The organism is Shewanella sp. NKUCC01_JLK (assembly GCF_019345615.1).
Taxonomy (GTDB): domain Bacteria; phylum Pseudomonadota; class Gammaproteobacteria; order Enterobacterales; family Shewanellaceae; genus Shewanella; species Shewanella oncorhynchi.
Genome location: NZ_JAHKRD010000008.1, coordinates 115,344 through 173,014 on the forward strand (window position 1 = coordinate 115,344; position 57,671 = coordinate 173,014).

Consider the following 57,671-nt stretch of genomic DNA (forward strand, 5'->3'; position numbering starts at 1 on the left):
GAGCGATTGGCGTGCGAAGGATTATTACTGGATCCAGAGTGTGTATATTCGCCCGAAAAATCGTCGCCAAGGCATCTATGCCAAACTCTACAGCGAAGTCAAACAACTGGCCGAAGCCAATGGTGGTGCCGCAAGCTTCCGTTTATATGTCGAGCAAGAAAATCTCGCCGCACAGCAGACCTATCAAGCGTTAGGGATGAAGCAGAGTTACTACTTAATGTACGAAGAAAAATAAGCGATTCAAATCTTATACGTAATAAAAAAGGATCGGGCCAATGGCACGATCCTTTTCTTTTTACGACTCACGATTCACATTCAAACCGCGTTCCTACTAAGATTAAAACTTAACGAAAGAAGCCAAACAGAATAGCCGTCATTGCCAATAAACCCGCTATAACCACGAAGATATTGCTGATGCGACCACGGTGCGCTTTTAATGCTGGCACTTTATACACAGCATACATAGGCATCAAGTACAGGATAGCCGCGATAATTGGGCCACCTAAAGCTTCAATCATATTCAAAATACTTGGGTTTTTGATTGCCACGGCCCAAATCGTCACAAACATAAACACCAGAATAAATTTGTTGATTTTTTGCTCTGAAATGCCTTTTTTATTCGTGTCTAACTGCTTAACAATAATCCCCTTCATGCCTTCTGTCGCGCCCATGTAATGGCCAAAGAAAGAAGACACAATCGCGATAAAGGCGATTAATGGACCAAAGTAGCTCACAAAACCACTTGAATGCACGTTGGCGAGATAAGACAAAATCGGTAGATTCTGAGCTTTCGCTTCGGCCAATTGTGCTGGCGATAATGACAACACACAAGAGAACACAAACAACATCACAAAGCCCACTAACATCATGGAAGTATTACGTAAAATAACATCAGCTTTGCGAGAAGCATTCGCGCCATGGTCACGTTTCAATGACACAGAAAACTGTGAAATCGCTGGAGAATGGTTAAAGGCAAACACTAAAACTGGAATCGTTAACCAAACTGTGCCTAAAAATGCACCCGCTTCTGGTACAACGAGTAAAGCATCCATTTTCCATTCAGGGATCAGGTAGATAGACATAAAGGCCAAAATACCCACCAGCGGATACACCAGCAATTGTGTCACTTTGAGCATGAATTTCTCACCTGCGACCATTACAGCCATCATACCGAGGATCAATACACCCGATAGAATGAAGCGTGGTGGCGATGCCATGCCTAACTGATTGACGATAAAGCTATCAACAGTGTTGGTAATACCTACACCGTAAATTAATACAATCGGATAGATAGCAAAGAAATACAGTACGGTAATGGCTTTACCCGCGCCAACACCAAAATGCTCTTCAACTACTTGAGTAATGTCGCTACCAGGAATGCTTGATGAACAAACAAAACGAGATAAACCACGGTGGGCAAGATAGGTCATAGGACCAATGATCACTGCCATTAACACAAGAGGCCAAAAGCCGCCCATGCCCGCATTGATAGGTAAAAATAAAATTCCAGCGCCAACGGCAGTGCCGAACAAACTCAACATCCAAGTCGTGTCTTGGCGAGTCCAAGGTAAGTGTTTCGTTGAATCTAGATTCTGTGTGCTTTGAGGTGTTCCAAGAACACTGGTCGCATCTTTTTGCATATAAAAGTTACCTTACGGTGTGACTAGCATAATAAATTCGCGCTAAGGATAACCAAAAAAAGCCCATAAAAGTTGATCTGACACGGCTTTATGTAAGGGAATTTCATAATAAACTGATATTGAGATCTAGATCGCTGATTTAATGTAATAAGTTTTCAATACAGCATCAAAACATATACATAAAAAGCCACTTAAAAATACAAGATATTCACCTCAAGCCAAATCCAGTGACATTGCATAAGCGCCGAGAAAAACAGCTAACCGGGCATGTGTCACAAAAATCAACAAAACGAGACTAGTCGCTGCATACTCGCACCTAAGGTAGATCGAGATCACAGTCGTTAATGTTAAATTTTTACAAATCGCTATCAGTCGCAAACACGCATAAAAAACGGCTCATCCGGATTCAACTCCGAAGTGAGCCGCTAACAATTAAAGCGCAAAATCTGACTTATGGTTTTTGTAGTGTAAGCTCAGTTGTCGACACTACAGCAGGGGCGATGTCAGACTCTTTGAACAACAAAGGACGGAAGCTTTTAGCACTCGAGTACAAGATACTTTGATCAGCAAACGCAGGCGTTAAGATATTACTCGACTCAGAGTAAGTTAAAATCCCCCGCGCCACAGGCCCCTCGTCGGTAAAGTTCACCGCCATCATCCAACTTGAACCATAACGCACTTGATACCCTTTCGCCGTTAAGCCAGAACTCATTGCCTTGCCAGTGACCACATCCATCGCAGCTGCATATTTGTGCTGCGGGATCAAAGTGTCATCACCCGACAAACTGGTTGAAAACACGTTGAATCCACCTTCAGCATTATGACTACCCGGCCAAGGTAAACGCGACCCGCTTGGCGTTCCATCTGGCAGAGATTTCTCCACAAATTGCACATCCCCTAATGGCGCATCTAAGGCAAAGCCTGCGGCCTCAAGGTTAAGCGCACTGTGAGCCAAGGCCTTTAAGGCACTGCCATCCGTAGTCAAGGTTTTAGGTGTCGTTGCCGCATTAGCGGGATCGAATCCTTGAGTCAACATGGTTGTTTGGCTGAATAGATGGGCAAATTCACGTAGTAAAGCACCACCTTTACTGTCGTTATCTTGCTTACCGTTCCACGCCTTTAATGCCGCACAAGCCGAAGAGATATCCTTAGATAAACTCGCCGACACCACCACAGGTGTACTGCCTTGGGCATCACACTGGGCAATCAAGTCAGGCAGCACTAACTCGGCGAGATAACTGCGATTCGACAGCACAGCCGCTTCGAGTTCTTCCAAGCTGAACTTGCCATCAGCCCCCGCGGCATCCTGCATTAAACTCAAGCCCATCCGTGTACGTAGTGATAGCTGTCCGGCCTCTGCGCCGTACATAGGCGAGAAGTAAGTCAGCGGTTCATTCAAGTTGGTCGACCAAAAGGAGTCATTGGAGTTTTGCACAAAGTCGCTGCGCTCAAGCTTGGGCGCACGCTCATAGGGCGTAGGAGCATCGAAGCTAAACAGTGAAGTGTTACCGGGTAAAATCGTAAATCCGGCTTTTGCCTTAGCCGCTTTAATATCCGGTGAGGTTTTTAACAACACGACTGCCGATTCGGATAATCCAGGCACAGTTGAGTCGTCGATATAGAAAGCATTGCCCTCTTTATCTGCGTACATAGTGTTATTGAAGATGACACCATCGTAGTCCTTAAATGCCTGTTGGAACTCTTCTTTGTTCGTCGCCATGTTCATGGCTAACCAATGGTCAACAGGGTCCATAGTCCCCATATTGGCATCTTGGATCATAAAGGCACTGCCATCATCCCAACCAAAAGGCGCTAAAGCGGGTGGAGCTTCGACCATAGGGCCTTTGGCCGTAGTATAAATATCTTTCTCGGCGACCAGCATGCCCGCTGGACCTGCATTCACTAGAACCGATACTGTCTCTTTGGTGATAGGCATAGGTTTACCATCAAACAAATACTGCATCCGATCACCCGAGACTAACTCAAGGTTATACATCACAAAATGCTCAGCGGTAGAGAAGGTATGAGTCCAAGCGAGATCTTTATTGAAACCAATATTAATCGGTCCAGGCATACCCACTAACGAGCCGCCCATCATATCTAAATGCCCTGGGATCGTAATATGGGATTGCCAAAAACGCAGGTTACCCGTATGCGGGAAATGCGGATTACCTAGCACCATGCCCTTACCATTTTCGGTTTTATCCTTGCCTAAACCCCAACCATTTGAACCTAAATCACGGGGATTGGTCTCTGGTGTCGTGATACGGGCCGCGCGGGCAATCAACTTAGACTGCATATCGGCCACAAACGCAGTTTGGTCTTGGCTAGGCGCGGGCCCAACGATACGCGGCATGTATTCCTGTGCATCTCCTGGGTTAGCGTAAAAAATCAGATCGAGAAAGTTAGCTGCGCCCGGTAATAAGGCGATAGAAAACAAATAAGTCACCACATCTTCTGGCACTATGGGTTTCACCCAAGGCTGACCGCCACAGAAAGGTTCTGCCGTTTGTGTTCCCGCTTCGACATCAGCAAGATATTGGTTATAACCAGAGGTAAAACCTTGGATAAGTGCCCGAGAGTTTTCACTAAATTTCGGCCATTTTTCTTCGGCTTGTGCTCTGATCTTTAACGCTTTATAGGCGAAATCTGAGATAAGGTTACCGTTATCTTCCGCCGTAGGTTGACCCGTAGTGAAGTCAATCGACGCATGGGGACCAAAATACATAGAACGCTGTGAGTTCGCCTTGATAAAACCATCGGCTAATACACATAAGTTGTCCTGTGCCTGCGCATAACCGCTACCAAAACCTAAACTTTCTAAGTTGTCAGCTTGGATATGCGGCACGCCGTAAGTCGTACGGCGAATACTGGCTTTGAGTAAACCATTGGGGGCAAAAGCTTGCAGTTGAGTTTCAGGTTCGGTAGGCGTAGTGCTATCTTCGCTATCGTTACAGCCGGTCAGTATTACACCGCAGGCTATTCCCATAGCAATCACGAGTTTGTTGAATTTCATTATTATTATCTCTTGGTTTTGGTTCCTTCAATGACATAGCCTTACTGCCTATTCCAGCCCAAATTACTGAAGGAGCAATAGTTGCATGTCGCTTCCTAGTCCCTAAGGCTGGCTATTGCCTCCCCTACTGTTGGCTTTTTTACTGAGCTTCGCCGACGACTGTGGCAGAATAGAAAACCCAAACGCTTAGACACCTCAGACCATTTAAGCAATGATTCAAACGAGCGTCCACATTAAAATCCAAAATAAATAACTTATATGCAACAAAACATTATTAAGATAAAAGTGGGTTCTAAAAACCCGGTAAAAATCAACGCCGCAACTAACGCCATGGCACAGCTGTTCCCTGAGAGCATCATAGAAGCCAGCGGTATGGATGCGCCTTCAGGTGTTGCGGCGCAGCCAATGACAGATCTCGACACTCGCCAAGGGGCGATAAATCGGGTGCGCTATTGTCAACAGCAGGACCCGCAAGAGACTAAAGCCGACTACTATTTTGCGATGGAAGGCGGTGTCGATTGTTTCGACTTTGGCCCAGCCACATTCGCCTATATCGCGATTGGCCATAAAGACCAGCTTGCCATTGGCCGCAGTGCGATTTTACCTTTACCAATGCAAGTTTATCGGGCATTAGAAGCGGGAGAAGAACTCGGGGATGTCATGGATAGGTTGTTCAATACAATCAATATTAAGCAAAAAGGCGGTGCCATAGGTTTACTCACCCACGGCCATGCGACCCGTGAAAGTAATTACACCCAAGCGATTATTCTCGCCATGGCGCCATTATTGAATCCTGATATTTACACAGTAGATTGTTAGTAATATGTTGCAAGAGGAATTAAAGCCCGCTAACTTAGTTGTGACATGCAACCAAACCTATTCGACTATGGCTCAAACAGACGCACCATTGGCTCAAGATCCCGCGAAGCCTGTGACTCAAACTAAGCAAACGACTGAGTCAGGCTCATCCGCCCAACTCAGGCATTTGTCTCGCTATCTGGTGAGAAATTTAGGCATGCTCAACGCCGCCTTTGGGGATTTACCCCTTTCGCCCGTGCAAGCCCATGCCCTGTTTGAGATAGGCAAGCAGCCCCTGACCATCAAAGAGCTTGCAAGCAAACTCAGCATAGATAAGTCCAATGCGAGCCGCGCTATCAAACATTTGATCGATAAACATCTTGCCCAGAGTCAGGTGCACCCACGGGACAGTCGCTGCTTAGTTGTGCAACTGACACCTGCGGGTAAGAAGTTACTCGTTAAATTGGATACTCAGCAGAATCAATTATTCCAAGGGATCTTAGCCCAACTGACTCCATTGCAAACTTCACAAATCGAAGAGGCCCTTGTGTTATATAACCAAGCCGTACATAACGCCAAGCAGCAAAGTGGTTGCCACATTCGCCAAGCCACAGCCCAAGATGATGCCGTAATTGCCAAAGTCATCCGCGATGTTTCGGCCGAATACGGCTTAACCGCGGATAAAGGCTATAGCGTGGCGGACCCGACCTTAGATTGCCTAAGCCAGATTTACTCCCAAGCGGGCGCCAACTATTGGATTATTGAATTAGAGGGCCGCATTTCAGGCGGCGCCGGTATTGCGCCTTTAGCTAACAATGATGGCGTCTGCGAACTACAAAAAATGTACTTTATGCCCGAAATCCGCGGCAAAGGACTCGCAAAACGCGTAGCGTTAATGGCACTCGATTTCGCCCGCGAAACGGGTTATCAAAGCTGCTATTTAGAAACCACCGCTGTACTAAATGAAGCCGTAAAACTCTATGAGAAATTAGGCTTTGTACATCTGTCGGCTCCCCTAGGGAACACAGGCCACGACGCCTGCGAAATGCCGATGCTGCTAGATCTTAATCAATAGGATATGAAGCAGAATTCCAATCAAAGTAACAATGCCAAACATGTCATCATGCAACTTGTTTGGCATTATCAATTTGTATCAAAAAATGTTATTCAAACAGGATCATTTTAATTATCAGTCTCAGGGCATAGTTTTTCTTAACTTAAATGCATTAAAATATGGCAATTTTACCCCACTCAATTTTTAATAAATTGAAAGGTGTTTGATACCATTTTGTTAACGGCATTAAATAAGGAACATTATGCTCAGTTGGATTTTTAGTGATAAGAAACTCACACTTCGGGAAATATGCCTAGATAACACGCTTTCGACCTCGGCTAAAATAAAGAAAGTTGATCAATTTCTTGCCGATAGTGGAGATCTCAACTTTATTGATCTCAATGTTTCGCCCTGCAATATATTAGTTCCACTATCTTGCAGTCCTCAGTCCGATTTAGTGCTTATAAAATACTTGCTCAGCAAAGGCGCTAAAATCGAATGTAATGGTTTCAGTGCCTTGCATTCGGCTATTGAATATAACAACTCAGAACTCGTTACCCTATACCTAGACTCTAGTGCCAATCTTTACTTTCAAAATCAATATAATAATTGCTGGCTCAACTATCTATTTCATCCTAATCCGCAATATATCTATCAAGACCATCAACGTAGAGACATGATCGACCTTCTACTTGCAGCTAACTTAGATATCAATAAACCGGCGAGCTTTTGGACCAATGGTGAATTAAATCACCCGCTAGAAATATTATATGATGAACGCAATAGAGATCTGTTCCTGCATATCATTAATAAAGATATTCCATTAGACATTGGCAAATTAAGCCTAATTGAAAACATTATTTCTTCGAGCGAATTTTGGGGAGTAGAAACATTTTCTCCCTTAGTTAAACGCTTCCCTGCATTTAAAAAGTCACGCTATATTATGGCCAACGATAGCAGCTTCTGGGATGATGCTAATTTACTCGAACTATGCGTTTACGCTAAAGCGCAAGACTACACTGAATACCTGTTAGACCATTATCCGCAGCTCAAAGCCGACTCCCACGCTAAAAGTTTGGTCTATGCGGCATTGACCTCAGAATTTGACCTTAGGATTATCGAAAAACTGATTAAGGCCACCGTCGATATCAATCGCATCTATAGGATGACACCGCCTGATGCCGACCATTCACCCTTGCTCAACCAATATATTAATAATGCCCAATTTACCGATCCGAATAAACGGAGCTACATCTACCAAGCCCTTGAACTGTTGCTCAAATATGGCGCTAATCCAAATGCCGAATTTGTGAATACGGGTAAACCCTATGAGATGTTAGTCTGGTCGAATTTACGACTATTGGTTTATCCAATGGTCGAAAAGAAAACCTTTCTGCCCGAGTTTTTCGATCTGTTCCTGCAATATGGTATGGATATCAATAAAAAATTTGGGGCGGTGGATGAACCAACCTTACTCACTATCTGCCAGCGTGGTTCAGGGAAAGAAGATCAAGCAACGCATATCCAAGTGATGGAATATCTGCTCACCAAGGGGCTGGATTTAAGCCTCACCAATATCTACAACACTAACTATGTGTCTGCGGCGGCTATCTCCTGTCGAACCCAACTACTTGAATGGCTCATTCACCAAGGCGGGGATATTTTTACCCATTGCGGTCACGATAACTCACCCATTCTACACAAGGCGATTTCGACCTACTGGTGGGATGAAATTACCGGCCCTATGCGGCGAAAAACAGTAGAACTCTTACTGCGCCATGGAGCAAAGTTAGAAGAATTCTCAGTAGATGAGCAATTTACGCCATTAATGTGCGCCAGTTACTACGGCGCACAGTCCTGCGTAGAAGTGCTACTCGAACATGGCGCCAACCCCAATGCCATCAATGCCGAAGACACAACCCCAGCCCTTTGCGCTGTGATAGGCGGCAGTTCAATCGAGTTCCCCCGCTTTGAATCAACGGCGGTGCGGATCTTAAGACTTTTGCAGCAATATGGCGCCGACTTAACCGTGACCAATAGCTTAGGCAATAGCCCGCTAATAGCGGCTATTGAGCAAGAATATAAAGAGATTTTCGAAGCGCTGCTGCAGATAGCCTCCTACAGTGAAACTCAGCTTGAGCAAGCACTTAGCAAAGCCCTGCCGCAAAGCTATTTCCAGCGCCGCCTGCTACAAACACTGGGACGCGAGATACCGCCAGCCCCCACAACCATAGCCCACAATCGCGCAATACCAGCAACAGCTTCGAGCAATGCCGAGCCTATGACGGCCAATCCGCAAGCATCTGAGGTGAATGTGACACCTGCCCCCGTCAAGCAAGCCAAATTAGAGGTGAGTAATGCGGCGGCAAATCGAGATAAAATCCCAACGCTATTCGATCTCAAAACCAAAGTGCATAGCTTTTTTAAACTGATCGCCACCGATCCGACGATCACAGTTGAGCAACTCAATTCGGTGAGAGTCCTTATTGATCAATTGATAGAAAAGCTCGACAACTTTAGCTTTTTCCGCAATCAAGCGACAAAGGCCGAATTTGAGGAAGGTGTTCAGGAATATATCGATGAAACCGTCGAAGAAATTAACGGAATTATCGAGGATGATTATCCAGCGCTTACCGAAGCCTTAGTCGATTCAGTTTGGACGATTTTACAGTACTTTAGGGTTGAGATTGATATCGAGACCGCACTTAGAAAGCGCTTTTGGTAACTGTCAGTCACAGATTAACGTCTCTTTGTTAGGGACGTTAATCATTAAAATAGAGTTTAAATTCTCTGTTAGCTAACAAACTTACACCCTTAACTAAAGAAAATGGCTCTTTAAAAGACACCAGTGCCGATAAAATCTATTCAATGAGGAGATTCAACCATATGAAACATCAAGTACTATTTGGTATAAAATCAACAAGTAAAGATGAAAAAACAATTCATAATAAACTCAAAGAATTTCTAGCATTAATAGATAGAAAAACATCTACAGCTAAGAACCCTACTATGCTTGAGAGTTTTTTACCATTCAGGATAAAACATTACCATTGGAATCTAAATAAAGAGACAGGCACATTCATTAAATTATTCCCCAATGTAGATCTTGATGAAAATACTTTCGCACCATCAAAACCTGAATGCAGCTGGTTATTGAGTATCATTTTCCACCAAGATTTTCCTGGATACGAAAGAATTAAATCCGAAGATTATATAATTAGCTTGTTAGACTCATTGAACTATGAATATGAAATGATATATGAAACAGATAGTCGTGATTCAATTAAATATGGCGACATTAAGTAGTAAAAGACTCTATTTATTCCCTTAACGCGGGAGATAGTAGCCACTATCTCCCGCAGAAACTATATCTTAGTAATCTTTTAAGTACTAAAGTACCGTGCTTAATATCAGCATAAGGGCACTTATGTCAGTAGTCAGTTTACTCAAATCACTGTGCAAGTGATGTTTTAATAAGCAGTAACTGGCTACGAATGATTTGACGTATCTGATTATGCAGTTCAAATACTCGAGCGCGATCATTAAGATTTAGCGATAGATTTTCCAGCATCACCAGATCCAAATTGAATTCAGGATAATGCAGTGTCATCGACATATAGCCAGATAAATAGCCCGTATGACTGTATTCGATGAGACCATCGTCCTTATTGATCCTCACCCCATAGCCATAGCGCATATTCGGCCATAAGAATTGGATCTCGGTATACGCCGTTGTCATCCGTTGATAACTCTTTGCACTCATCAACTTGCCAGAATGTAATAGATGCTGAAAGGCGGCATAAGCTGGCGCTGAGGTAATTAATCCCCCTGCGGGCAACAAAGCTTCATCAAGCACTAAGTCAGCAGGGGCAATCACCTCGCTTTCCTGTAAACCTACGGCAAGTGAAGGCACTTTGGCGTGAATCGCCTCAATACTGCCAAGCTCAGCACTCAAGCCATTAAGCTGGTATCGCGTTGCAAACTGCGCCACTTGCTCGGCAAAGGATTGGTGATTGACCTTCTCAAGCACTTGCCCAAGCAGTGAATAACCAAAGTTGGAGTATTCAAATTGGCTTCCCGGCTCGAATCGATTGGCCTTACTCAGTTTATCGACACCCGATGTATGCGTCAGCAGTTGGTGTAGCGTAATCCGCTCATCATATTGACTGGGATTAAGTGCATCCGCACTTGGATTTACACCTGCATCCATGCCTTTTAGCGCCTTATTCTTCCCTTCAGAATCACCAAAAAGATAATGATTAAGCGTTTGAGTTAAATCAAGTTTCCCCGCATCGAGTGCCTGCAATATCAAGGTTGCAGTAATCTGCTTAGAGAGCGATGCCATCACAAAGCGCGAATCTTGACTAATACCTTCACCCTTTTGCAGTTCAAGCTGCGGCTTGCCCTGCTCAAGCAGGATAACACTACCACTAAATGGCTGCGGCGAATCCTTTATCGCGGTTTGGATTAAGGTCTTGATCTCCGCCACCTTCGATACTGAAGATGCGGTTTGGCTTTCAACGGCAATAGAGCTACTGCCTTGCCCGATTTGCTCTTGTTCAGCACCTGTTTCTAATAACAGACCAAAACTATTGGCACTTGGGAATAATAAAAAACCAGTCAACAGGGTACTGATGACACTCAAACGCATGGGTTATCCTTAACGTAATTAACAAATAATGCTGCCTGCTAGAAAAAAGCAAGCTTATCACAAGCGCTTTTTATGGATAATACAATTTAATCTTTACAATTGAATTATAAAGGAAATATTCCATATAAAAATGACACAACAAAGTGATACCTAGGGCGACGAAGCTAATCCGAGCAGTATAAACCAAGTGGCAGTCTGCCCCAGTTTGTAGACTGAATATCTCAAGTTGCAGCGAATACACATTCAAAATGGCTATAAAACGACAATAGTAATAATTATCGCACCTACCATATATAAGCCTGCAGAAAGTGATATCGATTTTAGTGGGCTAAACTCCTCAACTTCCAACGTCTGTATATCTTCAATTTTGACTAGTTGCCCTTCTCCCTCGATATGCTGTTCCGTTGCACTTTCGACTTGAAATTCCATTTGTTCGCCAGATATTGTGGTGACTTTGACCTTTTCACCTATGTAGCTGGATACCGATTGAGAATCCAATTTAACTTCATTGAGTGAAGAGCATGCGCAGAGGGAGAAACAGATAAGTGATACTACTGCTAACTTTTTCAAACAAGCCTCCTATCCTACAACTATTACATCCATGATAAGTTATACCTGTAGATATAAGCATTTAGGTATAAGCTATTCAGCTTACGGAGTTTCGCCCACAAGTTAAAGAAACCTAGGCTAAATCCACTTAAATTAAATCCTTTGGATGAGGTTAAATAGCGATCAAATGAGCACTGAACTCATCGATGCGGTTAAAGCCAAAGATACGCTTGCTGTTAAGCGCATTATTGCAAATGACGCTAATCTTGAAGGCGTGGACAATGGCGGGATGACGGCACTCTTGCATGCCTGTGAGTTGCAGTCTTTTGAACTGCTCAAATTATTGGTGGATGCGGGGGCCAATGTGAATCATCCAAACTCGCAGGGGTATCATCCGCTCGATATTGCTTACTGGCAGGGTGAGTTCCGCATGGGATGCTATACCGCTGAGAGTGAGCGCATGGTGAGCTATTTAACCCGCCACGGCGGCAAATCTTTTAGCTAGGTGAGGTGCTAAATAGCATCAAGATGCGAAAGCTAAAAACTGCAAAATGATAAAAAGCCCTATAAACAAAAATCGCGTTAAGCTGGGCCTAACGCGATTTTTTATTACTCACTTACAACCTAATCACCAAAGTCATCGAGTAGGATATTTTCTGGTTCAACGCCTAGGCTTTCAAGCATCTTAATCACTGAAGAGTTCATGATTGGAGGACCACACATGTAGTACTCGCAGTCTTCTGGTGCCTTATGATTTTTAAGATAATTCTCATAAATCACATTATGAATAAAGCCAGTGTAGCCAGTCCAATTATCCTCAGGCAATGGCTCAGATAACGCCACATGCCAAACGAAGTTGTCATTCTCGGCCGCTAGAGCATCGAAATCCGCTTGATAAAACACTTCACGGGTCGAACGAGCACCGTACCAGAAGCTCATTTTACGTGTGGTTTTCTTACTCTTAAGCTGATCGAAAATGTGTGAACGCATAGGTGCCATGCCGGCACCGCCACCGATAAACACCATTTCCGCATCGGTTTCCTTCACAAAGAACTCACCGAATGGCCCTGAAATGGTCACTGTATCGCCCGCTTTCAGGTTGAAGATGTAAGATGACATCTTGCCCGCTGGCACATTGGCCGATGGCGGCGTCGCAATCCGCACGTTCAGCATAATGCGGCCCTTTTCATCGGGATAGTTGGCCATAGAGTAAGCGCGCAACACTTCTTCATTAACGGTAGAGACAATGTCAAACAGGCCGTATTTGTCCCAATCGCCACGGTATTTTTCAGGAATATCAAAGTCAGCGTATTTCACCACATGGGCTGGTGCTTCAATTTGAATATAACCCCCCGCTTTAAAGCGAACATCTTCACCTTCGGGTAACTCAAGCAATAGCTCTTTGATAAAAGTTGCCTTGTTATCATTAGAGATCACCTGACATTGCCACTTCTTCACCCCAAAGATTTCTTCGTCGAGCTCAAGTTCCATATCGGTTTTCACTGAGACTTGGCAGGCGAGACGACAACCTTCTTTAGCCTCTTTCTTGGTGATATGGCCCATTTCAGTCGGCAGAATGTCACCGCCGCCCGATTTGATTTTCACTCGGCACTGACCACAGGTTCCGCCGCCACCACAGGCAGACGGAATAAAAATACTCTGACTCGCCAAAGCGCCGAGTAACTTGTCACCCGCGGCAACTTGAATGCTTTTTTCGGCATCTTCGTTGATGCTGATCGTCACTTCACCCGTAGCCACTAATTTCTTTTTGGCGATTAGAATCACTATCACCAATAGACAGACCACTAGCGTGAACATGCCTATGCCAATTGCCATTTCCATCGTATTACCCTTTTCTAGCTCTTTTCTAAAAAGAATCTGGTTTCACTTTCTCAATTCTTGGCTCGCCTACTGTAGCTTTACAGCGAGATCCCTGAGAAAGACATAAAGCCCAGCGCCATCAAGCCTGTAGTAATAAAGGTGATACCAATACCTTGTAAGCCTTCAGGAATCGCGTTGAATTTCATTCTTTCGCGCAGTCCCGCCAGCAGTACAATCGCCACCGCCCAACCAAGACCCGAGCCCATCGCAAACACCACTGACTCACCGAAGTTGTAATCACGGTTCGCCATAAAGATCACCCCGGCAAAAATCGCGCAGTTCACTGTGAGCAAAGGTAAAAAGATCCCAAGGGAGTCATACAGGCTAGGAATGTACTTATCCAAAAACATTTCAAGGATTTGCACTAACGCCGCAATCACACCAATGAAAGTGATCAGTTGCAGGTAACTTAAATCGATACCGGGTAATCCCGCCCAAGACAGTGCGCCAGGTGCGAGCACTTTGACGTAAATCAGCTGGTTTAACGGCACGGCTAAGGTCATCACCACAATCACAGCGACACCTAGACCAAAGGCGGTTGACACCTTTTTAGACACGGCCAAGAAAGTACACATGCCCAAGAAGAACGACAGCGCCATGTTGTCGATAAAAGTGGCCTGCAAAAATAGATTTATATAGTGTTCCATATCTGCTCCTTAACCCCGTTTCCGCTGGATCACATTGATAGTCCAGATCAACACACCAATCAGGAAGAAGGCGCTCGGTGGTAACTTGAACATCTCGTTTGGCAAGTACCAGCCACCATTCTCGATGGTGGTAAACACAGGGTGACCGAATAAATTCCCCGTCCCTAACAGCTCGCGTACAAAGGCGACGCTGATCAAAATCAAACCATAACCTGTCGCATTACCAAGCGCATCGACGACCGCTAAATGCGGTGGATACTTCATGGCGAAGGCTTCTGCACGGCCCATGATGATACAGTTAGTGATAATTAACCCAACGAATACAGAAAGTTGCTTAGATAACTCATAGGCTACATCCTGCAGAACCATGTCGACGATAATCACCAAGGAGGCGATAACCGTCATCTGCGCGATAATGCGCACACTGGTCGGGATAAAGTTACGCATGGCAGAGATAATCAGGTTAGAAAACACCAATACAAAGGTCACTGCGAGCGTCATCACCACAGCGGTTTGCATTGAGTTACTGACCGCCAGTGCCGAACATACGCCCAGCACTTGCATCGCGACGGGGTTATTGGCAAACACTGGCCCCGTTAACATGTCACGCATGGATAAAGTGTTGCTCATTTTGCCTCTCCCAACTCACCTTGCAATTCACCCTGCGTGGCCGTCGCTTTCAGCTGATTGAAGAAGGTTTGAAAACCCTCAACGCCAAACCAAAACTCCATTGCGCGCTGCACGCCGCGGCCCGTCATGGTCGCGCCACTTACCGCATCGACACCATGAATATCGCCTTCTTTAGCGCCGCCTTTCACAAGACGTATCGAAAACTTGCCTTTTTCATCAAACAATTGCTTACCCTTCCATAGTGACACCCACTTAGGATCAGTTAAAAAATCGCCGATACCAGGGGTTTCACCGTGCTCGTACACGACGAGCCCTTTAATGGTGTTGAAATCGGGTTCAACCGCCACATAACCGTAGATCATCGACCACAGACCTTTGCCATAGAAAGGCACAACCACGCTGTCTAACTTGCCGTTGGCATCGAGCACTTTAAACACGCGGGCATCGTTCGCACGGGTTTTAATCTTGGCGATATCTTTTTTCGGCGCACTTGAAGTCTCAGGATTAATTGCCGCCATACGCTCATCGAAATCGAGGACGTTAGCGTCTGAGTCCACCTTGCCTGTATCTAAGTTGATCAATAATGGCTTAACGGATTTAGCAAAAATCTCTCTAAACTCATTGCCCTGACCTAAGTTCACATCGGCGGCCATCAACACATAGCGCTGCACTTCGTCACGTTTTTTGGCGACTTTACGTTCTTTCAATATGCCTGCTGTGCCTGTGATCATAAAAGAGCACAGGAGGCAGAGCGTGATGGTGAAGATCATGGTCCCCACCACAGTATCTTTCTTAAATACCATGACGTTTTAATCTCCGTTTGATGTTGGCGCGGGCCACCAGATAATCGAACAGCGGCGCCCAAAGGTTGGCGAACAGAATGGCTAACATCACGCCCTCAGGCATTTTGGGGTTAGCGACACGGATAAGCACAGTCATAAAACCAATCAAAGCACCGTAGGCAAACTTGCCTTGGCGAGTGTACGAAGTGGTTACAGGATCGGTGGCCATAAACATCATTGCTAGCGCAAAACCGCCAGTGACAAGATGCCAAGTCCACGGCATTGCCATCATTTGATTGCTGCTAGAACCGATGTAATTACACAGCGTTGCTGTCGCTATCATGCCCAGCAACACACCGAGCACAATGCGCCAATCCGCTAAGCGGCTGATCAGCAATAATGAACCGCCGATCAAAATCGCTAAGGTGCTGGTTTCGCCAATCGCGCCCACGGTAAAGCCAAAAAAGTTGTTCCACCAGTTAGGATCGCTAAAGGCGCTAAACCAAGAGTAATCGGCAAAACTCAACTTGCCCGCTGCGGTTTGTGCCAGCGCTGTTGCACCAGAGAAACCATCAACGGCAACTAGCTGTTTAATGGTTGAAACTTCAGATGGATAGGCGAAGTAGATAAAAGCCAAGCCCGCCAGCGCAGGGTTAAGGAAGTTATATCCCATGCCACCAAATAGCTCTTTAGCCACGACCACACCAAAGGAAATCCCCATGGCCACCAGCCACAACGGTGTCGATACTGGCAAGATTAAGGTAAACAGCAGGGCCGTCACGAAGAAGCCTTCGTGCAACTCTTGACCACGAACCCGCGCAAACACCACTTCCCAAAACAAACTGGTGAGCAGTGCTGTCAGGTAAATCGGCAGATAAAAACTAAGACCATAGAGGAATAAACCTAATATCCCAGTGTCTTGGCTAAGGCTGCCAAACAGGGTATTAAAGATTTCTAACTTCCAAATATCTGGCGTCGATAATCCTCCCGCGAGCGCAAGCTGTGCCTGTAGGCCAATGTTATATAGACCGAATAAAATGGCGGGCAGTAAACACAAACCGACTAGCGTCATGGTACGTTTCACGTCAATCGCGTCACGCACATGCACTTGGCCCTTAGTGCTACGACCGTTGGCAATGACGAGTGAGCGCAAAAAGCCCTTCATCGACTTACCCGTTGCGTAGTACTCTTGTTGTAAATCAGAGGCGTCCTGTAAATCAGGTTTTTTCACTTGTTTGGTCATTAACCTTCCCTCTCAATAACATCTAGACAGGCACGTAATTCTTTACCAAAGTCATATTTGCCGGGACATACGAAGGTACACAGCGCCAGATCTTCTTCATCTAACTCCAATGCACCTAAGGCTTGCGCCTCGTCGGTATCACGCACCACTAAGTCTCGAACGAGTAAGGTGGGTAAAATATCCAGTGGCATCACGCGATCTAACTGACCAAAAGCCATCATGGCGCGAGCAGAACCGCCCTGATGAGTCGTAAACTCGAACAATTTAGTCGCACCAAACAGACGTGATGTTACGGCACGAGTGATGGAGAATTTGTCAGAACCACCGCGCACCCAAGGGAGAACATGGTGCTGCGAATCTTCGCTCAACACTGACACTTGGTTGTGGAATCGGCCTAAAAAGTCATGTACGCCCGCCGCGGTATGGCCAGATAACACAGATCCCGATACCACGCGGTTATGGCCAGGTTTGATTTCATCACTCACTAAGGCACTTAGCTCAGCGCCCAATTGAGTGCGCAGTAAACGCGGGTTCAGCACGCTCGGGCCACCTAAGGCGACGATGCGGTCGGTATACAACTCACCGGTTTGGAATAACTTGCCGTAGGCAATCACATCTTGATAACCGATATGCCATACCTGACGTTCTAAACTCACTGGCAAGGTAAAGTGAATATGAGTGCCCACTAAACCCGCAGGATGAACACCATCAAAACGGCGCACCTCAAGTTGTGGTAATGCTTCTTTAACAATCGCTTCGCCCTTATCCTGGCACAGGTAAACCTTGCCTTCGGTTAAACGGCTCAACACCAGCAAGCCAGCTTTAAAAGCTTCGGTTTGCTCGGCGATGATCAAACGCGGATCAGCGGCCAGTGGATTAGTATCGATAGCGGTGACGAAAATACCTGCTGGCGTGCTATCGAGCGCAGGCACGCGCGAGAAAGGCCGAGTACGCAGGGCAGTCCATAGACCACTCTTCACCAACTGGTCTTGAACGGTTGGCCGAGGGAGAGCGGCGATGTCTTGATGGATATCGAAGGAAATCTGCCCATCGCGGTTTTCACCGTCATCACAACGAATGACGACTGATTGTAGAATTCGACGCTCGCCGCGGTTAATTGCTACGACTTGGCCACTAGCAGGTGCAGTGAACAACACACCAGGCGTTTTTTTGTCTTCAAATAGGGCTTGGCCCTTTTGAACAAAATCACCCTCTTCGACCAACATCGTCGGCTTAAGCCCAACGAACTCTTCTCCCAGAACAGCCACTTGGGATGGCTTAGCACCGAGTTCAATGACCTGTCGCGGCTCACCAACAATCGGCAAGTCGAGGCCTTTTTTGATCGTTACAATTTGGTTTGAAAAATCTGCCATCACAAATATCAACCATGAAAAATTTTTAGATAAATTTAGGGTAGAGATTTGTTAACGCAGATTCCGATATTGGCGTCACATTCCGCTGCAAATTCGTAAGTTAGATACGTAAATTTACGCAATTTTGTGACACAGATTCACATCCTTACTTACTGTAATCTGCAAATGTAGTTTTATAACAATTTATTCATAAATACGTCATTACTGATTTAGTAGTACCTAAGGTTTACAAAAATAAGCAAAAATATCCATTTCAGTGCAGTAAAGCGCTAAAACCGTTAAAAGAGCAACTCAGCGAACAAACTTCAGCCAATGGCATGCCTCAAAATGGGGCAGGATGGCTAAACTTGCTGGCTATTTTTAGCGCACTAACATTTCAACCTATGGTTTAACCTTTGCTTTACAGCAAAAGCTTGGTAGCCTCAAACTAAGAGAGTTTCCGTAGGAGAAATAGATGGAATACAGACGCATACCGCATTCTAATCTTGAGGTCAGTAAAATTTGTTTGGGCACTATGACTTGGGGCGAACAAAATACCCAAGCCGAAGCGTTTGCACAGCTGGACTACGCCATAGGCAATGGCATCAACTTTATCGATACGGCGGAAATGTATCCCGTACCACCTAAGCCGGAGACCCAAGGGGAAACCGAGCGTATCCTAGGGCAATATATTAAGGCCCGCGGTAACCGAGACGACTTAGTGATCGCCACTAAAATTGCCGCACCGGGGGGTAAAAGTGATTACATTCGCAAAAATATGGCGCTGGACTGGAACAACATCCACCAAGCGGTCGATGCATCTTTAGCACGCCTCCAAATAGACACTATCGACCTTTATCAAATCCATTGGCCTGACCGTAATACCAATTTCTTTGGTGAACTGTTTTACGATCAACAAGAGCATGAACATCAAACACCGATCCTCGAGACCCTAGAAGCGCTCGCCGAAGTGATCCGCCAAGGTAAAGTGCGCTATATCGGTGTGTCGAACGAAACGCCTTGGGGCTTGATGAAGTACCTGCAACTCGCCGAAAAACATGGCTTGCCGCGTATTGTGAGTGTGCAAAATCCCTATAACTTGCTTAATCGCAGTTTCGAAGTCGGCATGAGCGAAATCAGTCACCGCGAAAACTTGCCATTACTGGCCTATTCGCCACTGGCCTTTGGCGCCTTGACGGGAAAATATTGCAACGACCAATGGCCTGAAGGCGCGCGCCTGACCTTGTTTAAGCGTTTCGCCCGCTATACAGGTTCGCAAATGGCTCTGGAGGCGACAAAAGCCTATGTCGATTTGGCCCGCGAGTTCAAACTCACGCCCGCACAAATGGCGTTAGCTTTTGTTAACTCACGTAAGTTTGTCGGCTCCAATATCATAGGCGCCACCGACTTATATCAACTGAAAGAAAACATCGACAGTTTAAAAGTCACCTTATCACCAGAGCTATTAGTGCGATTAAACCAACTGTCCGATCAATTTAGATTACCTTGCCCTTAGTCGATAATCGGGTTAAATAGTGGAACTATGGCATCAGGTAAATGCACCTGATGCTATAGGCTTTTCAGCAGTAGAATCACACCTCAATTGATTAAATGGACCTTATCATGTTCTATATACTTTTTTGGCTAATGCTATGTTTTGTCACTGCAATTATAGCTTCCAGTAAAAACAGATCAGCCGTTTTATGGTTCTTCATCTCATTTATTGTGAGTCCATTGATTGGCATTATTTGCGTTGCTTGTATGCCTGCAATCACGAAAAATGAGGCTCAAGCACACACAAATGAAAATGTTCAAGAAGATAAATCACTTTATCGTGACTGCCCAGAATGCGCTGAAGAAATAAAATGCGCTGCCCGAAGGTGTAAACATTGTGGCTCAGAGGTAGTGCCGCAGGAAATACCCCAAGTAGAACATGCTGCAATCTTAGATGAAAATGCTGACGGTCAGCCATGCAGTATCTGTAAAAGTAGAAGAACGCATGACCTATATAACGGTGTCGCTATTTGTAATCAGTGTAAAGTTTGGAATTAGTCTGCTACTTGGTTAATTCGATGACCTAATAGCATCAAGAAACGCTCTTGATGCTATCAATTTTAAAAATTAATAATCTTAAAACCTTATTACAAACCTAATCCCTCCTCGTTTAATAAGAGATTATCCTCCTTTCAAACCTTATCTAGGTTACATTCGGATACAGAGTCCTTTTAAGAAGTGAAATATAGTGGCATCACAGTCACTAGACAGATGTCTTAAGGATAAAAAAATGAAAAAACTTTGCTTTGTAATCACAAGTGTTTTGATGTCAAGCCACGCTCTTGCTGAAAGCAATACCTACATTCGTAACGGTAATATCTATAGTCATCAAGATCAGTTCTTTGCTGGCGCAGGTGTTGCTACTGGTAGTCAATTTTATAAGGGTCAAGATCACCAGACAGGTGCCTATCTCAATGGCGGCTACCACGGTGAAGACTTCAACGCCGATCTGTCCGGCATCAACTACCGCTTTTTAGGCACGAACGATAGTGCCGTTAATTTCAGTATCTTTGCCGTTGCCAATCCCGGCTTTGATGCCGATGATGCGGATATTTTAACGGGCATGAAGGATCGCAAATTCAGTGGTGATCTGGGTTTAAACGCCGACATTCATTTAGGAAATGGCACGCTATCAACCAAATTCCAACACGATGTCACCAATATTTATGATGGTTTTCAGGCTGATATCACCTATTACCATCCAATAAATGTAGGCTTCGGTGATCTGGTGCCTTATGCGGGTGTGCACTACTTCAGTAAAGACTTCGCAAACTACTACACAGGTGTGACACCATCTGAAGCTACGGCGCAGCGTCCTGCCTATCAAGCCGACGGCACCTTTGCCTATAAGCTAGGCTACGCTTTGGTTATTCCAGTCACTAAGCATTTAGATATTACTCAAGCCACTGGTTACTCGCACATAGGTGCCAACATGGCTGACTCTCCGCTAATAGACAGTAACAACCAGTGGGTTACTACCCTTGGCGTGAACTATAGCTTCTAAACAACCTGACGAGACAAGACCATGACACTTATCAGAAAAACGTTTTTATGTGCTGGATTAGCTTTGATGCTTTCAGCTTGTGCCACTTCCTACGATACCGAAAAGCAATTTTGGTCTTTCGGTAAAGGATTTGAAACCGCACAGATTGCACCCGATAGCTGGCAGATAAGCTTTGTTGGCAATACCAACACTGACCGCGCATTGGCCCGAAAGTACGTCATGCGTAAGTCAGCAGAGTTATGCAAACAAGCGGGTTATAACTACTTCACTTTTACTCACGAACAAACCGATCGCGATGCAATTGGCCAGTTTGGAGTAGGAGCGAGCGCGAGTAAGGATATCTTGTGGGGGAGTTCGACGATGAATCAAGAAACCTCTGTCATGGTCGAAGTCACAGGTTTACATAGCAAGCCAGAAAATGCGAATTCCCGCATCTATGAAACAGATTACATACTTAACAATGTCAATGTGAAAAGTTAATTGCTCATCAAAAATGCACCAGTCTAGATTCTCGTTAGGTATCAATGCTGGTGCGTTTTATTTATAAATCCCCCCCTGTTCAGCACCAATTCGTTAGGCACTCATTCGTATAGTGAGTTGAGTCATTCTGCCTCTATCTCTAAATCAACACCGCAGATTAGATGACGTAGGTTTAGCCGCATTGCTCGCTTCAGCTCATGTTAAAGAAACAGACAAAAACGACTCAAACCTCGCATTATACCAATCGTATTAAACCCCCAATTTAAACTTCAGCCTTGAATTTTAGTGACATGCGAGCACCACCCAAGTCAGGAGCACGGCCAATACGTAATGGGGAACCCATCCAACAACCAATTCTATCGACAATCGCCAGACCCATGCCATGACCGGAATTTCCGCGGCTGTGCTGACCACGTACAAAAGGTTTAATCACTTGAGCAGATTCCTGTTCATCTATGCCAGGGCCATCATCGTCAACGTGTAACCACGCAATCCCATCTTCCAATGCCAACATCAACCGGATATTGGCACGGCCAAAACGCAGCGCATTACTGAGCAAGTTATTCACCTGCATTGACAAGTACTTAGGATCTGTTTTGATATTTAGCGGTATTGGGCAGGTGATGAGTTCCATTGAAAACCCTGAGTATACTTGGCCTTGATACTTTTCCAGCAACCAAGTATTAAGCTCAATAGGTTGCCAATCAGGTTGGATATTCGCCTCATCGAGGCGGGCATAGCTGAGCAGTGTCATGACCAACTCTTCCATAGTGTCCAGATCGCGGTTCAATCGCTGAAAATACTTCACCCTAAGTTGTTCGCTTTGGGTTTCTTCTAACGCCGCAATACCAAATCGCAGCCGCGCAATCGGAGTTTTTAAATCATGGGAAACTGCCCGACTAAGCAATTTATTGTCATCGATTAATTGCTGGATGCGATCTGCCATACGGTTGAATTCGCTTTCTATTGTGCCTATGTAGGACGCTTTACTGACCACAATTCGCTGCTGTAATTCTCCCATACCAAATGCTTGAGTCACCTTACTGAGATTAACCAGTTGGCGGATTAAAGGAGACACCCACACCAACAAAATCACCACCACACCGCCATAAAAAAGCATGGTATACAGCTTATTCGCGTTAAAACTCACATCGGCTGGCGTCACTATCTGGGTATTGATATTCAGCACCTGACCCGTTTTAGGCAATAAATAGTGCAAAGAGATGCCGTCATCGGACTCCAGCAATAATGATTCCCCTGAATAAAACTCTGTCTTTAGGGCTGAGGGTAAGACAAAATCTGCTTCATTCACCAAAGACAATTGATCTGCATTTCGCTGATTCCAGTTGTCTATAAACGCATTATTAGGGGCGGGATCGTTATCTAACGTTTGCGCCAGTGAACCGCCCAGCAGTTTTAATGCCGCGAGGTGAGTTGCTGGGCTAGGCGTTTCATTATCAGGATCAATAAGTGTTGCAAACTCACTTATCGACCAGCCTAGGCTGGCAATGGCCACCAGCACGACCAGCACCAGAGAAGTCATTAACTTCTTCATAAAGCTTGCTCTGCCTCATCGCGGCAAAACAAATATCCCTTGCCACGAATGGTTTTGACTTTATAGGGCTGACTCAACGCTTCCTGCAACTTCTTGCGTAAGCGCGATATGCGAATATCCACCGAGCGGTCTAGGCCATCGTATTCAATGCCCCGCAGTTGGGCCACCAATTCATTGCGACTCACTATCGTGCCCGCCTTCAATGCCAGCAGCCACAAAACATCAAACTCATTGGCATTCAAATCCAGCGGCTGTTTATCAATGGTGACTGACTTTGCCGTCGCATTTAACACTAAAGAATCAAACACTAATTGCTGCTTTTGCTCCTCATCACTCACTCGGCGTAACAGGGCCTTTATCCGCGCTAACAGCACCTGTGGTCGAATCGGCTTAGTGAGGTAATCATCAGCACCGGCATCTAACCCGCGGATTTCATCGCCGTCCTCAACGCAAGCCGTCATAAATAAAATGGGCCCAGTATAAAATGCCCTGGCCTCCTTACACACATCGAAGCCATTCTTAACGGGCATCATCACGTCGAGTAGCACTAAGTCAGGCATCTCATCGGCTATCATCTCTAAGGCAAAATCACCTTGGCTGGCCACTGTGACTCCGTAACCGTGATCCAGTAAATAATCACTGATCCACTCTGCCAGTGAGGTATCGTCCTCTACGACTAAGATATGCTTTGCAACTGACATATTAGAATAACCTCCAACCGGACTGACTCTGTTTAGGGGCCTTATAAACCCATGTCACGACCACTTTAACTTGCGCGAGCGGTTGCACATCATCATTACGGATAAGACTAAAAGTCGCCGTTTTATCCCCTTCAAAACTATATTGATATTCTTGCATAGCTTTGCCAGTCCAGCAGGTTAACTGGTGCTGACGGTCTGTCAGTATGAGGCAGTACTCGCCGCTCGCGGGTGTCTGCCATCGGAACAATACATCTTGATAGCAAGTTTGCCCTTTATGCAGTGCAATGCAGCGTTCTGGGGTTGCGGTAAAAATAACGGCATCATCCTGACTCCAAGCCAAAAAAGGCGCGCTCAGCATCACTACCGCTAACAATTGATAAAATCGGTTCATGCCCTCCTCCTAAAACACATAGCTAAGAGAAGCATTAAAATACGATGTATAACTCGCTTGATTGAAGGGACTGTCGGTCACTTCTTGGGATAACACATTGAAGCGGTACATGGCCCGAAAGACAAAATTTTCACTCAGCGGATAGGCAACCCCTAACTCCATGCCGTAACTGAAAGAGCTATCCGGCCGATACTCAGGAAAGCGTTCAGTGGCTTCTTCCTTACTGATCCCAAAAAGATAGCGATTCAAGGTGGCAGATGAGTAACCTACGCTCCCCAATACGTGAAAATTCCAATTACGAACCTGCCAGGACTTACCCAATCTGGCAGAACTTTGAATACCTTGATCATCATAATAATCAGATACTAACCTATACTGAAAAACATAGTTATCGCCCCAATAACGCGTGGCACGAAAACCGGCACCAACATAGAGAGAATCTTCCGATAGTAGATAAGCATTGCGGCCAGCTTCATCCAGCATACTGGGATCCACATCAGGACGGGACCATGAACCTTGCAAGTTAGCCAATAGCAGTTCTAATGACCAATCCTCTGAGCTCCAAAGATTAAATCCCAGATTAATGCCATCTTGAGATTGATGGATCATCTCAACAAACAGCCCTTTGTACTGGTACATGCCACTGACTAACAGCGACAACTGTGCAGAACCAGAATCCGTTTGCCGAACATCGACTTGATTAATCCCGTAAACACTCATGCCCAGCTCAAAATCACCGCCGTCAGCAAGGCGATTAGTTCCTCCAGTAACACTGCTCGCAATATCTGATGCTGCAGCGGTTCTAGGAAGAATGCTCAGCGTTAACACAAGAAGCCAAAGAATACGCATGCCCATTTAATTCACATTTTTAGTCGTTATTTAGCGCTACATATTACAACAGTTTGTTGCAAGTCACTGCACAACCAGTATCATTTTTACGGCAATTGTGTGTCGGATAACAAGAGAGACCTATATCCCAAACAACTTGAATCCTGCATCTTCAAATTGTTTGAGGATATACTCACCTCACATTGAGTTAAGGCACAAATGAGGCTCAAGCTAAGATGAAGTGGCGCCAGTTAAGTTAACCACTGTCAGTCGTTGGCACACTGAATTATGGGCTAATACATTTAAACAACTCGCACCTTAAACTGCTGCATCGTTTCCCTCAATGAATTAGCCTGCTTAGACAGTGACTCACTGGCTTTCGCGGTTTCGTTAGCGCTGCAGAGAACCAACTCACCCGAATCACGAATCGCATTAATGCGCTCACTAATATCTTCGGCGGTCACGGCTTGCTCCTCACTGGCGGTCGCGACTTGAGTATTAGCCTGAGTCAGTTCAGTCAACGCATCTAGAATCTCAAATAAGTGCTGCTTGGCTTGATTAACGAGCAGTGATGACTCACTGATTTGCTTATCGTTATTGGCGAAGGATTCGACTGAGGATTTGGCATCTTTCACAAGTGTTTGGATAAGATCGCTGATCTCCTGCGTGGCCGTTTGACTGCGCGTTGCCAATGCCCGCACTTCTTCGGCAACGACAGCAAAACCACGACCTTGATCTCCCGCCCGTGCCGCTTCAATCGATGCATTCAAAGCTAATAAGTTCGTCTGCCCCGCAATCGCATCGACCACTGAAACAAAGTTGAGGATTTTTCCCGTACTCGCTTGAACCTGTTGAATAAGTTGATTTGAATACTGGGCGCTGGCAACCAACTGCTTCGAGATTTTTTCGCTCGCATCGACAACCTCACAACTTTCTTTCACTTTATGCTCGGCTTGTCCCGCTGAGTAAGAAGCGGTTTCTGCACTACTCGCCACTTCAGTGATCGTTGCTGCCATTTGGGTCATAGAGGCGGCGACTTGGTCAGTGTTATCCTGCTGCCTCAACATAGCCTCACGATTATTCTCGGCCACCGCATTAAGCTCAGTCACCATAGAGGCAATTTCTTCACTTCGAGCAATCACTTGGCCAACAGTTTTACTTAAAGTCCACGCCATTTGATTCATACTGACGGTAAGTTCGCCTAATTCATCCTTGGAATCGACGCGCAGCTCTTGGTTAAAGTTGCCCTTTTCCATCATGGCGGCAGAATTACGTAACCGATTGATAGATTTGACCATGTATTGACTGCAAGCGATGCCAATCAATAATCCTATGACTAAAGACACTATCGAAATAATCGTTAAGCCATAAATGGCCCTAAGCTCTTCTTCCTCTGTTACAGAAACTGCAGCTTGAGTCATCAACGCTAAACGTTCTACGAATTGACTTAGCTCAGCATTAAACACATTTTGCGCTTCCTCTAAAGATTCAACCCGCTTAGCTAAAGCGGTATGGTCTTCTTTTTGCTGAATACCCGAAATAACGGTGCCAAGCAGGACTTTATAATCTGCAAAATGCTGAATGATCGTGTCAATATCTTGATTTAGCTGCTGTGTTTTCTCACGTACTTGAGGAGTTTTAGCGTTTTTTAATGCCTCTCCAAGCATGGTTTGAGTCGAGAGCAACTCCTTGCTAATGTCTTCATTGTGCTGAACAACATCCGCAATAAAAGCCGCTAGAATGAGTGGACTGGATACGGCGTCAACATCCGCGGCACGAAACGCTTTTTCTAGAATGACAGAGCTTTCAAGCTGCTTAATGGTGATGTCAGTCGATAGCCTGACTAATGGAATATTCTCTTCTGCAATGCCATGAATTTCCTCCGATACACGCTGCATCTTCAACAGACTAAATCCAGACAAAATCAAGATCAGTACTAACATCACCCCAACGAGGGCGATCATCTTATGTTTAATCCGTAAGTCTTTTAAAAGCTTCACCATAAAACTACTCTCCAGCAAACACTGACAACGAAGGACGTCCAATTTAGGATAGTCGGAGTTTTAACTTTCGGTGGATGAATTAAGCGTAAAGTATTAGCTGAATTTAAAAGAAAAACTTAAACATTAGAAAAATCGCATCATAGCTAAGCTCAATGATGCGTTAGAGTCTAAAACCGTTTAAGGCGTGCAAAATATCTATTAGGCAACAGTTTGACAGACCTTGGTGAAATTAGGCGTTCAATACCACTGTCCGATACCAACGCCTCAACAAACCGCTAAAACTTGCATTCACATGGCAGATCACAGAAGATCCCATGGCCTTTTTCATTGCCCTTAACCTCGCCCATGACTCAACCTGCATCGCCTACGCCAAATACTGTGACTAACACAGCGACGAATACAATGGCTGACATTGAAACATCCCATGCCTCGGCGAGTGCTATGCCTGATACCACAGTGACACTTGGCTCATCAGAGGCATATCAGCAAAATGCTCAGATCCGGTCGCAATTCCCAGCGTTAAATCAACTGCTTGATGGTTATCCCTTGTGTTATCTCGACACAGCAGCCACCAGCCAGAAACCGCAAATGGTGTTAGATGCCATGGCGCAGTTTTACGCTAACGACAATGCCAATGTACACCGTGCTGCGCATCAGTTATCAGCGCGTTCGACCTTAAGCTATGAGAAAGTGCGCGATCAGTTGCAGCAATTTTTGAAGGCAAAACGCCGCGAAGAAATCATTTTTACCCACGGCACCACAGAATCAATCAACTTAGTCGCCTTTGGACTGACTGCCCAATTAAGCGCTGGCGATGTGATATTAATCGACGCCGCCGCTCACCACGCCAATATCGTGCCTTGGCAGGAACTGGCGAAACGCACAGGGGCAATCATTAAACCAATCCCGCTCTGTCAGGATTGCCGCTTAGATATCAACGCCTATAAAACCTTGCTCGAGTTAAAGCCTAAAATCGTCGCCCTGTGCCATGTTTCCAACGCCCTAGGTACAGTCAATCCCGTGGCTCAGCTAGTGCAGTTAGCGAAAAAACATGGTGCTATCACCTTAGTTGATGGTGCGCAGGCAGTGGCGCATTTAACGCTGGATGTGACTGAAATCGATTGTGATTTCTACGTCTTCTCGGGGCATAAAATGTATGGTCCCACTGGTGTTGGCGTGCTTTACGGCCGTTTCGACGCGTTAGATAATCTCGCGCCACTATTAACTGGCGGCGAGATGATTAAACGCGTGAGTTTTGAGGCGACAGAATTTGGCAACCTGCCGAACCGCTTAGAAGCGGGCACACCGCCGATTGCTGAAGTCATAGGTTTGGGCGCGGCCATTACATTTTTACAAACCGAGCTCATGCCGCAGGTTCAAGCTTATGAAGCTGAACTAGTTAACTATTTACAAAGCCAATTGCGCGCACTCGGTGAAGTGCATTTATACGGCGCCTTTGATGACAATATCGGTGTCGTCGCCTTTAATCTTGCCGGTGAACATCACCAAGATGTAGGCATTTTGCTGGACCAACAAGGGGTTGCCGTTCGTTGTGGCCATCATTGTGCCATGCCATTAATGCAGAGCCTGAATCTTAAGGGCTGTTGCCGTGCCTCTATCGGTATCTACACCAATAAAGACGATATCGACCGCTTTATTGCCGCGTTAGCCTCGGTAAAAGACTTGCTGCTGTAATCCAGCATTTAGCCACTGATCTACGCCACTCATACGATGCTCAAAATAAGTTAGACAGGATTTAGCCCTATGACAGATTCAATCATGCCAAATGAGGCCGATTTTCACTATTTAGTGCAAGATGCCGAAACCTTACTGGCGCGTTTTACCAATGCCCCTAACTGGCAGGAAAGATATCGCCAAATTATGTTGCTAGGGAAAGACTTACCAAGTTTAAGCCCTGAGCTTCGCATCGAGGCCGCTCAAGTAAAAGGCTGCGAGAGTGATGCGTGGATTTACCATCTAAAACAGGCTGGCAAACACTATTATTTAGCCGACAGCGATGCCCGCATCGTTAAGGGATTGATTGGATTATTACTTGGTGCCTGCCATGGCAAAAGCCGCGCTGAAATCCAAGCATTTGATCCTACAGCTTACTTCAAACAATTGGGCCTAGAAGGTCAGCTCAGCCCATCGCGCACTAACGGCCTTAACTCACTGGCAAAAGCAATGGTTGAAGCCACTCGATAATCATAACCCGAGGGTTTTCATTTACTGCGACAAGCGATAATTGAAACCACTCGGCAACAACAAATAATCACAACTCTAGCTCAGGGGCAAAGGCCAAAAAAGGGATTTAATCAAAGACTTCTACGCCCTAAAAAGGTATAAAGAAGTTACATTTGCGTTATTGATAGGAACCGAGCATGCCCATCAAGGCAGTCAATCACTACCGTCGTACACTCCTTAAAGGTCTTGGCGCAGCAACTCTGTTAAGTCCACTCGCCAGTTTACCTAGCTTTGCCGCCGCACAGAGGCGGATATATGTCGATGGTTTATCTTTCCTTCCCGATGACTTAAGTGATGTAACTGCCGCTAAGCTCGATGCCTATCTTTGCGATATTTCGGCTATTGAGACCATAGAACAAGCCGATGGCACTCAAAACTACAAACGCACTTATAAAGCTTGCATGGAAAGCATTAAGCAGGCCGCTAAACGGGTAAGTGATCATCCCGATATTTTGTTGCAAGGCCTGAGGGGGCAAGATATTCAACGTGCACGCGACAGCCAACGCACTGCGGTATACTTTCAAATCCAAGGCGCAGATTGTGTCGAAGAAGACAGTGAAGCTAACCAGTGGGCGCGGGTAGATGAGTTTCATCAACAAGGGCTACGCGTACTGCAACTCACCCACCATTACGGTAATACCTTTGCCGGTGGCGCCTTAGACAGTGATGCCAGCGTCGGGCTCAATAAGCCGCTCACCGCACACGGACGTGAACTTATCGCCAAACTCAATCACGCCAATATCTTGATCGATGTGAGTCACTCCAGCGCTCAAACCGCTTTAGATGTCGCAAAAATCACTAAGTCACCCATAGTGCAAAGCCACGGCGCAGCGCGCGGCATAGTCAACCATGCCCGTTGTTCTCCCGATGAAGTGATCCGCGCCATCGGCGATAGCGGCGGCGTATTCGGCGTATTTATGATGAGTTTCTGGCTTACCAATAATGCCGTGCCCACGATTGATGATTATATTCGTCAACTGGAATACGTTATGCGTGTTGGTGGAGTGGACTGCGTGGCAATCGCGAATGACTTCCCGCTCCGAGGCCAAGAAAACCTACTGGCACTGGGTAATGACAACGCCAAAGGCATTAAAGAATATCAAGAATGGTGGTACAGCCTGAGGGCGAAAGGCGTGCTAGGTTTTGATGCAGAGCCAAGGCATGTCGTGATCCCTGAGCTGAATCATATCGATCGCATGAGCCGTATCGACGATGCCTTAGCCAAGGCGCGCTTTAAATCTACCGACCGCGACCGTTTTATGGGTGGTAACTGGCAAAGAGTGCTCAACAAAGTGCTACTGTAAATGCCATTGTTTTATCGTCATGTTTAATTTACTTTGTCGATAAATTTACTGACTTATCAGCTCATTTCAGTCTTGGATATTCTATGCTGACCACACTCGCTATTTTCAATTATCGCTCTCTGCGTGAAATCGTCTTGCCCCTAGGGCAACTCAATTTGATCACTGGGGCGAATGGCAGTGGTAAATCGAATCTATACAAGGCACTACGTTTACTCGCACAAACGGCGCAAGGCGGCGTTGTCAATGCTTTAGCCCAAGAAGGTGGACTCGACTCCAGCTTTTGGGCGGGACCAGAAAACCCCACCAAAAGTATGCTAGCGGGCGACACCGCCATTGAAGCCACCGTCAGGCAAGCGCCAAGACGCCTAAAGCTTGGCTTTGCCGGCGAAGATTTTAGCTATCTTATTGAACTCGGTTTACCCAAACCCGACGCCACCACGCTGTTTGGCTTAGATCCACAAATCAAGCGCGAAGCCATTTGGAACGGGCTTAAGTATCGACCCTCAACAGTATTGGTTGAGCGCCGTGGTCCTATGGTGAAGAGTCGCACTGCTGACGGACAAGGCTGGATAACCTTAGGCGCACACCTGCAAACCGGCGACAGTATTTTTACCGAACTTGCCGATCCAGAGCGCTGCCCTGAAGTGCTAAAACTTCGCGATAGTATCCGCGCATGGCGCTTTTACGATCACTTCAGAACCGATGCAGAAGCGCCAGCCCGTCGTCCACAATTAGGTACAGCCACGCCAGTATTGCACCACGATGGGCGCGACCTTGCATCAGCAATTCAAACCATTTTTGAGATAGGTGATAAAACGGCTTTTGACCATGCGGTCAGCGATGCGTTTCCCGGTGCTGAGGTTCGCATTGAACCTCAAGAGGGCGGCATTTTAGTGCTCGCATTTCATCAGCATGGTTTATTAAGGCCACTCAATGCCAGTGAATTGTCGGATGGCACCCTGCGCTATTTGCTGTTAATCGCCGCCCTACTGACCCCAAGACCGCCAGAGCTTATGGTGTTAAATGAGCCAGAAACTAGCCTACATCCCGACTTATTACCTGCGCTTGCACGCTTAATCGCTAAGGTGTCGGAAGAGTGCCAGTTGTGGGTGGTTTCCCATGCTAATCGGCTTATTAATGCCTTAAGTCAATTTGAACACTGCAATACCTTGGCCTTAGACAAAACCTTAGGCCAAACGCAGATCCAAGGCCAAGACTTACTCAATACGCCCAGTTGGCTATGGCAGAATCGTTAACCTATAGCCTTAATCAATCGTAAAATACCGCGAGCCATAGGGTTTCTGAACTTATAGAAGTCGAAGCGACTCGATGTTTTTGATGGGGCGGAATCGTTAAGTAATCTCCAGGGGTTAGCGTAACGGGTTCACCTTGTTCAAATTCAAGCGTCGCCTCGCCTTTGAGCAGCATCACCCATTCATGTTGAGTTTGATCGTACCATTGACCTTCGGGTAGATACCCAAACCACCTGAAGATGCAGGATTCAGCGGGAATTTAACGCACTTTAGGCAAGACGGCTATTTGCAGACCTAGTGGACTAAGTTAAAAATAGCCAACACGGCATAGAGTGCGTTAAAACCCGCCGGGACGGAGCGCTTAGGGCACTCCACTTCCGTGTTGCATCAATTCAGAAGGTGGCCGACATTCTGTCATTGATGCGCCTTGAATTGAAGCACCCTAAGCGCTCTGAAACTCGTATCTTCAGGTAGCTTGGGTATATTGCCCATTGGAAACGATGCGCTCAATAGTCACAGTATTATTACCCGCCAGTTTTTCAAAAGTTTCCGCCGATAAATCTGTGGGTAATTTTGCAAAAAAGTTATCAAGCATTTTGTCTTTATTCCTCTGCTTTTATTAATGTGCCACTCTGATTAAACGGTATTTGGAGCAATCAAGCATTGAGAAACGAATCCATAAACCGCTATGATATGCGCACAGAAATACTCAGTTGCGATGAGTATCACTCAGATAAGCTTAATGTTTTACATATGGATATGGAGATTTCCCCCAATGTCGTTGTTTCGCGCACTCAAAGCCAAGTTATTTCCCTCAAACCAAACTAGCCGCGATCCAAAAGACATTCATCTTCAAACTGAATCACAAACACTCAGCCAAGAACAAGATTTAACGCAGGAGCCGTCAGTCGCTGCACCGCTATTCCAGCGCTACTTCAGCTTAAAAATCCATGCGACAAAGGCAGACGCGACTTCTTGCGAAGAAAATGCCGACCACGGCTTAACTCTCTATCACTACGATACGCCCCAAGTCATAGAACTCTTAGGCTGGGAAAACGCCAATGAATGCTGCGACTTCCACCATACCGAATTCGACCGCCTCGAAATCAGCAATCAATTCCCTTTCCCCGAGCAGCACTTTTGGCTCGACAAGGTAAAAGTGTGCAGTATCACCCCCAAAAAGAACAGCCAAATAAAGGCGTTGTGGCAAGTTGAGCTTAACAATCTCGATGCATTATTGATAAGCCACTTTACCCTAGATGCAGACAATATAGTGCAAGGCGATATTCAAGATTACGCCAGCCTAACAGGCCAACTGCACCGCACTTTTCACCAACTCAATACTGAAGATGGTGCGGGTATACTTAGAATCATCACCCAAAGCCCAGGACTTACCCAAGCCGTCGATTCAAACTATTTTGGCGAACGTAATGGCGTGACCCGTCAATTCAATGCCCTAGGTACCCTGTTATTTGAAGGCAACTTTATTAATGATCAGCAACTTGGAACACAAACGTGGTATGACCATGAGGGCAAGATCAATCAAATAGAAGATCGCCATCCCCAAGGTCAATTTATTCAATACTTTTATGGCAATGGTCAGCTTAAAGAAACCGCCGAACAAGATAGCAATGGATATTATATCAATACGTTAACTCGCTACTATGAATCTGGACAAATACAGCTGATCCGGCCCTTAGTGCAAGATGTTATCCACGGAATTGAAAAACAATATTACCCTGATGGTTCACTAGAAGCTGAAAGATATTACAACCAAGGCTATGAATATGAAGCCGTTTGGTATCATCCCAATGGAGCGATTAAACAAAAAGTGTTTAACGATGTGACGGGCAAAGTCATTGAAGAGTTTTACGACTCAGGTAAGCCTGCATGGCGTGAACCCTTCAATACCGAAGGCCAATTACATGGCGAACATGTAAAATGGTATCCCAATGGTCAACTTGAAGAAAAAATCTATTTTAAGGATGGTAAAGAACAAGGCATGGCCCTTTGGTATCATGACAATGGTCAACTCGCCCTTGAGATCTATCTTGAAAAGGGACTCAGGGAAGGTCTATTTAGAAGCTATTATAAAAGTGGCGTGCTTTCGGCCGAAGGCCAATATAAAAATAACCTCTCGGTAGCCCCTTTTATTGAATACCACGAAAACCAGCAAATTCAGATGTACTTACCGCACACACAGGGCAACCGTGATGGCACTGCTCGCTGGTTTTATGAAGATGGCACGATACGTACAATTTCTAAATATGAAGTTCGTGATGGTCAAGGCTACCTCAAAGAGTCCAGCTTTTATAATAACAAAGGGATCCTCGAATCCTATCAGAGTCACTCGAATACCCGCTGCGGCTATAATCTTGATAATAATCAAAGGGAATACTATCAAGAAGGTATTGCCGATACTCGCATCGAATATTATGAAGATGGTGCCATTCGCTGGTTACTCACCCGTACGCAAGGGGATTTATTTAGCTCTAAATCCTTATCCCCTCAGGGTTTAATTTTAGAAACTGGCACAATCCAAATTACTAATGGTCGTTACCTCGATATCGGCCATTGGCAACGTTTTACGCCCCAAGGAAAAGTGTACCGCGAAGCCTGGCTAGATGAACAAGGCCAACTGATAGAAAGCCGCCACTACTTTGATTTTCATGAAAATATAGCAACTCAGGAAGATGAAGAACCTGAATGGGATAGTCCAGAAAATCCTAGTTATGACTATGATGAAGACGATGCTGATGGGCAAAGTAACGGACCAAATAACCGTTCGGATAACAGCGAACATCATGCTAGCAATAGTAGCAATAACGCATATTTATCTCGTCAGAAGTATCACGTACCCAATAGCAATACCACAACAAAACAGCGAGAAGATAAAACAATAGCAGATGTCGCCGCTCACACCGAAGAACCCATATTGGCTTATCACTTAAAATTTGATGATGAAAGCAAGCTTTATGCAATGAAACGCTATCATCCCAATCGCCAGATTGCCGAAGAAGGTAATTTACAAATTCAGGGACAGGAGCAATTCTGGGTCGGCATCCACAATCAATACGATGAGCAAGGCAAACTCAAGCTTTCCGAAACCTATACTATGGCGGGCGAACCGATAGAACACTCCACTAGCACAAGTAGGATAGTGTTAAATTAATCAAGCAGATTTGAATCACACTCGATAGCGAGGATAGGTAAGCCCAGATAAAACTTGGCTTACCTTACTCACATTAACCGTCAGCTTGCGATAACAATTCCAAGCTTGCTAGCACTAAATGAATCTAAGTCGCAGCACTAAAACTTAAGCCACGGCACTAAAACTAAAGTGCAAAAAAACTAAAGCGCAAAAGTGGCGATGGTCTTTTGAATACCCACAACATCCGTGCCACGCTTGAGCTCTTTTACTAAAGGTTCGCTCTGGCCTGAAATCCAAATTTTAAGCTCGGCATCCATATCAAAATGCCCTGTCGTTTCCACTTCAAAATGGGTAATGGATTTATAAGGTATTGAATGGTAAGTAACCTTCTTGCCTGTAAGTCCCTGCTTATCAATTAAGATCAGGCGTTTATTGGTGAAAATAAACAAATCACGGATCACTTTGTAGGCGAGTTTTAATTCTTCTTGAATGCCCATGATAGGCCTTAATTCCTCGGCTAATTCCTGTAAATCAACCTCAGCAGCATTACCGAGTAAACCGTCTAACAATCCCATTTTAACATCCCTTATTATTAATATTATTTTCAATAAGATATCTGCTCATTACCGCATGTGCAATATAGGGCTTTGATGAAAATATGGGAGTGGCGATGGTGAGAGCAACATCAATGAGAAGTAGGCTGTTATAGGCGCGCAGATGCAAGCTGAATAGGTGCTAGGAGCATTGCACTCGGGCAATGCTCCTAATGACAAATATTAAAGGTGTTTCTGGCCTCGCACTTGACGGTTTTCACCGACCACCATCATTTCGCATTTAGGACAGTCGAAGACTAACTTGAGCACATCGTTGCCGATTTCAAGCACCATAGGATCGGCCTTGATCCCTGGCACTTCTTTCGGACACAGATTGAAGTTAAAGCGCAGGCAATGCTTAGTGATCATCAATGGCACGTCTTCGGTGACGCCATTTTTCTCATAGGTATCTTGAATTTCAATCACGCCGTGGCGTTGATAAAAATCCTTAGCCTTTTCGTTAGCAACATTACCTAAGTAACTCAAATGCTTGACGGGATAGACTGCATCTTGATTATGCTTCCACGGCAGTGGACGCACATAACCTTGCACACGGGCAGCCTCTAGAGCGGCCACACCATCACGGCGCAGACCATTGAGCACAGACGCAGGCAAGAACCAAGCTTGGGCCGTATCGATACTGATGCTACGGGCAACAAAGTCGGTGCTGCCGAGCTTACCCAGCTGAGTGCGAGTATTTTGTAAGGTCTTATCGACATCTGTCGCGGGCGTCTTCTCGGCCACTAAATTCACTGTGGCTGTAAGGCCATAGATATCCGTCAAGGTCAGCGCCAGTCCGTCTTGGGTATCGCTCAACCGTAAATCAACGCCGATAATCCGCTTAGAAGATTCTTTAGATAACAGGGCTTCGAAGGCTTGGTTATGGTTACGGTACAAAGTCATGCCGACTTTTAAATCCTTTGGCACCTGCAATATATGCAGTTTTAACCCTTCGGCGCGGTTAACCCGCAGGCCTTGCAGCTTGTCATCGGATTGTTTTGCCATGGCAAAATTCGCAGGGAAAAATGCTAAGCCATCGCCGTTATTAAACTCATGGGTTGAGCTCACTTGGATAAAATCTTTACCTATGCTGACCACTTTGCCGACTTCTTCGCCTATGTATTTAGGCGAGCGGAAATCTTTAATTCCTTGGCTACGTTCGTTAACAAAGTAATCTGTGCTGCCACGGTTAAAGGTCTTTTCAGGATCAGGGGTAAAACTATGTTCGCAGCGGCCGTGGGACGAAGCCTTAAACTCGGGACGACGCGCCATAATCGCATCCAGCTTTTGGCGATAATGCGCGGTGACGTTTTTAACGTAACTTAAATCTTTTAAGCGACCTTCAATCTTAAACGAGCGAATGCCCGCATCGATGAGCGCCTCAAGGTTTTCGGTTTGGTTATTGTCTTTTAAAGACAATAAATGTTCGTTCTGCGCTAACACATCACCTTGACGGGTTTTAAGATTGCCCGGCAGACGGCACATTTGCGAGCATTCACCGCGGTTAGCACTGCGGTTACTAAAGGAATGGCTCAAATTACATAAGCCACTGTAAGCCACACACAAAGCACCGTGGATAAAGAATTCGAGCTGCATATTAGTATGCGCGGCGACATCACGGATTTGGCTTAAGCCCAATTCACGGGCAAGCACCACCTGAGAAAAACCAACTTGCTCTAAAAACGCCACTTTTTCTGGGCTGCGGTTATCCATTTGGGTACTGGCATGAAGGGCAATCGGCGGCAAATTGAGCTGTAATACGCCCATGTCCTGCACAATCAGCGCATCGGCACCCGCTTCGTACAATTGCCAAATAAGTTTTTCGGCGTCGGCCAGTTCGTTATCCATCAAAATGGTATTGAGGGCGACGAATACCTGAGCATGATATTGATGAGCATAAGTACACAGGCGCGCGATATCTTCAACACTGTTACCCGCCGTTGCCCGCGCACCAAACGCAGGACCACCTATGTATACCGCATCGGCACCATGGCGTATGGCTTCGATACCGTAGTCAGCATTTTTTGCAGGCGCCAATAACTCAAGACGGTTATGGACGTGAGAAAGATTCTCGGGAGTGTATATCTCTGGCTGGCTCATGGCTTCACAGACTCAAAATGATCATTAACGAAAAGGACGGGAGTATAACAAAAACTCAAATACAGCTCTATCAGCAAATCATCAACTAATGCGCTTTGCTTCGATGCTTTAGTCATCTCAGAAAGGTTCATGCCACAGGCAATCTTTGGGCGTCGCACTTGCACCCTCAAGCCTAGCAGAGTATCTTTGCCCCGCATTGACGAATAGGCCCCATTATGACTGATTTTATATACCAACCACCGACCACTCCTTGGCTCGATATTCTTTATCAAGATAAAGACATTATCGTCATCAACAAACCTTCAGGATTGTTGTCTGTGCCCGGTCGCGACCCCGCCCATTACGACAGTGTCTATGCCCGGGTAAAAGCAGAGCATCCCCATTGTCAAATCGTCCATCGCCTCGATATGGCGACCTCAGGCGTGATAGTTGTCGCCCTTATTCGTAGCGCCGAGCGGGAATTAAAACGTCAGTTCCACGATAGAGAAACCAGCAAAACCTATTATGCAAGGGTTGCAGGCCATGTCAAAAATGACACTGGCAGCGTTGATTATCCACTGATCTGCGACTGGCCAAATCGCCCTAAACAGAAAGTCGATCATCTTGTTGGCAAACCGTCTTTGACTCACTATCAAGTAATGAGCCGCGCCAAACGCTCAACGCTGGTTAAACTGACGCCAATCACAGGCCGCTCACACCAATTACGGGTGCATATGATGGCGCTAGGACATCCGATCTTAGGTGATGGTTTTTATGCCGACTCACTGGCAAAATCCTTAGCGCCTCGACTATTGCTGCATGCAGCAGAACTCACCATCAAACATCCCTACTCAGGTGTCAGTATGACTTTTAGCGCAAAAGTCCCTTTTTGTGAGCCTTTGGGCGAACAATGATCACTAAAATCAAATAATACGGGCAAAATCGGTAGCAATTCCCCATAAAAAAACGTAACTTTATGACAATTCACTACGTTATAGAGAGTTTATTTATGGATACCGCATTTCAGCGCGATCAACTCGATAATCATATCCTCGAAGCCCTAATGCAGGATGCCCGCACACCCTTTGCCGAACTCGCTAAACGCTTTAGCGTGAGCGCCGGCACTATCCATGTTCGGGTAGAAAAAATGAAGCAAGCGGGGATCATTACAGGTGCGCAGATCACGGTAAACCCTAAAGCCTTAGGCTATGACGTTTGCTGTTTTATCGGTATCAACCTTAAAAGTGCTGGCGATTACCCCGCAGCTATCGCCAAACTCAACGCTCTCGAAGAAGTCGTCGAAGCCTATTACACCACAGGCAACTACAGTATTTTCGTCAAGGTCATGTGCCAATCCATCGACGGCTTGCAACACGTGCTCATCAATCGCATCCAATCTATCGATGAAATCCAGTCGACGGAAACCTTGATCAGCCTACAAAACCCAATCGTCAGAGCGGTTAAACCTTAAACAGGAAAAACAGCAAACACCTACAAACAACATAACAAATACCAAAGTGTGATTAACATCTTTTTTACCGCAAAAGTGTTAACCATACGATACTTTTGTGTTACAACTTCATTGCTACCGCCAAAGAGCGCAGCAGAAACTATAACAATTCAGCTACAGGCACGTTTAATAAAGTGCTGAAAGCATTAATTGACAAGGAAGAAGTTGTGAAGACAAAACTATCGATCGCTATCTCCGCTGCACTACTCTCAAGCGCAGCTATTGCTAACAGTGAATTTACATTTAAACCTTACTCTCCAGAAATAAGCGCGCATGATAAATATACTAAACCGCAAACATCAGCCACTAACCTCGATGCTCCACAACGTTTTATTGTTGAGATGGAATCTCCTGCACTAGCTAAGTATAGAGGCGGCATCGGCAACTTCGCAGCAACAGCTTTAAATTCGAAAAAAGAAAAACTAGATATTCAATCTACTAATGTCAAAAGCTATTCAAGTCACCTAGCTAAAGAGCAAAACGCTTTTGCTAGCGATTTAGCTAAAATTGCGCCAAATGCAAAAGTGGAACGTCATTTCCAAACACTTTTTAACGGTATAACAGTTGTTGGCCAAGGACTAAGTGTTGAAAAAATAGCCAAAATGCCTGGAGTGAAAGCAGTATACCCAGAGGCTATATATGAAACTAACATGGATGCATCACACCAAGTGATTAATACCCCAGCTATGTGGGAAGCCGTTTCCGGCATGGCTAATGCGGGCAAAGGAATGAAAGTTGCTATTATTGATGGCGGCATTCGTCCGGAAAACCCCATGTTTACCGATGCAGGCTTCACAGCACCCAGCGGTAGTCGACCATCGGATGACTACTGCTCGACTGTCGATGCTTCATTCTGTAACAACAAGCTGATCGTTGCGCGTTGGTCACAGCCAACATCACCTGTGTGTCCTAATGAATACATGAGTCCACTTAGCTATGGTGGTCACGGAACTCACGTTGCAGGTACCGCTGTCGGTAACAAGATATCAACTACTTATAAAGATATTCCCGTTCAACTATCTGGTGTAGCACCAGCAGCTTACCTTATGGTCTACAAGGCTCTTTACAGTAAGCCTGATTGCACAGGCGGAACCGGCTCTAACATCATGTTAATGGAAGCCTTAGAGCATGCTGTTAATGATGGCGCAGATGTAATCAACAACTCATGGGGGGGGAGTGCTGGTAGTGATCCAGCTAGCAGCCCATACAAAACCATGTTTGAAGCTGCAGAAGCTGCGGGTGTTGTTGTAGTTAGCGCTGCCGGTAACGATGGTAATGGTCCTCAAACTATCGGCTGCCCTGCTTGTATTGAATCAGGAATAACTGTTGCTAACACTACAACAGGGCGTTTTTTCGCTAATAGCTTTAATACCGGTGGTGATGATTTACTTGCTATCCCAAGTTCTGATGCAGTGCTTTCAGAAGATATTACCGCTCCAGTGATTGCGGCCGTTAATTTAGATGCTGAAAATGCCAATGGTTGTGATGCCTTTGCTGCGGATTCGTTCAAAGATGGCATTGCATTGATTTCTCGCGGAACATGTAACTTCTCACTAAAAGCCACAAACGCAAAAGCTGCAGGCGCTAAAGCCCTTGTAGTTTATAACAATGCGGCAGGTGCACCGACGACTATGTCTATGCCTGGTGAACCATTCCCTGCTGTCATGATTACGAAAGATGCAGGTTTAGCCGTAATTGAAGCCATAGGAGATGCTGCAACAACAGGTACTATAGTTGCAAAAACTAAACGCATCATGGTTTCTGAACTTGCTGATAACCTAAATAGCACCAGTTCACGCGGTCCTGATGGCAACCAAAATATTCTTAAACCGGATATCGCAGCACCTGGTACCAACATTCTGTCAGCTTTTTCTCCTGATGATGGTGGTGAAGACTTTAATATGATCTCTGGCACCAGTATGGCAAGCCCGCACGTAGCAGGTGCTGCAGCTATGATGCGTCAATTACATCCAGATTGGTCTGCAAACGATATTAAAACTGCTTTAACATCAACAGCTAAATTTGATGATATTTTAGATGATGATGCAACAACACCAGCCACACCATTTGGTATGGGTGCTGGACGCATGGATTTAGATGCTGCAGCCAAAGCTATATTAACGTTCGACAAACCATCAATCGCATCAGACTCTTGTGTTGGTCCATGTACTTTCACTCGAACGGTATATAACAAGAGTGATGCAAAAACATCTTGGAACTTATCAACTTCATCCGATAGTACAGGCATAACAGTATCACCTTCTAGCTTAGAACTTGCCGCAGGAGCCTCTGCCACGTTTACTGTAACCGTTGACTCAACTTTCGCAGAATATGGTGAGTGGATTTTTGGTAATGTAATGATAAGCAGCACCGAAGGACTGCAAGATGCTCACTTACCTTTGGCTGTGTTAGCTAAAGAGTCAAGTGATGCCTCACTGATTTCGACTATGAGCAAGAAAACCGAACTTAACGCAACCGATGCGATTCCAATATCAGTTGTGATTAACAATAACTCATTTGACAGTACAGTGACTATTACAGCGCAAGCACCAGAAGGCACGAAACTAACATCGAAAGATGATGTAAAAGTTAGCTTAGCTGGCGCGACGCAAAATGGTTTACAAATCAACGAAGATATAGGCAACATTACTTGGGTTGGGTCACTAAATCTTCCTAAAATGACGACAACCAAGGGCTCTGCTGGTTTCCCAAGCATAGTGAGTCTAGGGGTCAATCCAATTACTTGTCCAGAAGGTTGTGATGAACAAGCGTTCACCTTTACTGTGCCTAGCTTTAAATACAATGGGGTTAGCTATTCCAGCATCACTATGTCTGACAATGGTCTAGCGATTGTTGGAGGTGGAAGTGCAAGTGGTACATTTGCGAACAAAAAGCTACCTGATGGCAGCAACCCAAATAACATTTTAGCGCCCTTCTGGTCAGATTTTGATTTATCAGATAAATCTGCTGGCGATACTGGCGGTGGTGACTTAGCCGTTGGTGTATTCACAGATGATGATGGAGTTAAATGGTTAGCTTTAGAGTGGAATAAAGGCCAACTCTATGGTGATACATCAAATACACCTTATACGTTTAGCATTTGGATTAAAACAGGTGATACTGAAGAGGTTGTATTCAATTACATAAATATTCCAAATATGCCTTCAAACGTCACTATCGGCGCTGAAAATATAGGCGGAACAATTGGAACAACTTACCACTTTAATGGTGAAGGTGATTCGGTTGTAACAGGTAATACATTGACGCTGAAAAACACAACGGCAGGTAATGTTACTATCGACTATCTGGCTAAAGCGGCAGAATTCTCCTTTGGCACTGGCGATATTGCAGAAGCTACAGAAGAAACCTCAATAGAAATTGATTTGCTCGCAAATGATATCAATCCAGATCAAAAAGTTGCTCGCGCATCAATCACAGGCAATGGCATAACCGCCAATGCACAGCGTGTTTTGGATATTGCTCCTGTAGGTACATTGTCTAAAGCAACTGTAGTAGACGCACCTGCCAATGGTGCTGTCACTATCAGTGAAGCTGGCATTGCGACTTATCAGCCTAAGAAAGACTTCTTTGGCACCGATAGCTTCACTTACAGCGTCGAAGATGCCGATGGCAACGTATCAAAAGCGACTAAAGTGACTGTGACAGTTGCTAATGTCAATGATGCACCAACTGTCGCCCCAACAGGAGAAACCTTGCCTACAGGCCAAAAAATCACCGTCATGTCAAATGCTAAAGATGTCGATGGCGATGCACTCACCTATATTTGGACACAGACATCAGGTCCTACAGTGACTTTTGATCCTGCAGCAAAAAATATTAGCTTTACCCCAAAAGAGCAGGGAACCTATACATTTACTGTTATTGCGAATGATGGCACATTAAACAGTAATACTGGTGAAGTGACTGCGGTTGCTGCACCAAATAAAAATACAGACAATGGAGGAGGTTCACTCGGTTGGTTAACCGCCTTATTGTTACCACTTGCGGCAATGCGTCGTCGTATGAAGTAACGAGTTGTTGACAGTAAAAAGGGAGCCTTAATGGCTCCCTTTTTCTATTACGCTCTAAAGAAATATGTCTAGGAACGCAGGCCTATTCCGCGCGAGACTAAGTAATACGCTAAGGTCCAAAGTGCGACACAGAAACCGATCATAATGGCGATGGATAATGGCACGCTGATATCGGCAAAGCCTAAAAAGCCGTAGCGGAACACGTTGATCATATAGACCACAGGGTTAAGTGCCGACACGCCTTGCCAAAATGGGGGCAAGAGTGACAGGGAATAAAATACGCCGCCAAGGTAAGTTAATGGGGTAAGCACAAAGGTGGGGATGATACTGATGTCGTCGAAGCTTTTAGCAAAAACAGCGTTAATTAAGCCACCCAATGAGAATAACACTGAGGTTAAAAATACCGTCATCACCACTAAACCTGCGTGATGTAAGCTAATGTCGACAAAGAACATGGCCACTAATGTCACTATCAGGCCAACACATAAACCGCGCGCCACGCCGCCACCTACGTAGCCAGCAATCAGCACATAATGGGGCACAGGTGCCACCATCAACTCTTCTAAATTACGTTGAAACTTGGCACTGTAAAATGAGCTAGCGACATTCGAGTAAGAGTTAGTGATCACCGACATCATGATCAAACCAGGGGCGATAAACTCCATATAAGATACACCGCCCATTTCTCCAATCCGGCTGCCGACTAAGTTACCAAAAATCAAAAAATACAAGGTCATGGTAATCGCTGGCGGGACTAAGGTCTGGATCCAAATTCGCGTAAAACGATTGATCTCTTTACTTAAAATACTTTTAAAGGCAATAAAGTAGAGCTGATTCATGCTGAGGCTCCCTGAGTTTTCTTCACGAGTTCGACGAAGAGTTCTTCTAACCGATTAGACTTGTTACGCATCGATAGCACTTCAATATTGGCTGCGCTCAATTGGCTAAAGACATCGTTAAGATTATGCTCTTTCGCTACATCCACCTCTAAGGTATGAGAGTCGGTTAAGCGACATGCCATGCCATCGAGCACGGGAGCCGTTTCAGTATCGCGACGAAGATCGAGAATAAACGTCTCCATATTCAGCTTACTCAGCAACGCCTTCATGCTAGTGCATTCCACTAAAATACCTTTATCGATAATGCCGATATTACGGCAAAGCATTTCCGCTTCTTCAAGGTAATGAGTGGTCAGGATGATCGTCACGCCCTGCTGGTTTATTTGTTTTAGAAACTCCCACATAGAGCGGCGCAGTTCAATATCCACACCTGCGGTAGGTTCATCTAAAATCAATAATTTAGGTTCGTGCATCAGCGCACGCGCAATCATTAACCGTCGCTTCATGCCGCCGGATAATTCCCGCGAAGGGCTATTGCGCTTTTCCCACAGATCCAGTTGGCTTAAGTATTTTTTGGCACGCTCAAGGGCGATAGGTTTTGGCACACCATAGTAACCCGCTTGATTCACCACAATTTGCAGCACGGTTTCAAACTGGTTGAAGTTAAACTCTTGTGGCACTAAACCAATGCAGAGCTTGGCGTGTTCTAGCTGCTTATCGATATCATAATCAAAGACTTTGACCGTACCAGAACTCTTCTGCACTAAGGAGCTAATAATACCAATCGTGGTGGATTTACCCGCACCATTGGGGCCGAGCAAGGCAAAGAAATCCCCTTGATTGACGGTAAGGCTGATGCCTTTGACCGCTTCTACGCCGCCTTTATAGGTTTTTTTAAGCCCTTCGAGTACCAGAGCATGGGTAATATTCGCCATATTTGTACCGATCCTTACACATTAGAAAGTAATAAGATGGTGCTAAAAAACACAATTACAATGATGGGTTGCAGAACTAAAGCAAAAAATTAGCTAATTGATTGAAAAGAAAAAATTTAATGATTCAATCATTAATGCTTTTTATATTGCAGCAAAAAGCAAAACTCCCGCCTGTTGCGGGAGTTTTAAACTGTATCGGACACTTAATCGAGTGGTACGACTTTGGCGATATAAGGTAGATTGCGATACTGCTCGGCATAATCAATACCATAACCTACGATAAACTCATCAGGGATAGTAAAACCGATAAAATCGACCTTCACATCCACTTCACGACGCTCAGGTTTATCCAACAGGGTGCACAGTGCAAGACTCTTAGGCTCCCGCAGTAACAACATCTCGCGCACTTTACTTAACGTATTACCTGAGTCAATCAAGTCTTCCACAATCAGCACATCGCGACCGGCGATATCTGATTGCACATCTTTCAGAACTTTCACATCCCGTGAGCTCGTCATAGAATTGCCATAACTGGAAACCGACATAAAATCGATTTCAACATGGCCTTTAATGCGGCGACACAGGTCTGCCATAAAGACCACAGAGCCTTTTAACAAGCCTACCATCAGCAGACGTTCACTGTGGGCATAATGGGCATTGATTAGCTCGGCCATTTGATCCAATTTCTGGCTTATCTCTTCAGCAGAGATCATCACTTCGGTGGTGTGTTTCATATAAGTCTCAATTGTCGAGGTCGCGGTTAGACTGTTTGTCATAACCCCAGCGACTCGTTAATGCATGGTCAACGCCCAAATGATCGAGAATTCGAGCGACCATGAAGTCTACCAGATCTTCTACCGATTTGGGATTGTGATAAAAGCCGGGTGCAGCGGGCATAATGGTCGCGCCGAGGCGAGAAAGGCTTAACATATGCTCTAAGTGTATGGCACTAAAAGGAGTTTCCCTAGGTACTAGGATAAGCTGACCGCGCTCTTTAATCACCACATCGGCGGCGCGTTCGAGTAAATTATTACTCATTCCGGTAGCAACTGCCGCTAACGTCCCCGTTGAGCAAGGACAAATCACCATTTGTTTAGGTGCTGCGCTACCCGATGCAGGCGGTGAAAACCACTCATCTTTGCCTAATACCACTAACTCGCCAGCAATAATCACGCCTTTTTCGTGCAGCAAAGCCAACAGCTGGGCATGGGCTTTGTCACTGTTGGCGCTTAACTGTAAGCCGTGTTCCGTCGCCAATACCACTCGAGCGGCACTGGAGATCATCAAAAACACTTGATATCCCGATACCAACAGACACTCGAGTAACTTAAGCCCATAGGGAGCACCCGAGGCGCCCGTCCAAGCTAAGCTAATCGCCTTAGTCGACTTTGCGTAGGCCATCTTAGCTAACCTGCTCTACAGTTGAAGCCTGTTCTAATGCGGCCAGCAGCTTCTTATGTAACCCACCAAAACCACCGTTACTCATCACCACTATGGTGTCGCCTGCTTTGGCGGTTGCTGCGACTTTCGCGACCACATCATCAATTTGATGTAACACAGTCACAGGGATCACCGCCGCTTCCATAGCTTCTTTCATATTCCAGTCGATGGTATCGGCTTGATATAAAAAGGCTTCGTCGGCTTGCATCATAGAAAAAGCTAAAGTGTCTTTATGGACACCGCTCTTCATGGTATTTGAGCGCGGCTCGAGTACCACAGTAATCTTGCTCTGCCCAACCTTAGCCCGCATGCCTTTTAATGTGGTCGCAATGGCCGTCGGATGGTGGGCAAAATCGTCATATACGCTCACACCGTTAACGGTTCCGAGTAATTCGAGTCGACGCTTAGGTGGCATAAACTTAGCTAAAGCTTCAATTGCAGCACTCGGCTTAACGCCCACCTGGCGTGCGGCAGCAATGGCCATCATGGCGTTTTCAATATTGTGTTGACCAATCAAATCCCATTCGAGAATGCCTTGAGATTCGCCATCAAAAAATACTTCAAAGCGATGGCAATCATCACTTAACGCTTTGCCATACCAACCGCTGGTCGATTCGGCTAAGTGATAGGTTTCTTGCTCACTCCAACAACCCATATCAATCGTTTGCTTAACAGCATGGGAATCGGCGGGCCAAATGATCTTGCCTTCACCAGGAACGGTGCGAATTAAGTGGTTAAACTGTTTTTGAATCGCAGCCAGATCGGCAAAAATATCGGCATGATCGAACTCAAGATTGTTGATCACTAAGGTACGCGGATGATAATGCACGAATTTCGAACGTTTATCGAAGAAGGCACTGTCGTATTCGTCGGCCTCAACGACAAAGAAAGCGGTCTTGCCTAAACGTGCCGACACACCAAAGTTTTGCGGTACGCCACCGATTAAGAACCCAGGCTCATAACCACAATCATCTAAAATCCAAGCTAACATGCTAGAAGTCGAGGTTTTACCGTGAGTGCCAGACACTGCCAGCACCCAACGCTCAGGCAAAATATGATCGGCTAAAAACTGCGGGCCAGAGGTATAAGGGATGCCAATGTTCAACACGGCTTCCACGCAAGGATTACCCCGGCTCATGGCATTACCAATGACAACTAAGTCAGGATAGTGCCCTGCTTCACCCAACTGGCTAGGATCAAAACCTTGAATAAGCTCAATGCCTTGGTCCTCTAGTTGCGTGCTCATTGGAGGATAGACATTGGCATCCGAGCCCGTCACTCTGTGCCCTTTGGCCCTAGCCAATAACGCTAGACCACCCATGAAGGTTCCACAAATCCCTAAAATATGTACGTGCATACCGCTCGCTCTGATGTGTTGAATTCACCGCCATTCTAATCCATCGAGAGACAGATTGGCAGGTAACAATCGGTGAAAAGCACTGCAATCACAAATGACAGTTTTTAAATCCGTGGATTTCACATTCAAGTTGCAGAACTGAGATTTTTAGATAACAGGTCAACTAACACAAGGCCGAAAACTGTCGCAATGGAGGTCCTAACGTAAGTCACGGTAGAGCTGAGCGTGCTGGCTACGGTGGCGACTAAATAAGAATTGACGTAACGCTTCACGCTCTTCGGTTTCGGCCTGAAACTTAACGAAAGCCAGACCTTTCTCGCTACGAATAGGCTCGATATCGACGCGCATAGTCTCGCCATTGGGCAATTGTAATTGCAAGTCTTTACTGCCTAACAATTGTTTAAATTGCTGCTGTGATTTAGCACGAATGGCCATGCCAGAACTAGATAGCGAGGCAACAGACCATTGCTCACCTTGATCGTGGTCGAATATCCACACATCATCGGCTTGAGTTAACCGCCAACTGCGCTCCACTCCCGAGGCATCTAGCACTTCAGGTACACCTAAAGTGGGTTGAAACTGACCAAAGTCATCCACTTTCATCAGTAGCGGAAACCAGAGTTTATAGGGTCCGACTTCGGCCAATAGAGTGAGTTTTGCCTTACCGAGAATCGAGGCGATAACTTGCGGTACTTCAGTTGTGACTGTGAGCACGTGATTGACTAGGGGATCGTTAGTCAAGGCTGTGCCCACACGAGTCGGCGAAAAAAGTTCGCTAAAACAAGCAAGCTCCTCCGCGGATAATCGAGGTTCATCCATCATGATAAGTCCTCCCGAGTTAAACTCCTTACCCCAAAAAGTACCACCAAAGTATGGGATTGTACATTTTTACACCAAAACAGTGGCAAAAAACGGAATATATGCTAGCAAGGCTAAATTCAAGACTCTATTAGCCATTTGCGCTATTTAACTTGGAAAATGCAGTGGATTGTTATTCCTCGCTTTTTAAACTGCTGGAAGGTGGAGCAAACAAGATACGCAGTCGTTGTTTAACACTCAAGCCTGTCGCTGTGACCTCTGCAAACATGTCTCGCCATTCACTAAAAGTCACTTTAAAGGGATTAAAACTATTCACTGGCTTAGTGATGCCGTAAATCACAGTCTCTACCTCGGGCTCAAAAGTGCCAAACAGCTTGTCCCAAATAATCAGCACACCCGCATAGTTTTTATCTATATATTGGGGATTACGACCGTGGTGCACCCTGTGATGTGATGGAGTATTGAAGACCCATTCCAGCGGTCCGAGTGATTTAATCGCTTGGGTATGCACAAAAAATTGCAATCCCAGATTGAGTAATACCACAAACACCACCCAGTTTGGATCGAAACCTATGACCACCAGCGGTAACCAAAATACCCACATGCCTGCAAAGGGATACATTAAACTCTGACGAAACGCAGTGCTAAAATTCATATTCTCAGAGCTATGATGCACCACGTGAGCCGCCCACATCCAGCGGACTCTGTGGCTCGCCCTGTGGAACCAGTAATAACAAAAGTCCTGCGCGACCATCAAGGCAATAAAGCTCAATGGGCCCATTTCAATATCGAATAACTTCCAACCAAAAATCGCCAAATACAGCTTAGCGATCAGCAAACCAGTGAGCAGATCGGCACCTTGGTGCATGGCCGCGAGGCTGAAATTACACAGCACTTCTTGGCCGCGATAACGTGCACTTAACGGTAGCTTTTGTCTTTTATCGCCAAAGTACCATTCCAGCAAAATACACACGAAAAACAAAGGTGCAAGCACCAGCAGTAACAATTCTGGGTGCTGGATCAGCGAGGCGATATCCATATAAGATCATCCTGTTCTATTTTTATTTTATGGTTATTTTTATTGTTACTTTTATAAAAACTCTGACTACATTCTATAAACCGCATTCAACGCCACAACGCAGGCAGCTGCGATCCGTTAGTCGCCGTTAGCTACCAGCGAGCATAGTGATCTTCGGCGAGTCCCAGAACATTATTTAACTGGTAACTGTGCCCTTGATTATCGGTAATCGTGCCACTGAAATGACCGATGAATTGGCGGAAATTACTCTTAAGCAAGAGCAAATTACGCTTTTCACTGCGACAATTGCGCGCCGCAAACTGCAAATCCACTTGGCCATTTTGACTGTAGACTCGCCAAACCTCGGCGCCGAGCGTGGCATGGCGATCAAACTCAAATTGCACTGGCCCGAGTAAATGACGCTCGCCATTAATCCAAAAGACATTTTCAGTAGCCCCAGTTTCATTAACACCCGCCGCTAAATTAAGCCCCATAATGCCCTCATGGATCCGCGCGTTAATTGACGCCCAGCGCCAACTGGTATCACGGCGCATGTAACCCGCTGAAAAGTCATAGCCTGCTAAAGCTTGATTCAGCGGCTGCGGCTCATGACCCACAGTCAAACTACCTTTAACGGTCAAACCATTATGCTTTTGTGTGTAAGTCCAGCCGTTGTATCCAGTAGGACTACACATAGCCATAGGCAAACTTAAGGGGGCTGAGTGTAAAGTCACATCGGCTTGAATATTTTTAGTATCAATCACTAACCGCCAACCGCCCTCTACAATCTCAAAGCTTAACTGCGCCCCTTTACGGCCAATACTACTTCGGCCCTCGGCTGGCGATGGTGTCATCTGATAGCCAAACCTCAAAGGTTTTAACCAATCAAGCTGGGTGAGTGTGTTGGTTTTTATGTCGTATAAATAACAAAAAGCACTGCCGACGTAGGCAATATCGGCAAGCGCGATGCCTAGGACATAACGCGGCGTGACCAAAGAGACAAACTGAAATTGTTTATAATCGAAATGCTTAGCCCACGCTGAAGCAGGTTTATCCATAGTATCGAAATAGGCAAAGTCCGCTAAACCTAAGGTTTTGACTATGCCATCGAAATGACCGAAATGGGGTAACCCCTTCGGATTGATCAGGTTATCTGGGGCGATTTGCGTTGCTATCGTTAACATGACTAAGCCTTACAAAAAGGACGCGGGAGCATCTATGCTCTCTCATTCTAAACATCGAATTTTTACTCTAACCTGTCCCCCATTGCATTAAAAGAGTGCAAGGACAAAATGTTGTCATTTTGTTGCCAGCCAGTATTCGGTTTAATGTTTTAAATTCCTTGTTTGTAAAACGATTAAAGCGCCTAAAGGCGCTTTAATCGTTGGATAAGGAAAGATTAGAATCGGTAGCTAATACCAAAGTTGATCCCCTGTAATTCAAGCTCTTTCATCGGGATATATTGGTATTCCAAATTCAAACCGAATCCTGACTTAAATCGATATTGCCAGCCTGCAGCGCCATAAAAACCGACATCATCCGAGTCCATATCTTGTTTATCTATCTCATAGCTGACTTGAGTGTAAGCAGCGCCTAATTTGGCATACAGGCTGTTACCACGAGACAAAGCATACTCACCGTAAGCGGCGGTTCTAACACCTTGGTAACGTAAATCTTTTATCTCACTGATGACGCTAACAAGCGCACTCGCCACCCCACCTGAACCCGCTAAATAACCCGCCTCAAACCCAAAATGCTCGTTGAGCATATAGCGGTAATATAAGTCGCTGGTTAAGGTGTCACCCGCATCATATTTACCGTTCTTAGTTTCAAATTCTTGGGTACCGTAACCTAAACTACCACCCAGTATATGGGCAGAATCGCCCGCGAGCGCATTGGAGCTCATCATGCCTGACGCCAGCATCAGGCCAACAAATAACGAAGTGAATGATATTTTTTCCATATTTAACCTGCCTTCCATGCCTTGTAACTATGCGAATAAATGATGTGAATGCACAGAAAACACGGATGTGAATAATGAGCACAAGATATTAGCAATAAAAGCTGTACCTCAACTGAATCACGCTGTTCTGTGGCATCAAAAGTGATTTCTGGTATGCTGTAGCCACTTTTACTTGTACGAGAGATCCCATGAAACGGCTATTACTGACCTTGACTTTCCCCCTGCTCTTCGCGGGCTGTGCCAGCCAAAATCCGACTCATATGGCTTTCAGCCCTCAAGTGCCCAATATCAGCCAACAAACGGCGCAACTTGTACCTATCGCTCTTGAAACGGTAGATACACGCACAGTCGATTATGTTGCTCGTTTTATTGAAGAAGGGACAAAAACACGTTTAGTTGGCCCGAGCGAACCGCCTAAACTGTTACTTGATGAAGTATTCCGCGCAGGTTTTGCTCAAGCAGGCTACCAAATCGACCCAAGCGCAACTAATTCAGTGCAAATTCAATTAGAAGAATTGCAAATGGATATCACTAAAAAGACCTTTGGCTATGAGGCAAAACACAGTGTGTTAATCGCAGTTCAAGCCAAAAACTCCACCCAAGAGCTGGTTAAACGCTATAAAGCCAAAGGCACTTTAAAAGGTCCTTTAACGCCCGATTTTGCAACCTTAGAACTGGATATGAACAAATTGCTCGGCCAACTTACCGGCGAGATTCTAAACGATCCTGAGCTTAATCAGTTTCTACAAAAATAACAGCGTCAGTTTATTATAAGGAAATCAATATGCTCCGTTGGATATCAGCCCTCTTACTCATCTTTATGAGTCATCATAGCCTCGCACTCGACATTCAGGCCGATACCTTGTATCCCAGAGTCGAATTTGATACTAGCTTAGGCAAAATCGTGGTCGAGCTAGATAGAACTCGTGCACCAATCACTGTCGATAACTTTTTAACTCATGTCGTTAAAGGCGAATACGACAACACAATATTTCACCGCGTGATCAGTGACTTTGTGGTGCAAGGCGGCGGACTCACCCCCAAGTATGAAGAGCTGCCTGAGGGTAAGCCGATAGTCAACGAATCAGGAAATGGCCTAACAAATAGCATGGGCACGATCGCCATGGCACGTGAAAACGAGCCGCACTCAGCCACTCGTCAGTTCTACTTTAACGTTGCCGACAACACTAAGCTCGATCCCTCTAAACGTCGTTGGGGTTATGCCGTATTTGGTGAAGTGATTGAAGGTAAAACTGTCCTCGAAGCTATGGCTGTCGTTGAGACAGGAACTAACACTAAGCTCAATTGGCCCGATGTTCCTGTTACCCCTATCATATTGAAAAAAGCCAAGTTATTACCAAAACAGTAATCAAAATATAATTTCGAGCAAAAGCGCTAATTTTGCATCTATACTGTGATAGTAAACAGAAAGGAGGCAAACGATGACGGCAACTGAGTTCATCGATAATAAAGCGCCCCAACTCGCCTTCTATGGAAAAGCGTTTTTGAGTGAAGAACTCGACTTCCATGAAGTGCAACTTTACTTATGGGACACGTTAGAAGAATGGCAGCAACTGAATTCGACTGGCGAAGCGCAAACTGAAACTGAAAAAGTGTTTTGGCACTTGCTCCACAGCTTTAACAGGTGGCCTGACTGTGTGATCCGCGGTAATCAATATCTGCGTAAGCAAGTAAATGATTGCTGTGACTATCTGAGTTTAGGCGGCCGAGTGCCGCAGGGATGCATCGGGATAAGACCTTAAGTTCAGCATTCCTATCGATAAAAAATGGCCCTGTAATAGGGCCTTTTTTATTTCGTAAACCAATTCCTCGTGTGTACATTATTACGCTCTCCTTACTATCAAGATCTATGCTAGCGATAAAGATAAGCGGTAAACTTTTAGCTACAAGCAGTTAACTCTCGAGCCATATTCAACCATCTTATAGTGCTAAACGGGACTCCAAAGTAAAAGGAATACCATTAGCCCTTGAATCCTATGGCACCTTACCCGTAAGCTAAGCGGATTAAACACTTAGACTCATGCCTATGTCCGCAACAGGTTTTATTCAACGTACACTCGATGCCCTCAGTGTCTATTATCACAAGCGGGTTTTGATCCTGTTATTACTGGGTTTTTCTGCTGGTCTACCATTAATGCTAGTATTTTCAACGTTATCCTTTTGGTTGCGTGAAGCTGGTGTTGATCGCACTTCAATCGGTTATTTCAGCTGGATAGCCTTAGCCTATGCGTTTAAATGGGCTTGGTCACCCTTAGTCGATCGGCTTTCATTGCCGCTGCTAACTCGATTTCTAGGCCGCCGCCGTAGCTGGATGCTGTTCGCTCAGTTGTTATTGGTTGGTGCCATCTTAGGCATGTCTTTTAGTGACCCTCTCAAAGATCTCGAGCGCTTGGCACTGTTCGCGTTAATGGTCGCCTTTGCCTCAGCCACCCAAGATATTGTTATTGATGCCTTTCGGATTGAATCAGCCCCAGAAAAGATGCAAGCCGCACTAGCAGCGGCCTATCAAGTGGGTTATCGCAGCGCCATGATTATCGCCACCGCAGGCGCGCTAACCATAGCGGCTTGGGTTGAACCCGGTAACACGGCATACAACTTAGTGGCATGGCAAACTTCTTACCTGATTATGGCGGGCTTGATGTCTGTTGGGATTTTGACCACGCTTTTTAGCCGCGAACCCGAAGTCGATACCCGCGCCGCCGATGCCACTGAATTAGCGCTAAAACAACGCTTAAGTGCCCGTTATCCTAGAATTATCGCAGCGGGCATATCTTGGGTATATACGGCCAGTATTTTACCCTTTATCGACTTTTTCAAACGCTATGGCCGCAGCGCTATCCTCATCTTATTACTGATTTCTTGCTACCGGATCTCGGATATTGTGATGGGGATTATGGCGAACGTCTTTTATGTGGACATGGGATTCACTAAGGAAGAAATTGCCTATTTAAGTAAAATCTATGGCCTGATCATGACCTTAGTCGGCGCAGCCTTTGGCGGCGTTCTGTTAGCTCGCTTCGGAACTATGAAAATCCTTTTCCTCGGTGCCTTACTGGTTGCCGTAACCAATCTGCTATTCGCGTGGCAGGCAGTGATTGGCTACAACGTGCCCTTTTTAACCTTTGCTATTTCAGTGGATAACTTCAGCGCTGGGATAGCCACGGCGGCATTTATTGCCTATCTCTCGAGTCTCACTAGCAACGGCTACAGTGCAACGCAATATGCCTTACTGTCTTCGATTATGTTGCTTTTCCCTAAATTTATCGCGGGCTTCTCGGGCGCTTATGTCGACGCATTTGGTTATGTGAACTTCTTTGTCGCCGCCAGTGTTATTGGCTTTCCGGTGTTGTTTTTGGTTGTCTTAGTCAACAAGTATGCGCCGCATCCAAGCACATCATTAATGGATGATTCGTCAAAAAGTGCACCAACAAAATCGGATTAAGGTCTCATAGCACTTATGCCATCAATATAAAAAAGCCCTCACACCTTAGTGTGAGGGCTTTTACATTTAAAGACGAAATGGCAAACGCGATACTGCATCACGTTAAACCAATTCTGCTCGATTAATCTTTAAAGTTATCAAATTGGAAAGGCTGGCCTAACTCAGACTCACGTGCCAACGCCATGACAGCTTGTAAATCGTCACGTTTTTTACCTGTAACTCGTACTTTCTCGCCCTGAATAGACGCTTGCACTTTAAGTTTGCTGTCTTTAATTAGCTTGACCAGTTTTTTAGCAATTAAGGTTTCTATACCTTCTTTAAACTTCACTTTTAGGGAGAAGGTTTTACCGCTGTGGATGGCTTTCTCATCGACTTCCATCGAAGACGGATCCACATTACGTTTGCTCAGTTGCATACGTAAAATGTCCACTAATTGTTGGCATTGGAAGTCATCTTCAGCGGTTAACGTGACCACATGGTCCTTATATTCCACGTCAGCCGTTTTACCGCGAAAATCGAAACGTGTCGCCAGCTCACGCTTAGTATTATCAACCGCATTACGCAGTTCAACTTCATTCACTTCTGACACAATATCCATTGAAGGCATAGTTTTTATGTCCCATATCAAATTAATATGCAGCTAGTTTACCCACACACAGGCCTAAGTTGAAGGTAAAGCCTAGAATAAAAGCGTAATCATGGGTGACTTTAGCCACACATTTTCCTATCATTGCCCCACTCTAAGCTAATACAAACATATTTGTGATAACTAAAAATACCCTATTTAAGCTGGCTTTAGCCGTAGCCTTTGTCGTGATCAGTTATCTGGTATTTTCCAGACCAACCTATTCGCAAAGTATTCCGAATATCGACAAGGTAGGCCATCTTGGGAGCTTTTTTTGCCTCTCCTATCTCGCCTATCTTGCTTTCAAACCTAAGTGGTATTGGTTATCTCTCACACTGGCAAGCTACGCCATTTTAATTGAGTTAGTGCAATCACGTTTGCCCTACCGTAGCGCTTCTGTGGGTGATGTTATTGCCGACTTTTCGGGTATTGCACTGTTTTACTTTTGCAATTGGGCCTATGGCAAATACTTCCGCGCAGCGCAATTACGAGAAGATTAACTCAGGCGCTTCAAACTGGTACTGATAACAGATACCTTAAGGCTACAGATATGACTCATGCTGTGAACATAAATCGCGTGGTGGATATTGCGATTTTAGGTGCTGGTGCCGTTGGACAGCTTATTTGCCACCAACTGACGACAGCGGGCATGGGTGTTGGTCTTATCGGCCGCGATTCAATTGCATCTATACAGCAGACACTTAGCGTCACTCCATTAGCGCCGGCCAATGATAATCAACAGAAAACACAAGCACTCCAGTATTCTGTGCCTATCTTAGCGGCCAATGCGCTCGATAATATCCGCCTCGTGATTGTCTGCGTCAAAGCCTATCAAGTGCTCGATGCACTTTTGCCCTTACTCAACCAACTGCCCAGACAATGCCACATTTTGTTGTTACACAATGGAATGGGACCTCATTTAGCCCTAGCGCCGCTAATTGATGCGCAAGCTGATGGCAGAGGGCTAAGCCTAGGGACAACTTCCCAAGGGGTGTTACGTCAAGCCCGTTGGCAAATTAGGCAAACTGGACAAGGGCTAACTCAATTTGGGCATTTTGCAGGTACAGAGCTCACTGAGCATTATCGCAATGCTTTACTGGCGGCTATCCCAAACAATGAATGGGTGGATGCCATTGTGCCTTGTCTATGGCAGAAACTCGCCGTTAATGCCGCGATTAATCCACTTACAGCACTATATCAATGTCCTAATGGCACACTCGCCGAGCCAGGTTTTAGTGACATGATTAAAGGCATTCTCGACGAGTTAGTCACGGTTGCCACACTCGAGGGCGTGCCTCTCGATAAACAATTGTTACACGACAGGGTCTATCAGGTGATCCGCCTCACTGCGGGGAATTCCTCATCGATGCACCAAGATATTGCACACCAAAGACGAACTGAGATAGACCAAATTAATGGTTATATCTGTGAGCGTGCACAAGCGCACGGTTTAAGTGCGCCAGTTAATGCTGACCTCTGGGCGCGCATCAAACAGCTAGAAGCTTAAGCAAGAAAACTCACATAACAAAACTAAATATAACAGTATGTTTAATTTAAATAATTTTTAATTTTTTGCTGAATCCTCACTTTTTATTTACCACATTAAAACGCGAATTACCCTAGCGCCATACTCACTCGGCTTTTGCTGCACTCATGCTAGTCAAGCAAATTTACCTTGCACCAACAATACGCACCAAATCAGGGCAGATTAACTTTGCTTTGCACTGTTTTGCACCAAAATTTTAAGCTATTTCGGTGCGTCTTAATGTTAACGCAATGATAATAAAT

Annotated in this window: 52 protein-coding genes and 1 pseudogene (1 of these 53 only partly in view); 24 read left to right on the plus strand and 29 right to left on the minus strand. The window is 45.4% G+C overall.

All coding sequences use genetic code 11. The annotated features are described in order from the left end of the window. Positions 1-235, plus strand: the 3' portion of a protein-coding gene (locus tag KO537_RS10355) for a GNAT family N-acetyltransferase (protein ID WP_105250107.1). Its footprint begins 209 nt before the window's first position; the window shows 235 of its 444 coding nt (coding positions 210-444); its start codon lies beyond the left edge, outside the window; it ends in the stop codon at positions 233-235. 109 nt (positions 236-344) lie between these two features. Here KO537_RS10355 and KO537_RS10360 read toward each other — a convergent pair whose 3' ends face one another. Both KO537_RS10360 and KO537_RS10365 read right to left on the minus strand, forming a co-directional pair. Next, positions 345-1,640, minus strand: coding sequence for an aromatic amino acid transport family protein (locus KO537_RS10360; protein WP_028761640.1), 1,296 nt, complete (start codon positions 1,638-1,640; stop codon positions 345-347). A 451-nt stretch (positions 1,641-2,091) separates the two neighbouring features. Next, the gene (locus KO537_RS10365; protein ID WP_219234434.1) at positions 2,092-4,656 is read right to left on the minus strand and encodes an acylase; all 2,565 of its coding nucleotides are present in this window, start codon (positions 4,654-4,656) and stop codon (positions 2,092-2,094) included. Between the two features lie 258 nt (positions 4,657-4,914). On the opposite strand from KO537_RS10365, the gene yjjX reads away from it, so the two are divergent. The 4 genes from yjjX (at position 4,915) to KO537_RS10385 (ending at position 9,814) form a co-directional block, all read left to right on the plus strand. Continuing rightward, positions 4,915-5,475, plus strand: coding sequence for an inosine/xanthosine triphosphatase (yjjX, locus tag KO537_RS10370; protein WP_028761642.1), 561 nt, complete (start codon positions 4,915-4,917; stop codon positions 5,473-5,475). A gap of 4 nt (positions 5,476-5,479) precedes the next feature. Continuing rightward, entirely contained in the window at positions 5,480-6,529 is a 1,050-nt protein-coding gene (locus KO537_RS10375) for a bifunctional helix-turn-helix transcriptional regulator/GNAT family N-acetyltransferase (protein ID WP_219234435.1), read from the plus strand. A gap of 241 nt (positions 6,530-6,770) precedes the next feature. Next, the gene (locus KO537_RS10380; RefSeq protein ID WP_219234436.1) at positions 6,771-9,233 is read left to right on the plus strand and encodes an ankyrin repeat domain-containing protein; all 2,463 of its coding nucleotides are present in this window, start codon (positions 6,771-6,773) and stop codon (positions 9,231-9,233) included. 161 nt (positions 9,234-9,394) lie between these two features. Then, complete coding sequence (locus KO537_RS10385; RefSeq protein ID WP_105250111.1) at positions 9,395-9,814, plus strand: hypothetical protein; 420 nt, start codon at positions 9,395-9,397, stop codon at positions 9,812-9,814. 145 nt (positions 9,815-9,959) lie between these two features. Here the strand turns inward: KO537_RS10385 and KO537_RS10390 are convergent, their stop codons facing one another. Beyond that, positions 9,960-11,159 carry a serine hydrolase domain-containing protein gene (locus KO537_RS10390; protein WP_173246630.1) on the minus strand — a complete coding sequence of 400 codons (1,200 nt, stop codon included), beginning with the start codon at positions 11,157-11,159 and terminating at the stop codon, positions 9,960-9,962. 252 nt (positions 11,160-11,411) lie between these two features. Continuing rightward, positions 11,412-11,729 (minus strand): hypothetical protein, encoded by a 318-nt coding sequence (locus KO537_RS10395; RefSeq protein ID WP_173246633.1) that lies wholly within the window; start codon positions 11,727-11,729, stop codon positions 11,412-11,414. Positions 11,730-11,895: 166 nt separating this feature from the next. Between KO537_RS10395 and KO537_RS10400 the strand changes: the two genes are divergently transcribed. Then, the gene (locus tag KO537_RS10400; RefSeq protein ID WP_105250114.1) at positions 11,896-12,213 is read left to right on the plus strand and encodes an ankyrin repeat domain-containing protein; all 318 of its coding nucleotides are present in this window, start codon (positions 11,896-11,898) and stop codon (positions 12,211-12,213) included. A gap of 119 nt (positions 12,214-12,332) precedes the next feature. Here KO537_RS10400 and nqrF read toward each other — a convergent pair whose 3' ends face one another. From nqrF to KO537_RS10430, 6 genes are all read right to left on the minus strand, one after another. Next, a complete protein-coding gene (nqrF, locus tag KO537_RS10405) occupies positions 12,333-13,550 on the minus strand; it encodes an NADH:ubiquinone reductase (Na(+)-transporting) subunit F (RefSeq protein ID WP_105250115.1) in 1,218 nt (405 codons plus the stop codon). Positions 13,551-13,627: 77 nt separating this feature from the next. Then, positions 13,628-14,236: an NADH:ubiquinone reductase (Na(+)-transporting) subunit E gene (gene nqrE / locus KO537_RS10410; RefSeq protein WP_105250116.1), complete on the minus strand. Its 609-nt coding sequence runs from the start codon at positions 14,234-14,236 to the stop codon at positions 13,628-13,630. 9 nt (positions 14,237-14,245) lie between these two features. Next, positions 14,246-14,866 (minus strand): NADH:ubiquinone reductase (Na(+)-transporting) subunit D, encoded by a 621-nt coding sequence (locus KO537_RS10415; RefSeq protein ID WP_219234437.1) that lies wholly within the window; start codon positions 14,864-14,866, stop codon positions 14,246-14,248. Further along, entirely contained in the window at positions 14,863-15,669 is an 807-nt protein-coding gene (locus KO537_RS10420) for a Na(+)-translocating NADH-quinone reductase subunit C (RefSeq protein ID WP_105250117.1), read from the minus strand. The genes KO537_RS10415 and KO537_RS10420 overlap by 4 nt, the downstream gene beginning before the upstream one ends. Beyond that, complete coding sequence (locus KO537_RS10425) at positions 15,659-16,891, minus strand: NADH:ubiquinone reductase (Na(+)-transporting) subunit B (protein ID WP_028759366.1); 1,233 nt, start codon at positions 16,889-16,891, stop codon at positions 15,659-15,661. Before KO537_RS10425 ends, KO537_RS10420 begins: the two co-directional genes overlap by 11 nt. After that, positions 16,891-18,264, minus strand: a complete 1,374-nt coding sequence (locus KO537_RS10430) for a Na(+)-translocating NADH-quinone reductase subunit A (protein WP_105250119.1) — start codon at positions 18,262-18,264, stop codon at positions 16,891-16,893. The genes KO537_RS10425 and KO537_RS10430 overlap by 1 nt, the downstream gene beginning before the upstream one ends. Before the next feature lie 454 nt (positions 18,265-18,718). Between KO537_RS10430 and KO537_RS10435 the strand changes: the two genes are divergently transcribed. The 4 genes from KO537_RS10435 (at position 18,719) to KO537_RS10450 (ending at position 21,781) form a co-directional block, all read left to right on the plus strand. Beyond that, a complete protein-coding gene (locus KO537_RS10435) occupies positions 18,719-19,759 on the plus strand; it encodes an NADP(H)-dependent aldo-keto reductase (RefSeq protein ID WP_105250120.1) in 1,041 nt (346 codons plus the stop codon). A 107-nt stretch (positions 19,760-19,866) separates the two neighbouring features. Beyond that, positions 19,867-20,295, plus strand: a complete 429-nt coding sequence (locus tag KO537_RS10440; RefSeq protein WP_173246641.1) for a hypothetical protein — start codon at positions 19,867-19,869, stop codon at positions 20,293-20,295. Positions 20,296-20,527: 232 nt separating this feature from the next. After that, complete coding sequence (gene ompV, locus KO537_RS10445; RefSeq protein WP_173246644.1) at positions 20,528-21,301, plus strand: outer membrane protein OmpV; 774 nt, start codon at positions 20,528-20,530, stop codon at positions 21,299-21,301. A gap of 21 nt (positions 21,302-21,322) precedes the next feature. Continuing rightward, on the plus strand, positions 21,323-21,781 hold the full coding sequence (locus tag KO537_RS10450; protein WP_219234438.1) for a hypothetical protein: 459 nt from the start codon (positions 21,323-21,325) through the stop codon (positions 21,779-21,781). 262 nt (positions 21,782-22,043) lie between these two features. On the opposite strand, the gene KO537_RS10455 is transcribed toward KO537_RS10450, so the two are convergent. From KO537_RS10455 to KO537_RS10475, 5 genes are all read right to left on the minus strand, one after another. Beyond that, complete coding sequence (locus KO537_RS10455) at positions 22,044-23,336, minus strand: ATP-binding protein (protein ID WP_219234439.1); 1,293 nt, start codon at positions 23,334-23,336, stop codon at positions 22,044-22,046. Continuing rightward, positions 23,333-24,037 (minus strand): response regulator transcription factor, encoded by a 705-nt coding sequence (locus KO537_RS10460; protein ID WP_105250123.1) that lies wholly within the window; start codon positions 24,035-24,037, stop codon positions 23,333-23,335. The genes KO537_RS10455 and KO537_RS10460 overlap by 4 nt, the downstream gene beginning before the upstream one ends. A 1-nt stretch (position 24,038) precedes the next feature. Continuing rightward, positions 24,039-24,428 carry a DUF3019 domain-containing protein gene (locus tag KO537_RS10465; RefSeq protein ID WP_168824817.1) on the minus strand — a complete coding sequence of 130 codons (390 nt, stop codon included), beginning with the start codon at positions 24,426-24,428 and terminating at the stop codon, positions 24,039-24,041. Between the two features lie 9 nt (positions 24,429-24,437). Continuing rightward, positions 24,438-25,277 carry a MipA/OmpV family protein gene (locus tag KO537_RS10470; RefSeq protein WP_212599779.1) on the minus strand — a complete coding sequence of 280 codons (840 nt, stop codon included), beginning with the start codon at positions 25,275-25,277 and terminating at the stop codon, positions 24,438-24,440. 281 nt (positions 25,278-25,558) lie between these two features. Continuing rightward, complete coding sequence (locus KO537_RS10475) at positions 25,559-27,259, minus strand: methyl-accepting chemotaxis protein (RefSeq protein WP_219234440.1); 1,701 nt, start codon at positions 27,257-27,259, stop codon at positions 25,559-25,561. Positions 27,260-27,604: 345 nt separating this feature from the next. Here KO537_RS10475 and KO537_RS10480 point away from each other — a divergent pair, with 345 nt between their 5' ends. The 4 genes from KO537_RS10480 to KO537_RS10495 all read left to right on the plus strand — a co-directional run bounded on the left by KO537_RS10480 (position 27,605) and on the right by KO537_RS10495 (position 32,063). Further along, the gene (locus tag KO537_RS10480) at positions 27,605-28,954 is read left to right on the plus strand and encodes a cysteine desulfurase (protein ID WP_219234441.1); all 1,350 of its coding nucleotides are present in this window, start codon (positions 27,605-27,607) and stop codon (positions 28,952-28,954) included. A gap of 69 nt (positions 28,955-29,023) precedes the next feature. Further along, entirely contained in the window at positions 29,024-29,464 is a 441-nt protein-coding gene (locus KO537_RS10485; RefSeq protein ID WP_219234442.1) for a SufE family protein, read from the plus strand. Positions 29,465-29,640: 176 nt separating this feature from the next. Beyond that, positions 29,641-30,807, plus strand: coding sequence for a membrane dipeptidase (locus KO537_RS10490; protein ID WP_219234443.1), 1,167 nt, complete (start codon positions 29,641-29,643; stop codon positions 30,805-30,807). Between the two features lie 83 nt (positions 30,808-30,890). Beyond that, complete coding sequence (locus KO537_RS10495; protein WP_219234444.1) at positions 30,891-32,063, plus strand: AAA family ATPase; 1,173 nt, start codon at positions 30,891-30,893, stop codon at positions 32,061-32,063. Between the two features lie 13 nt (positions 32,064-32,076). Here KO537_RS10495 and KO537_RS10500 read toward each other — a convergent pair whose 3' ends face one another. Further along, positions 32,077-32,319 carry a cupin domain-containing protein gene (locus tag KO537_RS10500; protein ID WP_309247088.1) on the minus strand — a complete coding sequence of 81 codons (243 nt, stop codon included), beginning with the start codon at positions 32,317-32,319 and terminating at the stop codon, positions 32,077-32,079. 219 nt (positions 32,320-32,538) lie between these two features. Continuing rightward, a pseudogene (locus tag KO537_RS10505) lies at positions 32,539-32,655 on the minus strand (cupin); the annotation flags it as partial. Between the two features lie 180 nt (positions 32,656-32,835). Between KO537_RS10505 and KO537_RS10510 the strand changes: the two are divergent. Continuing rightward, positions 32,836-35,232: a toxin-antitoxin system YwqK family antitoxin gene (locus KO537_RS10510; RefSeq protein ID WP_219234445.1), complete on the plus strand. Its 2,397-nt coding sequence runs from the start codon at positions 32,836-32,838 to the stop codon at positions 35,230-35,232. Positions 35,233-35,411: 179 nt separating this feature from the next. Here the strand turns inward: KO537_RS10510 and KO537_RS10515 are convergent, their stop codons facing one another. After that, positions 35,412-35,786 (minus strand): PH domain-containing protein, encoded by a 375-nt coding sequence (locus KO537_RS10515; RefSeq protein ID WP_105250128.1) that lies wholly within the window; start codon positions 35,784-35,786, stop codon positions 35,412-35,414. Positions 35,787-35,987: 201 nt separating this feature from the next. Continuing rightward, positions 35,988-37,904 (minus strand): U32 family peptidase, encoded by a 1,917-nt coding sequence (locus KO537_RS10520; protein ID WP_219234446.1) that lies wholly within the window; start codon positions 37,902-37,904, stop codon positions 35,988-35,990. Between the two features lie 215 nt (positions 37,905-38,119). Between KO537_RS10520 and rluA the strand changes: the two genes are divergently transcribed. The 3 genes from rluA (at position 38,120) to KO537_RS10535 (ending at position 43,424) form a co-directional block, all read left to right on the plus strand. Next, a complete protein-coding gene (gene rluA / locus KO537_RS10525) occupies positions 38,120-38,797 on the plus strand; it encodes a bifunctional tRNA pseudouridine(32) synthase/23S rRNA pseudouridine(746) synthase RluA (RefSeq protein WP_113939779.1) in 678 nt (225 codons plus the stop codon). A 95-nt stretch (positions 38,798-38,892) separates the two neighbouring features. Beyond that, positions 38,893-39,354 carry a transcriptional regulator AsnC gene (gene asnC / locus KO537_RS10530; protein ID WP_006080290.1) on the plus strand — a complete coding sequence of 154 codons (462 nt, stop codon included), beginning with the start codon at positions 38,893-38,895 and terminating at the stop codon, positions 39,352-39,354. A 206-nt stretch (positions 39,355-39,560) separates the two neighbouring features. Beyond that, positions 39,561-43,424, plus strand: a complete 3,864-nt coding sequence (locus tag KO537_RS10535; protein WP_219234467.1) for a S8 family serine peptidase — start codon at positions 39,561-39,563, stop codon at positions 43,422-43,424. Positions 43,425-43,492: 68 nt separating this feature from the next. Here the strand turns inward: KO537_RS10535 and KO537_RS10540 are convergent, their stop codons facing one another. The 9 genes from KO537_RS10540 to KO537_RS10580 form a co-directional block, all read right to left on the minus strand. Then, a complete protein-coding gene (locus KO537_RS10540) occupies positions 43,493-44,263 on the minus strand; it encodes an ABC transporter permease (RefSeq protein ID WP_006080287.1) in 771 nt (256 codons plus the stop codon). Then, on the minus strand, positions 44,260-45,198 hold the full coding sequence (locus KO537_RS10545) for an ABC transporter ATP-binding protein (RefSeq protein ID WP_028761727.1): 939 nt from the start codon (positions 45,196-45,198) through the stop codon (positions 44,260-44,262). The genes KO537_RS10540 and KO537_RS10545 overlap by 4 nt, the downstream gene beginning before the upstream one ends. Positions 45,199-45,401: 203 nt before the next feature. Continuing rightward, positions 45,402-45,932 (minus strand): hypoxanthine phosphoribosyltransferase, encoded by a 531-nt coding sequence (gene hpt, locus KO537_RS10550; protein WP_219234447.1) that lies wholly within the window; start codon positions 45,930-45,932, stop codon positions 45,402-45,404. Between the two features lie 7 nt (positions 45,933-45,939). After that, entirely contained in the window at positions 45,940-46,599 is a 660-nt protein-coding gene (locus KO537_RS10555) for a flavin prenyltransferase UbiX (protein WP_028761725.1), read from the minus strand. Position 46,600: 1 nt separating this feature from the next. Further along, positions 46,601-47,995 (minus strand): UDP-N-acetylmuramate:L-alanyl-gamma-D-glutamyl-meso-diaminopimelate ligase, encoded by a 1,395-nt coding sequence (gene mpl / locus KO537_RS10560; RefSeq protein WP_219234448.1) that lies wholly within the window; start codon positions 47,993-47,995, stop codon positions 46,601-46,603. A 198-nt stretch (positions 47,996-48,193) separates the two neighbouring features. After that, positions 48,194-48,817: a hypothetical protein gene (locus KO537_RS10565; RefSeq protein WP_006080282.1), complete on the minus strand. Its 624-nt coding sequence runs from the start codon at positions 48,815-48,817 to the stop codon at positions 48,194-48,196. Between the two features lie 169 nt (positions 48,818-48,986). After that, the gene (locus KO537_RS10570; protein WP_131523721.1) at positions 48,987-49,853 is read right to left on the minus strand and encodes a sterol desaturase family protein; all 867 of its coding nucleotides are present in this window, start codon (positions 49,851-49,853) and stop codon (positions 48,987-48,989) included. 131 nt (positions 49,854-49,984) lie between these two features. Next, positions 49,985-51,016, minus strand: coding sequence for a DUF2804 domain-containing protein (locus KO537_RS10575; protein WP_105250134.1), 1,032 nt, complete (start codon positions 51,014-51,016; stop codon positions 49,985-49,987). A 215-nt stretch (positions 51,017-51,231) separates the two neighbouring features. Then, a complete protein-coding gene (locus KO537_RS10580; protein ID WP_105250135.1) occupies positions 51,232-51,795 on the minus strand; it encodes a porin family protein in 564 nt (187 codons plus the stop codon). Positions 51,796-51,983: 188 nt separating this feature from the next. Here KO537_RS10580 and KO537_RS10585 point away from each other — a divergent pair, with 188 nt between their 5' ends. The 4 genes from KO537_RS10585 (at position 51,984) to KO537_RS10600 (ending at position 55,258) form a co-directional block, all read left to right on the plus strand. Continuing rightward, positions 51,984-52,550 carry a YajG family lipoprotein gene (locus tag KO537_RS10585; RefSeq protein WP_105250136.1) on the plus strand — a complete coding sequence of 189 codons (567 nt, stop codon included), beginning with the start codon at positions 51,984-51,986 and terminating at the stop codon, positions 52,548-52,550. 29 nt (positions 52,551-52,579) lie between these two features. Next, positions 52,580-53,164, plus strand: coding sequence for a peptidylprolyl isomerase (locus KO537_RS10590; RefSeq protein WP_028761870.1), 585 nt, complete (start codon positions 52,580-52,582; stop codon positions 53,162-53,164). 73 nt (positions 53,165-53,237) lie between these two features. After that, on the plus strand, positions 53,238-53,558 hold the full coding sequence (locus tag KO537_RS10595; protein WP_028761869.1) for a hypothetical protein: 321 nt from the start codon (positions 53,238-53,240) through the stop codon (positions 53,556-53,558). Between the two features lie 284 nt (positions 53,559-53,842). After that, the gene (locus tag KO537_RS10600; RefSeq protein ID WP_105250137.1) at positions 53,843-55,258 is read left to right on the plus strand and encodes an MFS transporter; all 1,416 of its coding nucleotides are present in this window, start codon (positions 53,843-53,845) and stop codon (positions 55,256-55,258) included. A gap of 121 nt (positions 55,259-55,379) precedes the next feature. On the opposite strand, the gene KO537_RS10605 is transcribed toward KO537_RS10600, so the two are convergent. Then, the gene (locus KO537_RS10605) at positions 55,380-55,865 is read right to left on the minus strand and encodes a YajQ family cyclic di-GMP-binding protein (RefSeq protein WP_006080274.1); all 486 of its coding nucleotides are present in this window, start codon (positions 55,863-55,865) and stop codon (positions 55,380-55,382) included. Positions 55,866-56,020: 155 nt separating this feature from the next. On the opposite strand from KO537_RS10605, the gene KO537_RS10610 reads away from it, so the two are divergent. Beyond that, positions 56,021-56,383, plus strand: a complete 363-nt coding sequence (locus KO537_RS10610) for a VanZ family protein (protein ID WP_173246685.1) — start codon at positions 56,021-56,023, stop codon at positions 56,381-56,383. Between the two features lie 50 nt (positions 56,384-56,433). Beyond that, entirely contained in the window at positions 56,434-57,390 is a 957-nt protein-coding gene (locus tag KO537_RS10615; RefSeq protein ID WP_219234449.1) for a 2-dehydropantoate 2-reductase, read from the plus strand. Positions 57,391-57,671: the final 281 nt, after the last annotated feature.

What these genes read in the sequence shown, in the direction of transcription:
- KO537_RS10415 (WP_219234437.1), bottom strand. Translation starts at nt 14,866, where the DNA reads ATGAGCAACACTTTATCCATGCGTGACATGTTAACGGGGCCAGTGTTT.
- KO537_RS10515 (WP_105250128.1), bottom strand. Translation starts at nt 35,786, where the DNA reads ATGGGATTGTTAGACGGTTTACTCGGTAATGCTGCTGAGGTTGATTTA.
- KO537_RS10420 (WP_105250117.1), bottom strand. Translation starts at nt 15,669, where the DNA reads ATGGTATTTAAGAAAGATACTGTGGTGGGGACCATGATCTTCACCATC.
- KO537_RS10455 (WP_219234439.1), bottom strand. Translation starts at nt 23,336, where the DNA reads ATGAAGAAGTTAATGACTTCTCTGGTGCTGGTCGTGCTGGTGGCCATT.
- KO537_RS10495 (WP_219234444.1), top strand. Translation starts at nt 30,891, where the DNA reads ATGCTGACCACACTCGCTATTTTCAATTATCGCTCTCTGCGTGAAATC.
- KO537_RS10485 (WP_219234442.1), top strand. Translation starts at nt 29,024, where the DNA reads ATGACAGATTCAATCATGCCAAATGAGGCCGATTTTCACTATTTAGTG.
- KO537_RS10580 (WP_105250135.1), bottom strand. Translation starts at nt 51,795, where the DNA reads ATGGAAAAAATATCATTCACTTCGTTATTTGTTGGCCTGATGCTGGCG.
- KO537_RS10365 (WP_219234434.1), bottom strand. Translation starts at nt 4,656, where the DNA reads ATGAAATTCAACAAACTCGTGATTGCTATGGGAATAGCCTGCGGTGTA.
- KO537_RS10540 (WP_006080287.1), bottom strand. Translation starts at nt 44,263, where the DNA reads ATGAATCAGCTCTACTTTATTGCCTTTAAAAGTATTTTAAGTAAAGAG.
- yjjX (WP_028761642.1), top strand. Translation starts at nt 4,915, where the DNA reads ATGCAACAAAACATTATTAAGATAAAAGTGGGTTCTAAAAACCCGGTA.
- KO537_RS10380 (WP_219234436.1), top strand. Translation starts at nt 6,771, where the DNA reads ATGCTCAGTTGGATTTTTAGTGATAAGAAACTCACACTTCGGGAAATA.
- KO537_RS10480 (WP_219234441.1), top strand. Translation starts at nt 27,605, where the DNA reads ATGACTCAACCTGCATCGCCTACGCCAAATACTGTGACTAACACAGCG.
- KO537_RS10435 (WP_105250120.1), top strand. Translation starts at nt 18,719, where the DNA reads ATGGAATACAGACGCATACCGCATTCTAATCTTGAGGTCAGTAAAATT.
- KO537_RS10555 (WP_028761725.1), bottom strand. Translation starts at nt 46,599, where the DNA reads ATGGCCTACGCAAAGTCGACTAAGGCGATTAGCTTAGCTTGGACGGGC.
- KO537_RS10565 (WP_006080282.1), bottom strand. Translation starts at nt 48,817, where the DNA reads ATGATGGATGAACCTCGATTATCCGCGGAGGAGCTTGCTTGTTTTAGC.
- KO537_RS10575 (WP_105250134.1), bottom strand. Translation starts at nt 51,016, where the DNA reads ATGTTAACGATAGCAACGCAAATCGCCCCAGATAACCTGATCAATCCG.
- KO537_RS10520 (WP_219234446.1), bottom strand. Translation starts at nt 37,904, where the DNA reads ATGAGCCAGCCAGAGATATACACTCCCGAGAATCTTTCTCACGTCCAT.
- KO537_RS10615 (WP_219234449.1), top strand. Translation starts at nt 56,434, where the DNA reads ATGACTCATGCTGTGAACATAAATCGCGTGGTGGATATTGCGATTTTA.
- hpt (WP_219234447.1), bottom strand. Translation starts at nt 45,932, where the DNA reads ATGAAACACACCACCGAAGTGATGATCTCTGCTGAAGAGATAAGCCAG.
- mpl (WP_219234448.1), bottom strand. Translation starts at nt 47,995, where the DNA reads ATGCACGTACATATTTTAGGGATTTGTGGAACCTTCATGGGTGGTCTA.
- KO537_RS10585 (WP_105250136.1), top strand. Translation starts at nt 51,984, where the DNA reads ATGAAACGGCTATTACTGACCTTGACTTTCCCCCTGCTCTTCGCGGGC.
- KO537_RS10425 (WP_028759366.1), bottom strand. Translation starts at nt 16,891, where the DNA reads ATGACCAAACAAGTGAAAAAACCTGATTTACAGGACGCCTCTGATTTA.
- rluA (WP_113939779.1), top strand. Translation starts at nt 38,120, where the DNA reads ATGACTGATTTTATATACCAACCACCGACCACTCCTTGGCTCGATATT.
- KO537_RS10590 (WP_028761870.1), top strand. Translation starts at nt 52,580, where the DNA reads ATGCTCCGTTGGATATCAGCCCTCTTACTCATCTTTATGAGTCATCAT.
- asnC (WP_006080290.1), top strand. Translation starts at nt 38,893, where the DNA reads ATGGATACCGCATTTCAGCGCGATCAACTCGATAATCATATCCTCGAA.
- KO537_RS10595 (WP_028761869.1), top strand. Translation starts at nt 53,238, where the DNA reads ATGACGGCAACTGAGTTCATCGATAATAAAGCGCCCCAACTCGCCTTC.
- KO537_RS10465 (WP_168824817.1), bottom strand. Translation starts at nt 24,428, where the DNA reads ATGAACCGATTTTATCAATTGTTAGCGGTAGTGATGCTGAGCGCGCCT.
- nqrE (WP_105250116.1), bottom strand. Translation starts at nt 14,236, where the DNA reads ATGGAACACTATATAAATCTATTTTTGCAGGCCACTTTTATCGACAAC.
- KO537_RS10385 (WP_105250111.1), top strand. Translation starts at nt 9,395, where the DNA reads ATGAAACATCAAGTACTATTTGGTATAAAATCAACAAGTAAAGATGAA.
- KO537_RS10510 (WP_219234445.1), top strand. Translation starts at nt 32,836, where the DNA reads ATGTCGTTGTTTCGCGCACTCAAAGCCAAGTTATTTCCCTCAAACCAA.
- nqrF (WP_105250115.1), bottom strand. Translation starts at nt 13,550, where the DNA reads ATGGAAATGGCAATTGGCATAGGCATGTTCACGCTAGTGGTCTGTCTA.
- KO537_RS10605 (WP_006080274.1), bottom strand. Translation starts at nt 55,865, where the DNA reads ATGCCTTCAATGGATATTGTGTCAGAAGTGAATGAAGTTGAACTGCGT.
- KO537_RS10600 (WP_105250137.1), top strand. Translation starts at nt 53,843, where the DNA reads ATGTCCGCAACAGGTTTTATTCAACGTACACTCGATGCCCTCAGTGTC.
- KO537_RS10440 (WP_173246641.1), top strand. Translation starts at nt 19,867, where the DNA reads ATGTTCTATATACTTTTTTGGCTAATGCTATGTTTTGTCACTGCAATT.
- KO537_RS10475 (WP_219234440.1), bottom strand. Translation starts at nt 27,259, where the DNA reads ATGGTGAAGCTTTTAAAAGACTTACGGATTAAACATAAGATGATCGCC.
- KO537_RS10360 (WP_028761640.1), bottom strand. Translation starts at nt 1,640, where the DNA reads ATGCAAAAAGATGCGACCAGTGTTCTTGGAACACCTCAAAGCACACAG.
- KO537_RS10460 (WP_105250123.1), bottom strand. Translation starts at nt 24,037, where the DNA reads ATGTCAGTTGCAAAGCATATCTTAGTCGTAGAGGACGATACCTCACTG.
- KO537_RS10400 (WP_105250114.1), top strand. Translation starts at nt 11,896, where the DNA reads ATGAGCACTGAACTCATCGATGCGGTTAAAGCCAAAGATACGCTTGCT.
- KO537_RS10375 (WP_219234435.1), top strand. Translation starts at nt 5,480, where the DNA reads ATGTTGCAAGAGGAATTAAAGCCCGCTAACTTAGTTGTGACATGCAAC.
- ompV (WP_173246644.1), top strand. Translation starts at nt 20,528, where the DNA reads ATGAAAAAACTTTGCTTTGTAATCACAAGTGTTTTGATGTCAAGCCAC.
- KO537_RS10545 (WP_028761727.1), bottom strand. Translation starts at nt 45,198, where the DNA reads ATGGCGAATATTACCCATGCTCTGGTACTCGAAGGGCTTAAAAAAACC.
- KO537_RS10390 (WP_173246630.1), bottom strand. Translation starts at nt 11,159, where the DNA reads ATGCGTTTGAGTGTCATCAGTACCCTGTTGACTGGTTTTTTATTATTC.
- KO537_RS10570 (WP_131523721.1), bottom strand. Translation starts at nt 49,853, where the DNA reads ATGGATATCGCCTCGCTGATCCAGCACCCAGAATTGTTACTGCTGGTG.
- KO537_RS10430 (WP_105250119.1), bottom strand. Translation starts at nt 18,264, where the DNA reads ATGGCAGATTTTTCAAACCAAATTGTAACGATCAAAAAAGGCCTCGAC.
- KO537_RS10450 (WP_219234438.1), top strand. Translation starts at nt 21,323, where the DNA reads ATGACACTTATCAGAAAAACGTTTTTATGTGCTGGATTAGCTTTGATG.
- KO537_RS10490 (WP_219234443.1), top strand. Translation starts at nt 29,641, where the DNA reads ATGCCCATCAAGGCAGTCAATCACTACCGTCGTACACTCCTTAAAGGT.
- KO537_RS10470 (WP_212599779.1), bottom strand. Translation starts at nt 25,277, where the DNA reads ATGCGTATTCTTTGGCTTCTTGTGTTAACGCTGAGCATTCTTCCTAGA.